This window comes from Pseudomonas sp. Sample_11, assembly GCF_004307505.1.
Taxonomy (GTDB): Bacteria; Pseudomonadota; Gammaproteobacteria; order Pseudomonadales; family Pseudomonadaceae; genus Aquipseudomonas; species Aquipseudomonas atacamensis.
The window spans coordinates 1-56,709 of the sequence record NZ_RCOD01000004.1 but is presented as its reverse complement, the minus strand read 5'-3'; the positions used below and the strand labels follow the sequence as shown (position 1 = coordinate 56,709).

The following is a 56,709-nucleotide window of genomic DNA, read 5'->3' as shown; positions in this document are numbered from 1 at the left end:
CAGCGAGCATTTCATCGGGCGAATGGGCCAGCATCGCTGGTTGATCGCCACACCGCGTGACGGCGTTTATTACGACGGTGAGCAATTGATTCACGAGCGGCAGTGCCCGATTGAGTGGCAGCAACTGGCGCAGAACGTCGACGATCCCCACGGCGATTTGTGGTTAACCTACTACAGCCACATCTTCAACCCGGCGCGGTTGAACCCGAAGGTCATGCAAGGGCATCTGCCGGTGCGGTTCTGGAAGAATCTGCCGGAGGGGGAGTTGATACCGGGATTGATCACCCAGGCGCGGATGGGCAAGCAGCAGAATGGGCAGGCGAGTGGGATTGCTGATCGACTTGGTAAACGGATTGCCTTGAAGAGCGAAAAGCCTACCTCACCCCAGCCCTCTCCCGGAGGGAGAGGGAGCCGACCGAGGTGTTCTTGCGAACTCCATCGACCTGAATGGCCGAGGTGAGCGCGATTTTTGAAAAGCGCACAAGTCGGCTCCCTTTCCCCCTCGCCCCCTTGGGGGAGAGGGCTGGGGTGAGGGGGAAAAGATCTCCAGCCTTACACAAAAAAAACCAACAACCACAATCAAAAAAGCCCCCCACCAATCACTCGGTGGAGGGCTTTTGAGCATCAGCAGTCGTCAGATCAAACCTTGACGATCCAGCCCGCTGGCGCTTCGATGTCGCCGGTCTGCACGCCAGTCAGCTCTTTGTAGAGCTGCTGGGTTACCGGGCCTACCTCGGTTTCGCTGTGGAACACATGCAGGTGATCGTTGTAGCTGATGCCACCAATCGGCGTGATCACCGCAGCGGTACCGCAGGCACCGGCTTCCTTGAAGTCCGACAGCTTGTCGATCAGCACGTCGCCTTCGACCACTTCCAGGCCCAGACGCGATTTGGCCAGTTCGATCAGCGACAGGCGGGTGATGCCTGGCAGGACCGATGGCGAGTTCGGGGTGACGAACTTGTTGTCGTGGGTGATCCCGAAGAAGTTGGCCGAACCGACTTCCTCGATCTTGGTGTGGGTCATCGGATCGAGGTAGATCGCGTCGGCGAAGTTGGCTTTCTTGGCTTTCGAGCCCGGCATCAGGCTGGCGGCGTAGTTGCCACCGACCTTGGCCGCACCGGTGCCTTGCGGGGCCGCGCGGTCGTAGCTGGAGATCTGGAAGTTGTGCGGGGTCAGGCCGCCCTTGAAGTAGGCGCCGACCGGGATGCAGAAGATCGAAAAGATGAACTCGGGCGCGGTGCGCACGCCGATGTTGTCACCGACGCCGATCACGAACGGGCGCAGGTACAGCGCGCCGCCGGTGCCGTACGGCGGGATGAAACGCTCGTTGGCGCGAACCACGGCTTTGCAGGCTTCGATGAACTGCTCGGTGTCGACCGTCGGCATCAGCAGACGCGCGCAGCTGCGTTGCATGCGCAGGGCGTTCTGGTCCGGGCGGAACAGGTTGATCGAGCCGTCCTTGCAGCGATAGGCCTTCATGCCTTCGAAGCACTGCTGACCATAGTGAAGGGCGGTGGAGCCTTCGCTGATGTGCAGGACGTTATCTTCGGTCAGGGTGCCTTTGTCCCACTCGCCATCGCGAAAGTACGACAGATAGCGCTTGTCGGTCTTGATGTAGTCAAAACCCAGCTTGTCCCAATTGATGCTTTCGTTACCCATGACACCCTCTATCACTGAACAACCGCCGAAACGGTTCAAGGCTTCTGACGTTTTTTTGGATGGGCACAACAATACTTCATTCTTGAGCGGTTTCGCAGCCGGAATTCGCTCCGCTGATCGTTCCCTCGACTGATCGTTCCCACGCTCTGCGTGGGAATGCCTCATCGGACGCTCCGCGTTCGGCTGTTGGGACGCAGAGCGTCCCGGGCTGCATTCCCACTCGGAGCGTGGGAACGATCAATTTGACGGATTTACAGATGCAGCGCATGCCCCAGCGCCCGCAACGCCGCTTCCTGCACCGCTTCGCCCAAGGTGGGGTGGGCATGAATGGTGCCGCCGATGTCTTCCAGTCTCGCGCCCATTTCCAGGCTCTGCGCGAATGCCGTCGACAATTCGGAAACGCCGACTCCCACCGCTTGCCAGCCGACAATCAGATGATTGTCGCGACGTGCGACCACGCGGACGAAGCCGCTTTTCGATTCCAAGGTCATTGCGCGGCCGTTGGCGGCGAACGGGAAGCTTGCAACGATGCAGTCCAGCCCCGCAGCCTTGGCCTCGTCCGGAGTTTTGCCGACCACCACCAGTTCCGGGTCGGTAAAGCACACGGCGGCGATGGCGGTCGGGTTGAATTCGCGGCGCTTGCCGCTGATCAGCTCGGCAACCATTTCGCCCTGAGCCATGGCGCGGTGGGCCAGCATCGGTTCGCCGCTCACGTCGCCAATGGCGTAGACGTTGCGCATGCTGGTCTGGCAACCGCTGTCGATCCTGATCGCCGAACCGTTCATGTCCAGATTCAGTGCTTCGAGATTGAAGCCTTGAGTATTGGGTTTGCGACCGACGGCAACCAGTACTTGGTCGGTTTCCAGATTGAGGGTTTCGCCTTCGGGATCGCGCACCTGCAATGTGCCGTCGAAACCGAGCACGCTGTGCTCGAGGTACAGCTTCACACCCAGTTGCTTGAGCGCCTCATGCACCGGTTGCGTCAGTTCTGCGTCGTAAGCCGGCAGGATGCGGTCCTGCGCCTCGACCACGCTGACTTCGGCGCCGAGCTTGCGATAGGCGATGCCCAGCTCCAGGCCGATGTAACCACCGCCGACCACGACCAGGCGTTTCGGCACAGACGTCGGCGCCAGCGCTTCGGTGGAGGAGATGATTGGCCCGCCAATCGGCAGGATCGGCAGGTTGACGCTGGTCGAGCCGGTGGCCAGCACCAGATGCTCGCACTGGATTCGGGTATCGCCGACTTCCACGGTTTTGCCGTCGATGATTTTCGCCCAGCCGTTGATGACCTGAACCTTGTTCTTCTTCAACAGCGCGGCGACGCCAGTGGTCAGGCGATCAACGATGCCGTCCTTCCACTCGACGCTTTTGCTGATATCCAGGGTCGGCGCGGCAACGCTGATGCCCAACGCCGAATGCTGGCTGTGATGCTGCGTCTGATGAAACTGCTCAGCCACATGAATCAGCGCTTTCGACGGAATGCAGCCGATATTCAGGCAGGTGCCGCCCAACGATTGGCCTTCGACCAGGATGGTCGGGATGCCCAATTGCCCGGCGCGGATTGCCGTGACGTAACCGCCGGGGCCGCCGCCGATGATCAGCAGCGTAGTGTTCAGAGATTGCATTCGGGCTTACTCCACAAACAAGGTGGCGGGTTGTTCGAGCAAGCCACGGATGGCCTGAATGAAGAGCGCCGCGTCCATGCCGTCGACCACGCGGTGATCGAAGGAGCTGGAGAGGTTCATCATTTTGCGGATCACCACTTGGCCTTTGACCACCATTGGCCGTTCGACGATTTTGTTCACGCCGACAATGGCCACTTCCGGCAGGTTCAGCACCGGCGTGCTGACAATGCCGCCCAGCGCACCGAGGCTGGTCAGAGTAATGGTCGAACCGGACAGCTCATCGCGGCTGGCCTTGCCATTGCGCGCGGCGTTGGCCAAACGCGAAATTTCCGCGGCGCTGTCCCACAGGCTGCGCGCTTCGGCGTGACGCACCACCGGCACCATCAGGCCGACATCGCTTTGCGTGGCAACACCGACATGCACCGCGCCGAGGCGGGTGATGACTTGCGCTTCGTCGTCGTAACGGGCGTTCATTTGCGGGAAGTCGCGCAGGGCCACCACCAGCGCGCGAACGAGGAACGGCAACAAGGTCAACTTGCCACGGCTGGCGCCATGTTTTTCATTCAGGTGCGCACGCAGTTCTTCGATCGCGGTGACGTCGATTTCCTCGACATAACTGAAGTGCGCGGCACGCTGAGTGGCGTCCTGCATGCGCTGGGCGATCTTGCGGCGCATGCCGATCACTTGAATCTGTTCTTCGTCGTTGCGTTGAGCGTAAGCGGCAGCGGCCGGCGCCGAAGCATTCGACTGACCTTGCGCCAGATAGGCCTCAAGATCCTCATGCAACACGCGACCGGCCGGGCCGCTGCCGCGCACCAGACGCAATTGAATGCCCAGATCCAGCGCATGTTTGCGCACGGCCGGCGATGCGAGCGGGCGTTCATTCGCTTCGCGAGCAACCATCGGGCCTTGGCAAACGGCAGCCGGACGTGGTGCGGTGACTGCGGCGGGTTTGCTTTCGACAGCGGCTTCAACTTTCGGCGCAACCGGTGCTTCTTTGACCGGCGCGGGCGCGGCGGACTCCTTAAGGTTGCCAGCCCCTTCGACTTCAATGCTGATCAGCACACTGCCGACCGCCATCACTTCACCCGGCTGACCACCAAGGGCAATCACCTTGCCATGCACTGGCGACGGAATATCGACCATCGCCTTGTCGGTCATCACATCCGCCAGCACCTGGTCTTCAACCACCAGATCGCCAACCTTGACGTGCCACTGCGACAGTTCTACTTCTGCGATGCCTTCGCCAATGTCCGGCATCTTGATAACGTGCGTGCCCATTCAGACCTCCATGACCCGTTTCAACGCCGCGCCCACGCGGGACGGCCCTGGGAAATACGCCCACTCCTGCGCGTGCGGGTAGGGGGTGTCCCAACCGGTGACGCGCTCGATCGGCGCTTCCAGGTGATGGAAGCAATGCTCTTGCACCAGCGATACCAGCTCGGCGCCGAAACCGCAGGTGCGGGTGGCTTCGTGAACCACCACGCAGCGGCCGGTTTTCTTCACCGACTTGACGATGGTTTCCAGGTCCAGCGGCCACAGGCTGCGCAGGTCGATGACTTCGGCATCGACGCCGGATTCTTCGGCAGCGACTTGCGAGACGTATACGGTGGTGCCGTAGGTCAGCACGGTCACGTCCTTGCCCGGGCGAGTGATCGCAGCGACGTCCAGCGGCACGGTGTAGTAACCGTCCGGCACCTGGGCTTGCGGGTGTTTCGACCACGGGGTTACCGGGCGGTCGTGATGGCCATCGAACGGGCCGTTGTACAGGCGTTTCGGCTCAAGAAAGATCACCGGGTCATCGTTTTCGATGGAGGCGATCAGCAAGCCTTTGGCGTCGTAGGGGTTGGACGGCATCACCGTGCGCAGACCGCAGACCTGAGTGAACATCGCCTCGATGCTCTGGCTGTGGGTCTGGCCGCCGTAGATGCCACCGCCGCAAGGCATGCGCAGGGTCATCGGTGCGGTGAATTCACCGGCCGAGCGATAACGCAGACGCGCTGCTTCGGAGATGATCTGGTCGGAGGCGGGGTAGACGTAGTCGGCGAACTGGATTTCGGCGACCGGGCGCAGTCCGTAAGCACCCATGCCCACGGCGACGCCGACGATGCCGCTTTCCGAGATCGGTGCGTCGAACACCCGCGAGGTGCCGTACTTGGTCTGCAGGCCTTCGGTGCAGCGGAACACGCCGCCGAAGTAGCCGACGTCCTGACCGAACACGACGACGTTGTCATCACGCTCAAGCATCACATCCATGGCCGAGCGCAGGGCCTGGATCATGGTCATGGTGGTCGTGGTCATGGCGGTTTCCAACTGAATATTGTTGTTGTGATCGTTCATGTCAGATCCCCAACTGCTGACGCTGGCGCTTCAAGTGCTCCGGCATCTCTTTGTAGACGTCTTCGAACATGGTCGCGGCGCTTGGAATCTGCCCGCCGGCGAGGGTGCCGTACTGTTCGGCCTGTTTCTGCGCGGCAATCACTTCGGCTTCAAGTTCAGCGCTGACGGCGCTGTGCTCTTCCTCCGACCAGTGGCCGACCTTGATCAGGTGCTGTTTCAGACGCGCGATCGGGTCGCCGAGCGGGAAGTGGCTCCAGTCATCGGCAGGGCGGTATTTCGATGGGTCGTCGGAGGTCGAGTGCGGGCCGGCGCGGTAGGTGACCCATTCGATCATGGTCGGGCCGAGGTTGCGCCGGGCGCGTTCGGCAGCCCAGGCGGAAGCAGCGTATACCGCGTAGAAATCGTTGCCATCGACACGCAGCGAGGCGATCCCGCAACCGACGCCGCGTCCGGCGAAAGTCGTGGCTTCACCGCCGGCGATGGCCTGGAAGGTGGAAATCGCCCACTGGTTATTCACGACATTGAGGATCACCGGCGCGCGATAAACGTGAGCGAAGGTGAGGGCGGTGTGGAAGTCCGATTCGGCGGTGGCGCCATCGCCGATCCATGCCGAGGCGATTTTCGTATCGCCCTTGATCGCCGAGGCCATGCCCCAGCCAACGCCCTGAATGAACTGGGTGGCGAGGTTGCCGGAGATCGTGAAGAAGCCGGCGTCCTTGACCGAATACATGATCGGCAACTGGCGGCCCTTGAGCGGATCGCGCTCGTTGGACAGCAGTTGGCAGATCAGGTCGACCAGCGGCACATCGCGGGCCATGAGGATGCTTTGCTGGCGGTAGGTCGGGAAGCACATGTCATCGATGTTCAGCGCCAGAGCCTGGGCGCTGCCGATGGCTTCTTCGCCGAGGCTCTGCATGTAGAACGACATCTTTTTCTGCCGCTGGGCAACCACCATGCGGTTGTCGTAGATGCGCGTCTTGAGCATCGCGCGCATGCCTTTGCGCAGGATCTCGACCGGCACGTTTTCGGCCCACGGGCCGAGGGCGTTGCCCTGATCGTCGAGCACGCGGATAAGGCCACGGGCGAGGTCGGCGGTATCGGCAGGTTCTACATCGACAGGAGGTTTGCGCACCGTACCGGCATCGGTCAGATGCAGGTAGGAAAAGTCGGTTTTGCAGCCGGGACGGCCCGAGGGTTCAGGGACGTGCAGGCGCAGCGGTTCATACGCTTGGGTCATGGCTTCTACGCTCGATCTTGTGAATTTCTTGTAGTGAGCTGGCAGTCATTCCGGGATGAGGAAATCTTGTCCTACAACAATCATAGGCGTGGCCAAGAAGAATATTTCTCTGTGTTTCGTTGCGCTGGGGACCATTTGCAGATAGAAATTCTGCATAAACATAAAAAACAGGTGGTTTTGTCTCATGCGCAAACTGGACCGTACCGACATCGGCATTCTCAACAGCCTTCAGGAGAACGCGCGCATCACCAACGCCGACCTCGCTCGCTCGGTGAACCTGTCGCCGACGCCGTGCTTCAATCGGGTCAAGGCCATGGAAGAATTGGGCTTGATTCGCGAGCAGGTCACGCTGCTGGATGCCGATCTGCTGGGGCTGCACGTGAACGTGTTCATTCACGTCAGCCTGGAAAAACAGGTAGAGGAGGCGTTGCAGCATTTCGAGGAAGCGATTTCTGATCGGCCTGAGGTGATGGAGTGCTATCTGATGGCGGGTGATCCGGATTATCTGATTCGCGTGCTGGTGCCGAGCATTCAGTCGCTGGAACGCTTCATGATGGATTTTCTGACCAAGGTGCCGGGGGTGGCGAACATCCGCTCCAGCTTTGCGCTGAAGCAGGTGCGTTATAAGACCGCGTTGCCGTTGCCTGCGAACGGTTTGACGTTGGGGACGTGAAGATCAAAACATCGCAGCCACGGCAGCTCCATTCGCCGATCGTTCCCACGCTCCGCGTGGGAATGCATCCCGTGACGCTCTGCGTCACTTCTTGAGGCGGAACGCGGAGCGTCCCTGGCGGCATTCCCACGCAGAGCGTGGGAACGATCAGTTGGCTCCGCGCGTGAATCAGCGCGGTCAGAGTTTGTTAAGCGGAATCTTCAGGTAAACCACGCCATTCCCCTCAGGCGCCGGCAGATTCCCCGCCCGCACGTTCACCTGAATCGCCGGCAGCAGCAACGTCGGCATGCCTAACCCAGCGTCACGTGTCGTGCGCATCTCGACGAACGCCGCTTCATCGATCCCGTCATGCACATGAATATTGCTTTTGCGCTGTTCGCCGACAGTGGTCTGACACTGTGAGGCGCGGCCTTCGGGCGGGTAATCGTGGCAGACGTAAAGCTTCACGCTGGCGGGAAACGCCAGCAGCTTCTGGATCGACTTGAACAATTGCTGCGCATTGCCGCCAGGGAAATCACAGCGCGCGGTGCCGACATCGGGCATGAACAGCGTGTCACCCACCAGGATCTGCTCGCCGTCGATCAGGTACGCCATGTCCGCTGGCGTATGGCCGGGGACGTGCAGCGCGGTAGCCTTGAGGTCGCCGATCATGAACGACTCGTTCGGCGCGAACAGATGATCGAACTGCGAGCCATCGACGCAAAATTCCGGCTCCAGATTGAACAGCGCCTTGAACACATTCTGCACTTTGCTGATCGATTCACCGATGGCGATCTTACCGCCCAGTTCCCGACGCAGGTACGGCGCGGCGGAGAGGTGATCGGCGTGGGCGTGGGTTTCCAGCAGCCATTGCACTTGCAGCCGGTGCGCACGCACGAAAGCGATGATCTTGTCCGCCTGCGCCGTGCCGGTGCGCCCGGCAGCGCCATCGTAGTCAAGCACCGGGTCGACGATCGCGCACTGGCCGCCGTCGGCTTCATAGACCACGTAGCTGTAGGTCGAGGAGGCGGGGTCGAGGAACGCTTCAATCTGGGCGGACATGGCAGAAACCTGTGCTGAGGAATTTCGAGTTGCAACAGTTTATGTAAAAACATAATGTTCGCAGCTTAAGTGACCTTCAAGGCCTCGTGCAAATGCAATCCAGTCTGACCGAATGTGAAGTCGCCCAACTGCGCGCCTCGGCGTCCAAAGCCTGCGCCTTGCTCAAAGCCCTGGCCAATGAGGATCGTCTGTTGATCCTCTGTCAACTGACCCAGGGCGAACGCAACGTCGGCGAGCTGGAAAAAGTGACCGGCGTACGCCAGCCGACGCTGTCCCAGCAACTGGGCATCTTGCGCGATGAAGGCCTGGTCGCGACCCGCCGCGAAGGCAAATACATTTTCTACGGCCTGGCCAGTCACGAAGTGATTCAGGTGATGAAAACTCTGTCGGGGCTGTATTGCGGAGCGGTACTCAAGAGCTGGGAACAGCCATAAATGCCAGCCCTCACACTTACTTACCCTGTGGGAGCTGGCTTGCCAGCGATGAGGACTTATCAGCCAATATTTATGTGACTGACACACCGCTTTCGCTGGCAAGCCAGCTCCCACAGGTTCTTTGGTTTGACCCGAACAAATCCTTGCGTGCAGCAAAAGGAACAAGCAATGAACGATCAACACTGGGGCCCATCCATCAGTGCGGACATCGTGGTCATCGGCGGTGGCACGGCCGGCATCGGTTTTGTCGCCAGCCTGCTCAAGCGTGACCCGCAGCTCAAAGTCACCGTGATCGAACCGAGTTCACAGCACTACTATCAACCGGCGTGGACGCTGGTCGGCGGTGGTGCGTTTGATGTGAAAGACACCGTCAGGCCGATGAGCAAAGTCATGCCGCGTCAGGCGACGTGGATTCAGGCCAGTGTCAGCGCCATCGACCCGCAAAGCCGCCAACTCACCCTCGACGACCAGCGCACCGTCAGCTATCAGAACCTGATCGTCTGCCCCGGCCTGCGCCTGGCCTGGGAGAAAATCGAAGGCTTGCAGGAAAGCCTCGGCCAGCACGGCGTCACCTCCAACTACAGCTATCAACACGCCCAGTACACCTGGGATCAAGTGCAGAAACTGCGCGACGGCCGGGCGCTGTTCACCCAACCAGCGATGCCGATCAAATGTGCCGGCGCGCCGCAGAAGGCCCTGTATCTGTCTTGCGATTACTGGCGCAAATCCGCCGTGCTGAAAGACATCAATGTCGAATTCAACCTCGCTGGCGCTGCGCTGTTTGGCGTGCCGACCTTTGTGCCGCCGTTGATGAAGTACATCGAACAGTACGACGCGCAACTGGCGTTCAACTCGAATCTGGTCAAGGTCGACGGCCCGGCAAAAACCGCGTGGTTTGACGTCAAGGACGCCGACGGCAATGTCAGCCGGGTCGCGAAAACCTTCGATCTGCTGCACGTCGTGCCGCCACAAGTCGCGCCGGATTTCATCGCACAGAGTCCGCTGGCCGATGCCGGCGGTTGGTGCGAGGTCGATCCGCACAGCCTGCAGCATCTGCGCTATCCCGAGGTGTTCGCACTGGGCGATATCTGCGGCACCAGCAACGCGAAAACCGCCGCAGCGGTGCGCAAGCAGGTTGTCGTCGTTGCGCAGAACCTGCTGGCCGCGCGCAAACAACAGCCGCTGCCGCTCAAGTACGACGGCTACGGCTCGTGCCCGCTGACGGTGGAGAAGGGCAAGGTGATCCTCGCCGAGTTCGGCTATGGCGGCAAACTGCTGCCGACTTTCCCGCTGGACCCGACCGTGGCCCGCCGTTCGGCGTGGTGGCTGAAGGCGACGCTGCTGCCGTGGTTCTACTGGCACGGCATGCTCAAGGGGCGCGAGTGGCTGACGCGTCTGTCCAGGGTCGACTGAGAAAACCCCCTATGTTGCTGGCAAGTCTGTTTGGCGTGGTGATGGGGTTGGTCCTCGGCCTGACCGGCGCAGGCGGCGGGATTCTCGCGGTGCCGGCGCTGGTGCTCGGGCTCGGCTGGACGATGACGCAAGCGGCGCCGGTGGCCTTGTTTGCGGTCGGCAGCGCGGCGGCGGTCGGGGCGATCGATGGTTTGCGCCATGGCCTGGTGCGTTACCGCGCGGCGCTGTTGATCGCGGCACTGGGCGCGGTGTTTTCGCCGCTGGGGATCTACTTCGCACATCAGTTGCCGGAAAAGATTCTGATGATGCTGTTTAGCCTGCTGATGGTCTTGGTCGCTTGGCGAATGTTCAGAAAGGAGCGTCAGCAAGCCGGGCCGAGCGATCACGGCCATGCCAGTTGGGGGCAGAAAAACTGCATGCTCAACGAGCAGACCGGGCGCTTCGACTGGACCGCCAAATGCACCGCCACCCTGGCTGCACTGGGAGCGGTTACTGGCGTGGTTTCGGGTTTACTGGGCGTCGGCGGCGGCTTTCTGATCGTGCCGGCGTTCAAGCAACTGACCGATGTGCAGATGCGCGGCATCGTTGCGACGTCGTTGATGGTGATCAGTCTGATTTCCGCGATCGGGGTGATCGGCGCGTTTCATGCGGGGGTGCGTATCGACAGCCAGGGTGGGGCGTTCATTGTCGCCAGCATCGTTGGCATGCTCATCGGTCGCAGGCTGTGCGCGCAGGTGCCGGCGCGGGCGTTGCAGGTGGGGTTTGCCAGTGTCTGTCTGGTGGTCGCGGGGTACATGTTGTTGCGGGCGTGAAGAGCAAAAGATCGCAGCCTCCTTGCACGAGGCTGCGATCTTCTCAGCGGGTCACAACACCAGGTGCGGCAGCCACAGCGAAATCGCCGGAACGTAGGTCACCAGCAGCAGTACCAGGAACAGCACGCCATAGAACGGCAGCAGCGCTTTCACCGTGCTTTCGATACTGACCTTGCCCACCGCCGAGCCGACGAAGAGCACGGCCCCCACCGGCGGTGTTATCAGTCCGATTCCCAGGTTGACCAGCATGATCATGCCGAACTGCACCGGATCGACACCGATGCCCATGATCACTGGCATCAGGATCGGCGTGAGGATCAGGATCAGCGGCGCCATGTCCATCACCGTGCCAAGCAACAGCAACATCACGTTGATGCACATCAGGATCACGTAGCGGTTGTCCGACAGGGTCAGGAACAGCGTGGTGATCTTCGCCGGGATCTGCATCAGGGTCATGATGTAGCCGAAGCTGGCGGCGAAACCGATCAGGATCATCACGATGGAGATGGTGCGCACCGTGCGGTGCATCAGCTTGGGCAGCTCGCGCCATTTGTAATCGCGATAAATGAACATGGTCACGAAGAATGACCACAGCACCGCGATGGCCGCCGATTCAGTGGCGGTGAAAATACCCGAGAGAATGCCGCCGAGGATGATCACCATCGCCATCATGCCCCACAGGGCTTCGCCGACAATCTTCAGCGCCTGGCGCATCGGAATCACTTCGCCCTTGGGGTAGTTGCGCTTTTTCGCGAAGATCAGGCACAGGACCATCAGGCAGGCGCTCATCAGCAGGCCCGGGACGATGCCGGCCATGAACAGCGAAGCGATCGAAACGGTACCGCCAGCGGCCAGCGAGTAGAGCACCGAGTTGTGGCTTGGCGGAGTCAGCAGGGCTTGCACCGAACCGCTGACGGTCACGGCGGTGGAGAAGTCCCGTGGATAACCCTTGCGCTCCATCTCCGGAATCAGCACCGAACCCACCGACGCGGTGTCGGCCACTGACGAACCGGAGATCGCACCGAAGAAGGTCGAGGCAACAATGTTGACCAGCGACAGACCACCACGGACGAAACCTACCAGCACCCCGGCACACGCCACCAACCGCCGGGACATGCCGCCCTCGGCCATGATCGCGCCGGCGAGGACGAAGAACGGAATGGCCAGCAGCGAGAATTTGTTCACCCCCGAGGCGACCTGGATCATCACCGCCTGGAAGGGAATGTCGATCCACCAAGCGCCGATCAGCGCAGCGGCGCCCAACGCGTAGGCGACCGGCATGCCGATCAGGATCAATACGATAAAACTGCCCAGCAGGATCAGAGCGTCCATTAAACGGCACCTTCACTTTCTTCAACCAGGTCGAACTGCACGACCCGACGTTTGCTCTGGTCACCGAGCAAGAGTTTTTCCACGACAAAAATCAGCGTCAGCAGGCCGCCCAGGGGGATCGGCAAATAGGTCACGCCAACCCGCAGATCGGGCAGGGCGGCCATGAACTGGTTCCAGGTGGACATGCACAGCTTGGTGCCCCAGATGGTCATGAAGATGCAGATGGCCGCCATCAGCAGTTGCGAAAAAATCGCCGCTGCGGCTTTCATTTGCGCCGGCATGCGGTCGGTGAGCATGGCCACGGCCATGTGCGCACCGGCGCGGTAACTGGCGGCGGCGCCGATGAAGGTGAACACCATCATCAGCAGGATCGCCGTCGGCTCTGGCCAGCTGGAGCCGGTGCCGAGCACGTAGCGGGCGAAGACGCCCCAGGGAATCATCAGGGAAATCGCCAGGACGGAAAGGCCGGCGACCCAGATGCACGTCATGTAGATCTTGTCGTTGATACGCAGCAGCAGATTCTTCATCGGGTTCCACCGTAACCGGGCGCGCCTGAACCGCTGGCGCGCCGGGCCTTTTTCATGAGTACGGAGCGGGAGGCGTTACTGAACGGCTTCGATCTTTTTGATCAGATCGGCATAAGGCGCGCCGTATTTTTCGCGAACCGAGGCCGTAGCGTCGTAGAAAGGTTTCTTGTCAACGGTGATGAACTCGACACCGGCAGCCTTGAGTTTTTCCTCGCTGGCAGCGGACTTCTTGTCCCACAGCACGCGCTCTTCAGCCTGGGCAGCCTTGGCGGCTTTCTTGACCATTTCCTGCTGATCCGGGGTGAGTTTTTCCCAGGTGATTTTCGACATCACGATTGGCTCTGGCAGGATCAGGTGACCGGTCAGGCTGTAGAACTTGGCGTTCTGGAAGTGGTTGTGTTCGAGCAGGGTCGGCGGGTTGTTCTCCGCACCGTCGATCACGCCGGTCTGCAGGGCACTGAAGATTTCGCCGGTATCCATGGCGATGCCGTTACCGCCCATGGCGTTCATCATGTCGATGAACATCGGGTTGCCTTGTACGCGGATCTTCATGCCCTTGAGGTCTTCGAGCTTGCGCACCGGTTTCTTGGTGTAGATGTTGCGCGTGCCGCCGTCCATCCAGGCCAGGGCCACCAGGCCGAATTCAGAGTTGGTGATTTTGCCGAGGATCTCGTCGCCCACCGGTCCGTCGATGACGTTACGCATGTGTTGCTGATCGCGGAAGATGAACGGCATGTTGAACACGTTCACATCCGGCACCACGGGGCCGACGATCCCCAGGCTGACGCGGGACAACTGCACTGCGCCGACCTGCATCTGCTCGATGACTTCCTTTTCCGATCCCAGCACACCGCCCGGGAAATACTGGAAAGTCAGTTCGCCGTTGGTTTCCTTGGTCAGGGCCTTGCCCATGTTTTCTTCAGCCACCACGGTTGGATAACCGGCGGGGTGAATGTCGGCAAATTTGAGTTTCATTTCCGCCTGAGCGGCACCGGCAAAGGTGAACATCAGCGGGAGTGCAGCGGCGAGCAAGGTGCGTTTGAAGTTCATGGGGGGTGAGTCTCCAGTCTTGTTATTTTTGTGTTCAAGGCGCAGCGGTGCAGCAGAGGGTCTAAAGCAAATCGTTGAATTGCGGTTCGGCGAGGCCTTTGACGCCTGGCTTCAGGGCGAACACGCCGCCGGCCAGGGATTGCGGGTCGTGGTCATCGCCGGGGCGAATCGAGGCGACAAACAAGGTGTCCAGGTTGCTGCCGCCGAAAGCGCACATGGTCGGTTTCTTCACCGGTACTTCCAGCGAGAAATCCAGTCGGCCATCCGGGGCAAAGCGGTGGATCAGGCCGGCGTCGTTGGCGCAGATCCAGTAGCAGCCTTCGGCATCCACGGCAGCGCCATCGGGGCGGCCGGGGAAATGATTCATGTCGACGAAGATTCGGCGATTCGATGGCGTGCCGGTCTCGGTGTCGTAATCGAAGGCCCAGATCAGTTGCACATTGGGGTGCGAATCCGACAGGTACATGGTTTTGCCGTCAGGGCTGAAAGCGAGGCCGTTGGGCACGATGAAGCCATCCAGTTGCGCTTCGATCACGCCAGTCTGCCCGGCGCCGTAGCGATAGAGCCGGCCTTCAGGCGCGTTCAGGCCCATGTTCAGCACCATGCTGCCCGCCCAGAAACGCCCTTGGCGATCACAGCGACCGTCGTTGAGGCGCATGTCGGCGCGGCTGTGCTCGACGGTGGCGAGCAACTCACTGTCGAGGCTGCCGTCGCTGTGCGGGTGCAGGCGAAAGAAGCCGCTTTCCATGCCGGCGACCCAGCCACCACTGCGGTGGCGGGTGATGCAGGCGAGCATTTCCGGGGCCTTCCACGAGGCAACATGGCCAGTGTCAGCGCTCCAGCGTTGCAGTCCGCCGTTGGGGATGTCGACCCAGTACAGGGCGTTTTCCTGCGGCACCCAGACCGGGCTTTCACCGACCGCGTTGCGGGCGTCGACGATCAATTCGGCTTGCATACTCATTCCCATGGTTTTTATTAAAGGGGATCAAGTCGAACGGTCAGTCGCCGAACGGGCCTGCTGCGACGAAAGCGCCGCCTTGGTAGATCCGCGCCGGATCATCGTCGGCCGGCATCGGCTGCGCTTCGACCTTGTCGCGGAACACTTCCGAGGTGTCCTTGGCTTCGAAACCGAGGTGGCTGGCGTAGCGGTTGTCCCACCAGACGTCTTTGTTGGCGGACATGCCGTAGACCACGGTGTGGCCGACGTTCGGTGTGTACAGCGAGCGTTCGAGCAGTTGCGTGAGATCGTCGAAGCTCAGCCAGGTGTGCATCATCCGGCGGTTCTGCGGTTCGGGGAACGAGGAGCCGATGCGGATGCTGACGGTTTCGATGCCGTAGCGATCGAAGTAGAAACTGGCCATGTCTTCGCCGTAGGACTTGGACAAGCCGTAGTAACCATCGGGACGACGCGCTGAAGTGGCGTCGAGCTTTTGGTCCTGTTTGTAGAAACCGATGACGTGGTTGGAACTGGCGAAGATCACCCGCTTCACACCGTGCTTGCGCGCCGCTTCGTAAATGTGGAACACGCCGCAGATGTTGGCACCGAGGATTTCTTCGAACGGGCGCTCGACCGAGACGCCGCCGAAATGCAGGATCGCATCGACGCCTTCGACCAGTTGATGCACGGCTTGCTTGTCGGCGAGGTCGCAGAGCACGACTTCTTCGTGTTCGTCGACGGCCGGGGCGAGGGCGGCGATGTCGGACAGGCGCAGCACATTGGCGTAAGGGCGCAGGCGTTCGCGCAACACTTTGCCCAGGCCGCCTGCGGCACCGGTCAGCAGCAGGCGGTTGAAAGGAGCGCGGGGGGTAGAGGTAGACGTCATGGCAATCCCTGAACACATTGTTATTAGGTTTGTTGTAGGTTGTCGTATGACTGCGCTGAAGTATCGGTAGGGTTTCCGGATCTTGTCAACGCGACTTTTGGTGTAGATGACGGAAGGGGCGATTCATTTTTTCAGCACCCGATACCTGCCTGGCAATGCAATCCCCTTGTGGGAGCGAGCCTGCTCGCGAATGCGCTGTGCCAGTCAGCACAAGTCGACTGGTCCGGCGCTTTCGCGAGCAGGCTCGCTCCCACAGGGCAAACCGCCAACCGTTACAACAACGAAATCGGATAGCTGATAAAGATCCGGTTCTCGTCAAATTCGTTGGTGCTGAAGTCCCGGCGAATGGTCGCGTTGCGCCATTTCACGTTGAGGTTCTTCAGCGGGCCGCTCTGCACGGTGTAGGCCAGTTCCGATTCGCGGCCCCATTCCTTGCCGTCATTGGTGGTGGCGGTGTGTACGTTATCGCCGCTGATGTAGCGGTTCATCAGGGTCAGACCAGGCACGCCCAGGGCAACGAAGTTGTAGTCGTGACGCACCTGCCAGGAGCGCTCTTTGGCGTTGTCATAACTGGCGTTGTAACTGTCGTTGGCGAGGGTGCCGCCGCTGGTGCCGTTGACGCGCATCCACGCATCGTCGCCGGTGAGTTTCTGCAGGCCGACGTAGAAGGTGTTGCCGCCATACTTGGCCGAGAGCAGGGCGAACGCGGTCTTGTTGTCGAGATCGCCGGCCTGAGCGCTGCCGTCTTCCTTGCCGGTGAAGAAACCGAGGTTGGCGCCCAGCGTCCAGTCGCCCATCGGCTGGCTGTGGCTGAGGTTGAAATACTGCTGCTGGTAGATGTCGGTGAGCTCGGCGTACCACACGCCGACCATGGTGCGCTTTTCGTTGAAGGTGTATTCGCCGCCGCCGAAGTTGAAGCGATCGGAGGTGAACGCACCGCGGCCGTTCATCGACATGTCTTCCATGCTCGCGTCGTTGCGCGGGCTGTTGCCACGGAACTGCCCGCCGTAGACGGTCAGGCCGTTGATCTCGGTGGACGTGATCTGGCCACCGCGAAAGGTCTGCGGCAGGGAGCGGCCATCGTCAGAGCGCAGGATCGGCAGCACGGGCATCCATTCACCGACTTTCAATTCGGTCTTCGAGACTTTGGCTTTCAGCGCCACGCCGAGGCGGCCGAAGTTGTCGGCCGGGCGCCCGTCATCATGAATCGGCAACAACTGCGTACCGCCGGTGCCTTTGCCGCCATCGAGCTTTTGCGAATACAGCCCGAGCACATCGAGGCCGAAGCCGACGGTGCCTTGGGTGAAGCCGGATTTGGCGTCGAGAATGAAGCTCTGCGTCCACTCTTCAGCCTTGCCCTGCGGATAGGCCGGGTTGACGAAGTTGCGGTTGAAGTAGGCGTTGCGCAGGTTCAGCGTGGCTTTGCTGTCGTCGAGGAAGCCTTCGGCATCGGCGCTCATCGGCAGGGCCAGAGCGAGGCTGCTGCAACCGATCAGGCTGAGGGTCGAACGCGGCTTGAAATGGGCAAAACGTGAAGGGCGGACGGAATTGCGGGCGAGTGGGCTCACTGTGACGCTCCCTGGATCGTTTGTTGTTTTTATTATTTGTCATACGTCGTCGTACAACATCGATGCGGATATTTCCCAGATTTACTGGGATTGTCAACTGGAAGTTATGCGATGACCGTCTATGCGACGCCGCACGCCTTGTAGGAGCTGCGGCACGCTGCGATCTTTTGACCTTGCTTTTGAAAAATCAAAAGATCGCAGCCTCGTTTCACTCGACAGCTCCTACAGGGTTTTTTGTTGTCCATGGGGTAGGAGCTGCGGCACGCTGCGATCTTTTGATCTTGCTTTTGAAAAATCAAGAGATCGCAGCCTCGTTTCACTCGACAGCTCCTACAGGGACTTGTGTTGTCCATGGAGTGTGTGCTGCAAAGAAATATGCGGCAAACTTCCTCCACCCCCAGCACCAGGCCGATCCATGGATAAATACGCCCCGCGCAACTGGCAACCCCACGAAAAGCCCAGCCTGCCCGGTTCTCCGTCGACGCCGCTGCATTCCACGCCTAAGCGCCTGGCGTATGCGGCGGTCGGTGTGCTGGTGGCGGTGACCGGTGGGTTGGGCAACTCGCTGGTGGTTGCCAACCTGCCTTACCTGCAAGGCTCGCTCGGCGCGACCACGGCGGAGATGGCCTGGCTGCCGGCGGCCTATGTGATGACCAACGTGTCGATGAACCTGCTGTTGGTGAAGTTTCGCCAGCAGTTCGGATTGCGCGCGTTCACCGAAGTGTTCCTTGTGTTGTACGCGCTGGTGACCTTCGGCCATTTGTTCGTCAACGATCTCAACTCGGCAGTGGCGGTGCGGGCTGCCCACGGCATGGTCGGTGCGGCGCTGAGCTCGCTGGGTCTGTATTACATGGTGCAGGCGTTCCCGGCGAAATGGCGGCTCAAAGCGTTGGTGCTCGGCCTCGGCACGTCGCAACTGGCGTTACCGCTGGCGCGGCTGTTTTCCGAAGACCTGTTGCAGATCGCCGAATGGCGCGGTTTGTACTTGTTCGAATTGGGCATGGCCCTGCTGTCACTCGGCTGTGTGTTGCTGCTGAAGCTGCCGCCCGGTGACCGCTTCAAAACCTTTGAAAAACTCGATTTCCTCACCTTCGCCATCCTCGCCACGGGTGTGGCGTTGTTGTGCGCGGTGCTGTCGCTGGGGCGGATCGACTGGTGGCTGGAGGCAGACTGGATCGGCGTGGCGCTGGCCTGTTCGATCGCGCTGATCATCATGGGCCTGGCTATTGAGCACAACCGCAGCAACCCGATGTTGATGACCCGCTGGCTGGGCAGCGGAACGATGATCCGCCTGGCGCTGGCGGTGACCCTGATTCGCATGGTCACCTCGGAGCAATCCACCGGCGCCGTGGGGTTCATGCAGAACCTCAACATGGGCTATGAGCAGTTGCACAGTCTGTACGTAGTGATGCTGATCGGCAGCATCGCCGGGCTTGCCACCAGCGCGTTGACCATCGATCCCAAACACCTGCTGATGCCGTTGATCATTTCCTTGGCACTGATGGCCACCGGTTCGGTGATGGACAGCTTCTCGAACAACCTGACCCGTCCCGCCAACATGTATTTCAGCCAGTTCCTGCTGGCGTTCGGCAGTACGTTTTTTCTCGGCCCGACCATGGTCTTCGGCACGCGCAACGTGCTGACCAATCCGCGCAACCTGGTGAGCTTTTCCGTGCTGTTCGGGATCTGCAATAACCTCGGCGGACTGCTCGGCGCGGCGTTGCTTGGCACTTTTCAGATCGTGCGGGAGAAGTACCATTCCAGCCACATCGTCGATCATCTGGTGATGTCCGATCCGTTGGTGGCGGCGCGAGTGCAGAGCGGCGGCTCGGCGTTCGGCGGTTTGCTCGCCGACCCGAGCCTGCGCAATCTGGCCGGCATGCGCAGCCTCGCCAATGCGGCGACACGCGAAGCGAACGTGCTGGCCTATAACGATGTCTTCATGCTGATCGCGGTCATTGCGGTACTGACCATGATCTGGCTTTCGATTCGCGCGTTGTGGCTGATGAGCACCACCAAAGCCATTGAGCCGACACCTTCCGTACCACCCAGCGGTGCCACTTCTTCATGACCGAACCGACCACCACAACCACCAACGCCATCGCCGCCACACCTGAAGGGGAGGCGCCGCCGTCATCACCCAACACTGCGCCGCGTTCGCTGCGGGTGCGGATCATTTCTTCACTGGGCTTTGCCGCAATCGCCATCGTCGGCGTGCTGATCGTGTTGTATGCCTGGCAACTGCCGCCATTCAGCAGTGCGGTCGAAACCACCGAAAACGCCTTGATTCGCGGGCAGGTGACGATCATCGGCCCGCAGCTAAGCGGCTATGTGTTCGAAGTGCCGGTGCAGGACTTCCAATACGTCAAGGCCGGGGACCTGCTGGTGCGTCTGGACGACCGCATTTATCAGCAGCGCCTCGACCAGTCCCTGGCACAACTGGCAGTGCAGAAGGCCGGACTGGCCAACGTCGTGCAGCAGCGCAACAGCGCCGAAGCAACGATCAAATTGCGTCAGGCGGTGCTTGCCGACAGCCAGGCGCAGTTGCGCAAGAGCGAGGCGGATCTGCGGCGTAATCAGGAACTGGTGCGCGACGGCTCGGTGTCCAAGCGCGAATTCGACGTGACTCTCGCTGCCAACGCGCAAAGCACCGCTTCTGTGGCGCAGGCCAAGGCCAATCTGGAAATCGCCCGGCAGGATCTGCAAACGGTGATCGTCAATCGCGGCTCGCTGGAGGCCGCCGTGGCCAGTGCTGAAGCGGCGGTGCAACTGGCGCGGATCGATCTGTCGAACACACGGATTGTCGCCCCGCGCGACGGCCAGCTCGGGCAGATCGGCGTGCGCTTGGGGGCTTACGTCAACTCCGGCGCGCAGCTGATGGCGTTGGTCCCGGACCAGAAGTGGGTGATCGCCAACATGAAGGAAACCCAGATGGCCAACGTGCGGGTCGGGCAACCGGTACGCTTCACCGTCGACGCCTTGAACCACCGCAGATTCACCGGCCACGTGCAGCATATTTCGCCGGGCACCGGTTCGGAATTTGCCTTGCTTCAGGCCGACAACGCCACCGGTAACTTCGTCAAGATCGCCCAGCGCGTGCCGGTGCGCATCACCATCGATCCCGATCAGCAGGAAGAAGAACGCTTGCGGCCGGGGATGTCAGTGGTTGTCAGCATCGACACCGCCGCCGGCGACACCCAACCCCACTGATCAATGCATGACCCTGTGGGAGCGAGCTTGCTCGCGAAAGCGTCGTATCAGTAACATTTCTTTATCTGACACACCGCTTTCGCGAGCAGGCTCGCTCCCACAGGGTAGTGCTCACGGGGCTCTATTCATTCGGGCGAGGGGGTGACCCGGCAACTTTTGCGGTTGCGGATTTGCTCGTCGCTGGGTCTCTCGCGAACGAATTCGAAGCGCGGTTCGCCTTCGCTGTAATGCACCAGCCAGCCCCATTCCAGTTCGCTTTCGTCCTGTCCGGGATGCGGTGGCCGGGCCCACCAGGGTTCTTTGCTGAGGATCTCGCGCATGGCAGCCTCCGGTTGATGGCAATCCTTGAACTATAGCTTCCTGTCGCGAGTCGTCAGAACAGGCTGTGTAGAATCGGCGCGATCATGACGATATGGGGGGCAGGGCGATGATGGATGAAGTGCGCAGGGATGAACCGTCGAAACGGCTGTTTTTCGCTTTGGACTGCCCACCGGCGCAGCGCAAGGCGATCGCCCAGTGGCGCGCGGAGCTGGGTCTGCGCAGCGGCAAACCGGTGCCGGCGGATAACTTTCATCTGACTCTGCTGTTCCTCGGTGCGGTGCCGCTGGCGCAGATTCATGGCGTCTGCGAAGCCGCCGGCAGCGTACGTATTCTGGGCGAAACGTTGCGCATTGCGCTGGATCGTTTGCAGGTCTGGCATCGCCCCGGTGTGCTATCGCTGGCACCAGAACAGGCGCCGCCAGCGTTGTTGCGCCTGGTCTACGCGCTGGAACAGGCGATGCTGCCGTTCGGTTTTGACGAGCCCACCCACGAGTTCCGTCCGCACCTGACACTGGCGCGGGAGTACCGCGCGCCGGAGCCGGAATCGCGCACGCCGCCGGAGTTCTTTCTGCGTGCTGAACGCTTCGCTCTGTTCGAATCGCACAAGGGTCGGTATCGGGTTGTGCAGGACTGGCCGCTGATCTGAACGAATAAAAAAAGGCGCCCGAAGGCGCCTGCAAATTCACCCGAGCCGAGGGAGCCGGGTGAGGCCGTTCAGAGCAGGGTGCAGCGGTGGTAAGGCGCTGCGTGAACGGAAAATTTTCAGCACTGCATTGATCGTTCCCACGCTCCGCGTGGGAATGCAGCCCGGGACGCTCCGCGTCCCAAAGCGGACGCAGAGCGTCCATTGAGGCATTCCTACGCGGAGCGTGGGAACGATCAGTCAATCAGCGTTGCCCGACGGGCTTATTTACCGAGCTTCACCCGCGTCCAGCCGCGCGTCATGATCCGCTGCGTGGCAATCGGCTGATCCGGCACTGCATACAAGGTCGCCATCACCGCTTGCGACGGATACGAGCCCGGTTCGTTGCGGATCGCTTCGTCCACCAGTGGCGTGGCCGCTGCGTTGGCGTTGCTGTAGCCGATGCTGTTGGTGACTTCGGCAATGATGTCCGGGCGCATCAGGAAGTCCATGAACAGGTAGGCGTTGTCGACGTTCGCCGCATCACGGGGGATGGCGACCATGTCGTAGAAACTGCCGGCGCCTTCCTTGGGAATGCTGTAGTCGATCACCACGTTGTTGCCCGATTCCACCGCGCGGGCCTTGGCCTGCAGGACGTCGCCGGAGTAACCGACCGCCACGCAGATGTTGCCGTTAGCCAGATCGGAGATGTACTTCGAGGAATGGAAATACGCCACGTAAGGGCGGATTTTCATGAACAGCGCTTCGGCTTCGGCGATGTGCGCCTTGTCCTTGTCGTTCACCGGATAGCCCAGATAGTGCAGGGCGGCCGGGAGCATTTCGGTCGGCGAATCGAGAAAACTGATGCCGCAGGCTTTGAGCTTTTCCGCGTTCTCCGGTTTGAACAGCAAGTCCCAGGAGTTGGTCGGGGCGTTGGCGCCGAGCACTTCCTTGACCTTCGCCGGGTTGAAACCGATGCCGATCGAGCCCCACATGTACGGGAACGCATGCGCGTTGTCCGGATCACTGGCGGCGGCGTTTTTCAGCAGCACCGGGTTGAGATTCTTCCAGTTCGGCAGCTTCGATTTGTCCAGCGGCTGGTAGACGCCGGCCTTGATCTGCTTGGCGAGAAAACTGTTCGACGGCACGACGATGTCGTAGCCGGATTTGCCCGCGAGCAGGCGCGCTTCCAGGGTTTCGTTGCTGTCGAAGACGTCGTAGGTCACGCGAATGCCGGTCTCGTCTTCGAATTTCTTCACGGTGTCCGGCGCGATGTAATCGGACCAGTTGTAAACACGCAGCACCTTGTCGTTGGCCTGGGCGCCCATGACCATCGCGCCCATTAAGGACAGTGTCAGCAGAGTCCTGCCAAACATTTTCATCGGTACAACTCCCTTCTTCTTATTCAACAAAACAAACGCTCGGTGCACTTGAACCTTGTGGCGAGGGGATTTATCCCCGCTCAGCTGCGAAGCAGTCGCAAAACCTGAATACGGAGTCTTCAGGTAGAACTGCAGGGGCCGCTTCGCAGCCCAACGGGGATAAATCCCCTCGCCACAGTTGTTCATCGGTGTTGCTCAGGCAGTCGCCGCTGCCGGCTGTTGCCACGACTCATTCGCGGTCTGATCCATCGCTTCCTGAATCGCTTTTTTGCGGTTGGCCTCTGCCTTGCGGCCGAAGTACCAGACGAGGAAAGTCACCAGCGACACTGCCAGCAGAATCAGGCTGGCCACGGCGTTTATCTCAGGCTTCACGCCCAGGCGCACCGCCGAGAACACCTCCATCGGCAGCGTCGTCGAGCCCGGCCCGGAAACGAAACTCGCCAGCACCAGATCATCCAGCGACAAGGCGAACGACATCATTCCGCCGGCGGCCAGCGACGGCGCGATCATTGGAATCGTGATCAGGAAAAACACTTTGAATGGCTTGGCGCCGAGGTCCATCGCCGCTTCTTCGATCGACAGATCCAGCTCCCGCAGGCGCGCGGAGACTACCACCGCGACATAGGCTGCACAAAAGGTGGTGTGGGCGATCCAGATGGTGACGATGCCGCGCTCCTGCGGCCAGCCGATCATCTGCGCCATGGCCACGAACAGCAGCAACAGCGACAGACCGGTGATCACTTCCGGCATCACCAGTGGTGCAGTCACCAGGCCGCCGAACAGCGTGCGGCCCTTGAAGTGGGTGATGCGCGTCAGCACGAACGCGGCCAGGGTACCCAATGCCACCGCAGCAACCGCGGTGTAGCAGGCGATTTCCAGCGAGCGCAGCACCGAGCCCATCAGTTGCGAGTTGTCGAGCAGGCCGACGTACCACTTGATCGACCAGCCACCCCACACCGTCACCAGTTTCGAGGCGTTGAACGAGTAGATCACCAGAATCAGCATCGGCAGATAAATGAACATCAAGCCGAAGATCAGCATGAACTTGGAAAAGTTGAAGCGTTTCATCCCCGTGCCTCCATCTCTTTGGCCTGGCTGCGGTTGAACAGCAGAATCGGCACAATCAGGATCAACAGCATCACCACCGCCAGCGCAGAAGCCACCGGCCAGTCGCGGTTATTGAAGAACTCCTGCCACAGCACGCGACCGATCATCAGCGTCTCCGGGCCACCCAGCAGTTCCGGGATCACGAACTCGCCGACTACCGGAATGAACACCAGCATGCAACCGGCGATGATGCCGTTCTTGGCCAGCGGCACGGTGATCTTCCAGAAGTTGTTGAAGTTGCTCGAACCCAGATCCTGCGCGGCTTCCAGCAGGCTGTTGTCGTGCTTGACCAGGTTGGCGTAGAGCGGCAGCACCATGAACGGCAGATACGCGTAGACCACGCCGATGTACACCGCAGTGTTGGTGTTGAGGATCTCGATCGGGTGATCGGTGAGCCCGGTCCACATCAGGAACCCGTTGAGCAGACCGTTGTTGCTGAGGATGCCCATCCACGCATACACGCGGATCAGGATCGCCGTCCAGGTCGGCATCATGATCAACAGCAGCAGGACATTTTGCGTTTCCTTGCCGGTCTTGGTGATCGCGTACGCCATCGGGAAACCGATCACCAGGCACATCAGCGTGCTCAATGCCGCGACTTTCAGCGAGCCGAGGTACGCCGACAGGTACAGCTCGTCTTCGCCGAGCAGGGTGTAGTTGCCGATGTTCAGCAGCAGCTGGAATTTCTGTTCGGCGAAGGTGTAGATCTCCGAGTACGGCGGGATCGACAGCGCGGCTTCCGAGAAGCTGATCTTCATCACCAGAAAGAACGGCAGCATGAAGAACAGGAACAGCCAGATGAACGGAATGCCGATCACCAGTTTTCGTCCGCTGGGCACCAGGCGCAAGAATTGCTGATTGAAAGTTCTCATGAGCGCAGCACCACGCCGCTGTCGTCTTCCCACCAGACGTAGACCTTGTCGTCCCAGGTCGGCCGCGCGCCACGGCGTTCGGCGTTGGCCATGAACGACTGGACGATCTTGCCGCCGGTCAGCTCGACGTAGAACACAGAGTGGCCGCCGAGGTAAGCGATGTCGTGGACCTTGCCTTCGGACCAGTTGTAGCGGAACTCCGGTTGGGTGGTGCTGACGAGCATTTTTTCCGGGCGGATGGCGTAGGTAATCGACTTGTCCTGCACCGAGGTGCTGACGCCGTGACCGACATAGATCTTCTGCTGCAAGTCGGGGCTGTGAATGATCGCGTGGCCTTCCAGATCTTCCACCACAGTGCCGTCGAAAGCGTTCACGTTACCGATGAATTCGCAGACCATGCGGCTGACCGGCGCTTCATAAATGTCCACCGGGCTGCCGATCTGCGCGATCCAGCCCAGGTGCATGATCGCGATGCGCTGGGCCATGGTCATGGCTTCTTCCTGGTCGTGGGTGACCATCACGCAGGTCACGCCGACGCGCTCGATGATTTCCACCAGCTCAAGCTGCATCTGCGAACGCAGCTTTTTGTCCAGCGCACCCATTGGCTCGTCGAGCAGCAACAGTTTCGGCCGTTTGGCCAGCGAGCGGGCGAGGGCCACGCGCTGACGCTGGCCGCCGGACAACTGGTGCGGGCGGCGCTTGGCGTATTGGGTCATGTGCACCAGACGCAGCATTTCTTCGACGCGGGCATCGATTTCGCTGGCCGGCAAACGGTCCTGTTTGAGGCCGAAGGCGATGTTCTGTGCCACGGTCATGTGCGGGAACAGCGCGTAGGACTGGAACATCATGTTGATCGGCCGCTCGTACGGCGGCATGTCGGTGATGTCCACGCCATCGAGCAGAATCCGCCCCTCGGTCGGCCGCTCGAAACCGGCGAGCATGCGCAGCAGAGTCGATTTGCCCGAACCGGAACCGCCCAGCAGGGCGAAGATTTCGCCCTGCTGGATCTCCAGGGACACATCGTCCACGGCCACGGTTTCGTCGAACTTCTTGGTGACACGATCGACTTTCACCAGCACCTTTTTCGGTTGCTGATGACCTTCGAGTGCCTTGCGGTAAGTGCTGGAGGCGTTTGCCATGTGAAACTCCCAACAGGTGTCGTGTGCCTGGCCAATGTGGCCGGGCTTAAGTGGATTGCAAGCCTGTAAGCGCTGCCCCGGTCGAATCGCCGCAACACCCTGTGGGAGCTGGCTTGCCAGCGATGGCGGTGGGTCAGTCACCTTTAAGGTTGAAGGTGACGCCCTCATCGCTGGCAAGCCAGCTCCCACAGGGTTTTGCATTGTTCTGACAGGTATTGCACTTACCGATCCGGCTTGTTCGGCGCCGCCGTCCTGGCTGCCTGGGTCGTACTTGTTGTTATTACGGGTGTCGCTGTTCACGAATGACGGATGTGCGCAGACACACCCGACATCCGTGGGGGCAGTAAATCGTTATGGATTCTTGGGTTGAGTCAGCGTTGGTTGCGCTTCGCCGCCCGCTGCCGACAAGCCTCGCCGAACGCCTGGAAAATCCTCAGGTAGTTCGGGTTGTCCAGCACTTGCCATTCCGGGTGCCATTGCACGCCGAGGGCGAAGGTCGGGCTGTGCTCGACCGAGATCGCTTCGATCAAACCGTCCGGTGCCACGGCTTCAGCACGCAGGCCGGGGGCGAGGCGGTCGATGCCCTGACTGTGAATCGAATTGACCTGAAATTCGTCGGGCAACTCCAGCGCTTCGAACACGCCGCCAGCGACCACGCTGACCGCATGGGCCGGCGCGTATTGCACGGCCACATCCGGGCTGTCGGCTTCACGGTGGTCGAGCATGCCGGGCAGCTCGTGCACCTTTTGATGCAGGCTGCCGCCGAAGGCCACGTTCATTTCCTGGAAGCCACGGCAGATGCCGAGCACCGGAACGCCCGCCGCGATGGCTGCACGCAATAAAGGAAGGGTGGTGGCGTCGCGGGCCGGATCATGATCCGTGCCGGGGGCGCTGGCCGGGCCTTGATAGTGGAAGGGCTCCACGTTCGAGGGGGAGCCAGTGAGCAACAGACCGTCGAGCTGACCGAGCAGGTCATCGATTTCAGTCAGGTTGCCGAGGGAAGGAATGACCACTGGCAACCCTTGAGCGCCAACGCTGACAGCACGTACGTACTTGTCGCCGCTGATGTGATAGGGGTGCAGGCCAATCTGTTTGACGCACGCAGTAACGCCGATCAATGGCTTGAATGCCATTTTTATTCACCTCGAAGTCTGTCACTTGAACGAGCTTTTCCGGAGCTTAGCCTCGTTGATTTTAATTAACAACTGTCATGTAAAAAATTCTAAACGCCGTTCATCAAATCGCTTAGGTTTACCGGGGTTTGCCGGTGGATATGGCTCGAGAGTGTTAAGAAAAGCCCAAAAAATAAAGGCTTCAGGGCAGGGTGTTCGCTATTGACTTCACTTTGCCTTTCGGATTGACTGGCTGCGCAACACGGTGGTGAACATAATAATTAACAGCTAAATAGGTGCATCATGTCGGTCCCTCTGCGTACCGTTCAACTCAACGAAGCCAACGCATTCCTTAAGAAATATCCTGAGGTTTTGTACGTCGACCTTCTGATTGCGGATATGAACGGTGTGGTGCGCGGCAAGCGCATCGAACGCACCAGTCTTCATAAGGTGTACGAAAAAGGCATCAACCTGCCGGCGTCGCTGTTCGCGCTGGACATCAACGGCTCGACGGTGGAAAGCACCGGCCTGGGCCTGGATATTGGCGATGCCGATCGCATCTGCTACCCGATCCCTGGCACCCTGAGCATCGAGCCGTGGCAAAAACGCCCGACCGCTCAACTGCTGATGACCATGCACGAGATCGAAGGCCAGCCGTTCTTCGCCGACCCGCGTGAAGTGCTGGCCAACGTCGTGCGCAAATTCGATGACCTCGGCCTGACCATCTGCGCGGCGTTCGAACTCGAGTTCTACCTGATCGACCAGGACAACGTGAATGGCCGTCCGCAATCGCCACGTTCACCGGTATCCGGCAAGCGTCCGGTGTCGACTCAGGTCTACCTGATCGACGACCTCGACGAATACGTTGACTGCCTGCAAGACATCCTCGAAGGCGCGAAGGAGCAGGGCATTCCCGCTGACGCCATCGTCAAGGAAAGCGCCCCGGCGCAGTTCGAAGTCAACCTGCATCACGTCTCCGACCCGATCAAGGCCTGCGATTACGCGGTCCTGCTCAAGCGTCTGGTGAAGAACATCGCCTACGACCACGAGATGGACACGACTTTCATGGCCAAGCCGTATCCGGGCCAGGCCGGCAACGGTCTGCACGTGCACATTTCGATTCTGGACAAAGAAGGCAACAACATCTTCGCCAGCGAGGATCCCGAGCAGAACGCCGCACTGCGTCACGCGATCGGCGGTGTGCTCGAGACCCTGCCGGCGCAAATGGCGTTTCTCTGCCCGAACGTCAACTCGTACCGCCGCTTCGGCGCGCAATTCTATGTGCCGAACTCGCCGAGCTGGGGCATCGACAACCGCACCGTGGCCGTGCGCGTGCCGACCGGTTCAGCGGATGCCGTGCGCATCGAACACCGCGTCGCCGGTGCCGATGCCAACCCGTACCTGCTGATGGCGTCGGTGCTGGCCGGCATTCACCACGGCCTGACCAACCAGATCGAGCCCGGCGCCCCGGTCGAAGGCAACAGCTACGAGCAGAACGAGCAGAGCCTGCCGAACAACCTGCGCGACGCCTTGCGCGAGCTCGACGACAGCGAAGTCATGGCGCGCTACATCGACCCGATGTACATCGACGTGTTCGTCGCGTGCAAGGAAAGCGAGCTGGCCGAGTTCGAGAACTCGATTTCTGACCTTGAGTACAACTGGTATCTGCATACGGTCTGAAGATCAAAAGCCCCTCACCCTAACCCTCTCCCGGAGGGAGAGGGGACTGACCGCGTCGTCTGGAGATATCCGGCGACCTGAACGATCCAGTCGATGATGGATTCGGCAAAGATTTTTCAGGTCGGCGCAGTTACCAGGCATCCCCCGATCGGTCCCCTCTCCCTCTGGGAGAGGGCTAGGGTGAGGGCAGCGATTCCCGGCCAGACAAAGCAACCAGACCAACCCCCGAATTCCCCCTTGTCGAGCTCAAAACAATGACCACAACCCGCAACGACTGGGAACAACGCTTCCAGTCTCTGTCCATCGAATCCCGCGCTTTCATCAACGGTGAATATCGCCCGGCGATCAGCGGCGACACGTTCGAATGCCTGAGCCCGGTCGATGGCCGCTTTCTTGCCGCCGTCGCCAGCACCGATGAAGCCGACGCCAACCTGGCCGTTGAAGCCGCGCGCCAGTCCTTCAACTCCGGCATCTGGGCGAAAAAAGCCCCGGCCGAGCGCAAGCGCGTGCTGATCCGCTTCGCCGATCTGATCCTGCAACATCAGGAAGAACTGGCGCTGCTGGAAACCCTCGACATGGGCAAGCCGATCAGCGATTCGATGAGCATCGACATCCCGGCGACCGCCAACGCGATCCGCTGGAGCGCCGAGGCCATCGACAAGATCTACGACGAAGTCGCCGCCACCCCGCACGACCAACTCGGCCTCGTCACCCGTGAGCCCTCGGGTGTGGTCGCAGCGATCGTGCCGTGGAATTTTCCGCTGATCATGGCCAGCTGGAAATTCGCCCCGGCGCTGGCGGCGGGTAACTCGTTCATCCTCAAGCCTTCGGAAAAATCACCGCTGACCGCTATCCGCATCGCGCAACTGGCGCTGGAGGCGGGTATTCCGAAGGGCGTGTTCAACGTGCTGCCGGGCTACGGCCACACCGTCGGCAAGGCGCTGGCGTTGCACATGGACGTCGACGTGCTGGCCTTCACCGGTTCCACGGCGATCGCCAAGCAACTGATGATCTATGCCGGGCAGAGCAACATGAAACGCGTCTGGCTCGAGGCCGGCGGCAAGAGCCCGAACGTGGTGTTCGCCGACGCCCCGGATCTGCGCGCGGCAGCCCAGGCAGCAGCCAGTGCCATCGCCTTCAACCAGGGCGAAGTCTGCACTGCCGGCTCGCGTCTGCTGGTCGAGCGCTCGATTCGCGAGCAGTTCATCCCGCTGCTGGTGGAAGCGCTGCAAGCGTGGAAACCGGGGCATGCACTGGATCCGGCGACCACCGTCGGCGCCGTGGTCGACCAACGTCAGCTGGACAACGTGCTGCGCTACATCAGCATCGGCCGCGAGCAGGGCGCCGAGTTGATTGCCGGCGGCCAACGCACCCTCGAAGAAACCGGCGGACTCTACGTGCAGCCAGCGATTTTCGACGGCGTGACCAACGCGATGACCATCGCTCAGGAAGAAATCTTCGGCCCGGTGCTGTCGCTGATCACCTTCGACACTGCCGAAGAAGCCCTGCAAATCGCCAACGACAGCATCTTCGGCCTCGCCGCCGGGGTGTGGACCAGCAACCTGAGCAAGGCGCACACCTTCGCCCGCGGCCTGCGCGCGGGCAGCGTCTGGGTCAACCAGTACGACGGCGGCGACATGACTGCGCCGTTCGGTGGCTTCAAACAGTCGGGCAACGGCCGCGACAAATCGCTGCACGCGTTCGACAAGTACACCGAACTGAAAGCGACCTGGATCAAGCTCTGATTCTTTTACAGCGGCGGTCGCCCCTGATTGGCGGCCCTCGGAGAAACCTATGAAACAGCAACACGTAAACAGCTACTACGCCGCCACCCGCAACGAAGTCATCGACTTCCCGATTCTCGAAGAAGCGCTGGACTGCGACGTCTGCATCATCGGCGCCGGCTACACGGGCCTGTCCTCGGCACTGTTCCTCAGCGAAGCCGGCTACAAAGTCACCGTGCTGGAAGCGGCGAAAGTCGGCTACGGCGCCAGCGGTCGCAATGGCGGTCAACTGGTCAATTCCTATAGCCGCGACGTCGACGTCATCGAAGAGCGCTACGGTGACAAGACTGCAGAAATCCTCGGCAGCATGATCTTCGAAGGCGCCGATATCATTCGTTCGCGCATCAAGGATTACGACATCAAGTGCGACTACCGCCCGGGCGGTATTTTCGCGGCGATGAACAAGAAACAGCTCAACGGCCTGGCCGAGCAGAAGCGCAACTGGGAACGCTACGGCAACCGCAATCTGAAGATGCTCGATGCAGCGGATATTCGTCGCGAAGTCGGCTCCGACGCCTACGTTGGCGGCTTGCTGGACATGCAGGGCGGCCACGTTCATCCGCTGAATCTGGCGCTAGGGGAGGCCGCTGCCATCGTGCGTTTGGGCGGCAAGATCTACGAGCAATCGGCGGCGGTGGAAATCACCTACGGCGAGCCGATCACCGTTCGCACCGCCAAAGGCCTGGTCCGCGCCAAATACCTGTTGATCGCCGGCAATGCTTATCTGCCGCAAGGCCTCGACAACCGCGTCACCGCGAAAAGCATGCCGTGTGGTTCGCAGATCGTCGTCACCGAACCGCTGACCGAGCAGCAGGCACGCAGTCTGATCACCAACAACTATTGCGTCGAAGACTGCAACTACCTGCTGGATTACTACCGCCTCACCGCTGACAACCGCCTGCTTTACGGTGGTGGAGTGGTCTACGGTGCGCGGGAACCGGACGATATCGAACAATTGATCCGGCCGAAGATCGTCAAGACCTTTCCGCAGCTCAAGGACGTGAAGATCGACTACCGCTGGACCGGCAACTTCCTGCTGACCATGTCGCGCATGCCGCAATTCGGCCGTATCGAAAAGAACGCCTACTACATGCAGGGCTACAGCGGCCACGGCGTCACCTGCTCGCACCTGGCCGGCAAACTGATCTCGGAAATGATCCGCGGCGACGCCGAACGCTTCAACGCCTTCGCCTCACTGCCGCACATGCCAATGCTCGGCGGCCGCACCTTCTCCGCACCGCTCACCGCTCTGGGTGCCGTCTACTACTCCCTGCGCGACCGTTTCGGCGTCTGATTGACCTTGCCGGCGGCGGTCCGAAAGACCTCGCCGGTTTTTCCCTAAACAGCACACAAAACCTGTGGGAGCTGGCTTGCCAGCGATTGCGGTCTTTCAGCAAAAGGGATGTTGAATGTGCCATCCAATCGCTGGCAAGCCAGCTCCCACAAGTTTTTTATTTGTCCGCAATAATCGCCAGCCAGCTCATTTCGATCACCATCCATCGAACCTGCTGAGCAACACCCGCAAACGTGATTTAATAGCCGCCTTTCACGGTTCCGGGACACGGGAGCAACGTGATCCGCGCGACCTGCGCGTCACCCGCCACCCACCCCCATCGCCCTTAAGTCGCTCTTACATAAGGCTGTCATGGATACGGGTTCTCGACTCAAACTAGTACGCGAAAGCTACAAACTCTCCCAGCGCGAGCTCGCCCGGCGTAGCGGCGTGACCAACGCGACCATCTCGCTGATCGAACAGAACCGCGTCAGCCCCTCCGTCAGCTCGCTGAAAAAGCTGCTCGAAGGCATACCGATGTCCCTGGCCGACTTCTTCACCTTCGACCAGCCCCCGCGCGAACACCAATACGTATTCCGCGCCAACGAACAACCCGACCTCGGCCGCGACGGCCTGCGCCTGCTGCTCATCGGCGCCTCCGTCCCCAGCCGCCAGATGCGCCTGCTCCGCGAACAATACGCCCCCGGCGCCAGCTCCGGCGAAGAGCCGATCGTGCATGCCGAAGGCGAAGAGTGCGGGCTGGTCACGCGCGGCACGGTGGAATTGACCGTGGACGGGCAGGTGAGTGTGTTGAGTGCGGGGGATGGTTATTACTTTCCGACGACGTTGCCGCATAAGTTTCGCAATATCGGCGCGGATGAGGCAGAGATAATCAGCGCGAATACGCCGGCGAATTTCTGATCGGATAACGCATTATTTTTTTGTTGACCCGATATCTTTTGAGGTGTCGGGTTGTTTGTTCCTGCCATTCGTCAGCCCTCCCGCATTTTCCCCGCGCACGCGCTTCCAATGCATAACTCACCCCCGCAAAGGAACCGCCCACATGCGCAAATCCAACCTCGCAGCACTGACCCTGGCCACGCTATTATCCGCCACTTCGCTCTACGCGACAGCCGCCAGCGACACCCCGGCACCCACCGCTAACGACGGCAATAGCCAAACCAATCCGAGTGCGCCGGAAGACATTCATTCCAACGGTGCCACCGTGCCGAAAGGTACACAAGGCAACACCACCAACAACGACGGCTCGACCCCTGCGGGTTCCAAGCCCAGTGGTTCGAAGCAATCGAACGACAGCGGCACGAGCAGCGGTGCTGGTGAGGGTTGAAGCTGTTTGCAGATGCAGCAAGCCCGGCATCAAGCCGGGCTCTCTATCAGGCAATCCTCGATGACCGAGGTTACTTAGCCTTCCAGTTCCCGCCGCTGTTCTCACAATCAATCTTTGCCTGCGCCAGGTGCTCGCCGTCGTAGTAATACGTGGTGACTTTGGCGTTGTCGGGCATGTTCATCGGTTTGGCGCTTTTGTCTTTGCTGGTCGAGTGCGGGTTGGCCAGGGATTCCTGGGTGAGGCGGGCGGTGCAGGTGGCCTGGTAGTGGTCGTCGCAGCGATCGACTTTTTTCTTGGTGGCGTTGAGGGTGTCCTTGCTTTCGTTGCTGCAGGACCAGTTGATGGAGTCCACGGGCATGCCTTCGTATTCGTAGCAGCTGTGGGTTTCCACCGCTGGCACCGAGGCGCTGGAGGAGCGGGTCTGCACGTCGCAGCCTTCAGCCATGACGCAGGTGGGGATGATGGCGAACGTGGCGATCAGGAGCAGCAGTCGGGTTTTCATCGGCAATTCCTCTCCAATGGCGCCGCGTCTGATCGGTGATTTGGCGCTTGTCTGGTTTCGAGGCGGCGAGGGCGGGCAAGGTTCAATCGGTTTGCGCTGAGCGATCTTCGCGTACACTGCGCAACAATCAGAAACATTCAGCGCAGGATTCGATTCCCATGGCCCAAACCCTCGAACGCGCTATCGCCATTGCCGCCACGGCCCACACCGGGCAGGTGGACAAGGGCGGGGCGCCGTACATTCTTCATCCGCTGAAAGTCATGTTGCGTATGAATACGCTGGAAGAGCGCATCGTCGCTGTGCTGCACGATGTGGTCGAGGATTGCGGGGTGAGTCTGGGTGATTTGCGCGGGGAAGGTTTCAGCGAAGAGGTGCTGGCGGCGATTGCAGCGGTGACCAAAGTGCCGGGCGAGTCCTACGAGAATTTTGTCGACCGCGCCGCGCAAAACCCGATCGGCCGGGTGGTGAAGCTGGCGGATCTGGAAGAGAACAGCGATATCTCGCGGATTGCCTCGCCGAGTTGGGAGGATCTGGAGCGGATCGAGAAATATCGGCGGGCGATTGCGCGCCTTCGCGCATAGGAATGCCAATCCCCCTGTAGGAGCTGCCGAAGGCTGCGATCTATTGGGACGCAGAGCGTCCCCGGCTGCATTCCCACGCAGAGCGTGGGAACGATCAGATCGCAGCCTTCGGCAGCTCCTACCAGGGAATGGTGGTGTCTCACAAAATAGCCAGGAAGGCGAACTATGAAATCCATTGTGTGCTTGTTGATTGCGGCCGGTTTCGGCGCGTTATTGCAGTTTGAAGGCGTACCCCACGGCTTGCTGCTGGGTTTGATTGTCGTTACCGCATTGTTTGCCAGCAAAACCGGCATCGCCCCGGCAACTCCTTATGGACTGGGCTACATCCAGGTCACGCTGGGCATCGCCACCGGGCTGATGTTCGAAGCATGGGACAGCGAAACGGCGACGACGATGCTGCCCAGCCTTGGCGTGTTGCTGATCTGCTTGACCGTACAAATTGCACTCGCCGGATGGTGGCTGACACGCGGTGCCGGCTGGAACCGCACCGATGCACTGCTGGCGGTGTATCCCGGCGCGTTGGCCGCAGTGTTCGATTTGCTTGAGTCGGAAAAGGCTTCGAGCAAAGTCATCATCGTGCATCTGATGCGGCTGCTGTTGATCACCGTGCTGGTGAGTTTGCTCATTCCCGGGCAAGCAGCGGTGGCTGAAGTCGTCAGCGATCCGTTGACCACAGGCATGGCGCTGAGCGCGTTCTCTGTCATCGCGCTGAGCGTATTGCTCGGCCGCCTGTTGTTGCTGGTCGGCGTCCCGGCGCCATTCATGCTTACCGCAATTCTCATAACCGCTGTATTTGTGAAGTCGGGATGGCTGCACGGCTTTCACATGCCGGAGTGGAGTTTGAACCTGGCCGCACTGATTCTTGGCGTGCGCATCGGCTCACGGTTTCAGGGGCTGGGCATCGCAGAACTGGCGCGACATGGGCGCACCGCTCTGGTTTCGGTCGGCTTGATGATCGTCGTTGCAGCGGCGTTTGCCGAGGTGGCTGCGCGCTGGCTGGGCAGTGATCCGCTGTCGCTGTGGCTGGCGTACATGCCGGGCGCGATCGAGACGATTGCGATTGTCGCTTTTGGCGGCGGGCTGAATGTGGTGTTTATCCTGACGCATCACTTGAGCCGGATGGTGTTGCTGCATTTTGCCCCGGCGTTGTTGGTGCAGGTCAGGCGTGGCCCAAGGCAATCGCGAACGACACGACAATCATGCAGGCGAAGGCGAAGTTGAGATTCATGGGCTGTTCATCCTGAGCTTTTGAGAGTGGGGCCATTGTGAACAGGCGCAGCGCAAAGAAAAAATTCGCCGTGTTGATTCCAATGATCGAAAGCATTGATAGCCGCTGCGTTTGTATTTGCCTGAGACTTTCGCTAGTGTCGCTGAAACCTGCAACTACAAGCACAAACAGGCATATCCATGCACGACCACTCCATCGCCGAATTGCCGTCCCTGCGTCGGCAGAAAATCCTTTTGCTTCTCGAACGTGACGGCAAGGTCATGGCCTCCGAGCTTAGCCAGCATTTCGCAGTCTCCGAAGACACCATTCGCCGTGACCTCGCCGAACTGGACAGCGCCGGGCTGGTGCAGCGCGTGCATGGCGGGGCGCTGCCGCGACCGAAGGATTCAGGCAAGGATTACTTCACCCGTCTGGATGAGACCGACGAGGTCAAGGTGCGCCTGGCGCAACTGGCGGCGCAGCACATCGAGGACGGGCAGATTGTGCTGTTCGATTCCGGCTCGACCACCTTGCAGGTGGCGCGCGCATTACCTGCCGACATCCGCATCACCGCGGTGACCGCGTCACCGCTGACGGCGATTGCCTTGTCCGAATACAAGGGCGTGAAAGTGATTCTGGCGGGCGGTGAATTGAATCCGCATTCGATGTCGGCCAGTGGTCAGGAAGCGCTGCGACTGCTGGCGGGGATCAAGGCGGATCTGGCGATTACCGGGGTGTGTGCGATTCATCCCGAGGTCGGGATCACCTCGCTGCATTTCGATGAAGTGCCGATCAAACAGGCGATGCTCGACAGTGCAACGCGGGTGATTGCGGTGACCACGTCAGACAAGCTGGGCGCGGTGGAGCCGTTTTTGGTGGCGCCGTGTACGCGCCTGCATATGTTGATTACCGAGCGGCATCCCGGGTCGGGGAATGTCGAGGATTATCGGCGGTTGGGGATTGTCGTGGAGCAGTTGCCGGATTGAGTTTGTATGGGGTTTGAGGGCCTCTTCGCGAGCAGGCTCGCTCCCACAGGGGATCTGCGGTGAATAAATGACTTTGTAGGAGCTGCCGAAGGCTGCGATCTTTTGATTTTGACTTTTAAAAGCAGGATCAAAAGATCGCAGCCTTCGGCAGCTCCTACAGGTAATGGATCAGCGCAACCGCTCGAGCATCTGGTAATACCACATCCCCGCCGCCAGCAACGGATTGCCCAGCAGGTCGCCCATTGGCACGCGAATGTGCTGGCACGCGGCGAAAGTGTCGAATTGCTCCATTTGCCCGGTGATCGCGCGGCTCATGATCTCGCCCATGATGTGCGTGGTGGCAATGCCGTGACCCGAGTAGCCCTGGCAATACCAGACGTTGTCCGAGAGCTTGCCCAGTTGCGGGATGCGGTTGATGACGATGCCCATCGCGCAGCTCCACTGGTAATCGATCGCCACGCCTTTTAGCGCCGGGAACGTGCGTTCGATACACGGGCGCAGTTCCGCAGCGATGTCGCGCGAATCCTTGCCGCTGTAGTTGGCACCGCCGCCGAACAGCAAACGGCCGTCGGCGGTGAGCCGGTAGTAATCGAGGACGAAGCGGCAGTCGTACACGGCGAGGTCTTCGGGGTTGATCTGTTGCGCCAGATGACCCAGCGGCGCGGTGGTGACGATGCCGCCCATGGCCGGGAAAATCTTGCCCTTGAGCTGACCCGGTTCGAGCTTGTGATAGACATCGCCGGCGAGCATCACTTGATTGGCGTCGATCTGACCGTGAGCGGTGCGCACGCCAGGTGTGTCGCCGTGAATGATCTCCAGCACTTCACTGTTTTCGAAGATCAGCGCGCCCAGGCTTTCGGCTGCGCGTGCTTCGCCAATGCACAGGTTGAGCGGGTGCAGATGCATGTTGCGGGTGTTCTTGATTGCGCCGTGGTAGAGCTCGCTTTGCAGCAGGTCGCGAACCTGGCTGCGGTCGAGCAGGCTCACTTCATCGCTCAATCCGCGACGCACGGCTTCGTCGTAGTCCTTGCGCAGATCGACCATGTGGCTCGGCTTGTACGCCGCGTGCAAATGGCCGTGTTTGAGGTCGCACTGGATCGCATATTTCTCGACGCGCTGGCGGATGATTTCATGCCCTCGCCAGCGCAGATGCCAGATGAAATCGTCCACGTCATCGCCCAGTTTCGCGCGCATCTGCTTGCGCATCGCGCCGTCGCCGGACAGGCTGCCGGTGACTTGCCCGCCATTGCGCCCGGTGGCGCCCCAGCCGATTTTGTGGCTTTCAACGATGGCGACTTTCAGGCCTTTTTCCGCCAGTTCGACGGCAGTGGCGACGCCAGTGAAACCGCCGCCGATGATCACCACATCGACCTTGTGCCGGCCTTGCAGGGTCGGATAGTCGGTGTCGTGGTTGAGGGTGGCGGTGTAGTAGGAATTGCAGCGAATGGTCATGTCGGGGTCCACACAAATTTTGAAATCGAAGTGCAATTCCTGTGGGAGCTGGCTTGCCAGCGATAGCGAACTGTCAGTCACCGCCGATGGTGAATGTGCCGGCCTCATCGCTGGCAAGCCAGCTCCCACAGGTTCGGTGTCGGATCGTTAAGCTTCGGTCAGGTACCACCGCCAATCCTGCTCACCCACTTCAGCCATGAACTGCCGATACTCGGCACGCTTCACCGCCAGATACACCCCAAGGAATGCCTGCCCCAACGCCTCCCGTGCCCACGCGGAATTTTCCAGCGCCTGCAACGACGTCAGCCAATCGGTCGGCAGCAGTTCTTTCGCCTGGGCATAACCATTGCCCTCGACCGGCGCCCCCGGATCCAGCTCTTCACGGATGCCGCGATGAATGCCGGCGAGGATCGCTGCCGCTGCCAGATACGGGTTGGCGTCGGCGCCGCAGATGCGGTGTTCGATGTGTCGCGTAGGGGCCGGGCCGCCGGGTACGCGCAGGCTGACCGTGCGGTTATCGACACCCCAGGTCGGCGCCAGTGGCGCGTAGCTGTTGGCCTGGAAACGCCGGTAAGAGTTGGCGTTGGGGCAGAACAGCAGCAGCGAATCGAGCAGGGAGGCGAGCATGCCGCCGATCGCCGTGCGCAACAGCGGTGTGCCGGCCGGTTCTTCAGAGGCGAACAGATTACGCCCCTCGGCATCGGCGAGGCTGACGTGCATGTGCATGCCGGTGCCGGCCAGATCATCGAACGGCTTGGCCATGAACGTCGCCTGCATGCCGTGCTTGTGCGCCACGCCTTTGACCAGACGCTTGTAGCGCACCGCCTGATCCATCGCTTCCAGCGCATCGCCGTGTTCCAGGGTGATTTCCACTTGCCCCGGGGCGTATTCGGAGATCGCCGTGCGCGCCGGAATGCCGTGCAGTTTGCAGGCGCTGTAGAGGTCGGCGAGGAACGGCTCGATCTGCTCCAGCTCGCGCAAACCGTAGACTTGCGTGTGTCGCGGTCGTCCGCCGTCAGCGTCCAGCGCCGGTTGCGGGCGGCCGTTGTGGTCGCGTTTGGCGTCGAGCAGATAGAACTCCAGCTCGCAGGCCATGATCGGGTGATAGCCCTCGGCCTTGAGCCCGTCGATCACCTTGATCAGCAGGTGCCGAGGGTCAGCGATGCTCGCCGGCATGCCCTCGCTCGGGTGCATGCTGACCTGCACGGCGGCGGTCGGAATCTGCCGCCACGGCAGGCGCACCAGACTGCCTTGCAGCGGATAGGCGCGGCAGTCGATGTCGCCCACATCCCAGACCAGTCCGGAGTTCTCGACGTCCTCGCCTTGTACGGTCAGGCCGAGGATGGTGCTCGGCAGCGGTCGGCCGCTTTCGTACACGGCGAGCAGTTCTTCACGGTGCAACAGCTTGCCGCGCGGCACGCCGTTGGCGTCGAGAATGAACAGTTCGATCATGCCGATATCGGGGTTCTGTTCGAGGAACAGGCGTGCGTCTTCAATGGCTGCGAATTTCATGGCAAATCACTCACGATGGCGCCGCACAGGCGCGCAGATTCGGCCGGACACGACGCGACAAAAAGGCGTAAGTGTCCCGGCAGGGATATCAGGAAAATCGGGAAATTGACTGTCGCGGTTACAGCTCACGCGATCAGGCAGGAATGGCGATATCCGGCGGGCGTGCGGAGTGACGCAGCTTGGAACGGCGCAGGGCCATGGGCAGATTGACGATGCGGTTCATACGCGGCCCCTGTTGCAGTGGGCGCGTACAGCAGAGACGTGCAACCTTTGCGGTTGTTGTGGTGACGTACTCATAACGCGTGTTTCCGTTGGCGGAAAGCGTCGGCGGCAGGGCAGGCCCGGCGACCGGTGTGCCCGGATAGTAAGGGGGAATTTGCGCGCGTGTAAATGGAAGATTCGTCGGTGGCGCTTTACGGCGTCATCAGCGCAGCACGTAATCGTCCGGCTCTGGCGCGGGCGGCAATGGCGAGACGCCCAGTTCGTACAGCACATCGCGCTCCAGGGTGCGCACCAGTGCATCGGTCGGCAGATCGTTTTCATCGCGGCCGAACGGGTCTTCGAGTTCATCGGCAATCGCGTCGAAGCCGAAAAAGGTGTAGCTGACAATTGCCGTGAACAGCGGCGTCAACCAACCCAGCGATTGCGCCATGGCGAACGGCAGCAGCAGGCAGAACAGGTAGATGGTGCGGTGCAGCAGCAGGGTGTAAGGGAAGGGCAGTGGCGTGTTCTTGATGCGGTCGCACACGGCCTGGGCTTGGCTCAGGCAGGTCAGGTGATTGGCCAGCAATTGATAACGCCATGGCGACAGCACACCGGCCGTTTCCAGCTCGGAACACTGGCGCCCGACCTGATGAATGATCTGGCCGCAGTGATCCGGCGCCGACCCATCGATCGGCGGGCTGACCCAGTCGGCACTGGCCTGCTCCTCGCTGTCGCCACGCAGTCTTGCATTCAACGCATGGGCGAAACCGCACAGGTTGCGCAACAGTTGTCCACGCAGGCGCGAGTCATCGATGCCTTGAGTTTCGCGCATCACCGAGCGCACCCGCAGCAGCACCTCGCCCCAGGCCTTGCGGCCCTCGTACCAACGGTCGTAACAGGCGTTGTTGCGAAAGCTCAGGAAGATCGACAGCGACAGACCGAGCAGGGTGAACGGTGTCGAATTGATCTGGGCGAAGTAGCTCGGCACCAGAAGTTCGATCAGCACAATCGCCGCCGCCAGCAGTGTCAGCATCAAGGTGCGCACGGCGATGCGTTTGGCGATCGAGCCTTTGAGGGTGAACAGCACGGCGAACTGATTGGGTCTCGGTCTGACGATCATCTCGCGGTCCCGGTTGCGCGGCGAATCAGCCGCCGGTCATGTTCATGAAACGCACCACTTGCACGTCGTCGTTGACTTCGAAGTTGTGTCGATACGGTTTGAGTTTCATGGCCTCGATGATCGCGTTTTCCAGACGTTCCGGGTGGCCCGGATGGGCGCGCAACACCGCTTTGAGGTCCATCGAATGCTCGTTGCCCAGGCACAGCAGCAAGCGACCTTCGACGGTCAGGCGCACGCGGTTGCAGGTACCGCAGAAGTTGTGGCTGTGCGGTGAAATGAAGCCCAGGCGAATGTTCGGCGCTTCGGCCACGCGCCAGTAGCGCGACGGCCCTTGCGTCGATTCGGTCGAGTCGATCAGGGTAAAGCGTTCGGCGATGCGTTCGCGTACTTGCGCGCTGGAGTAGAAGGATTCGGCGCGGCTGTGTTCGGCGATCGCGCCCAGCGGCATCTCTTCGATGAAGGAAATATCCAGATCACGCTCGATGGCGAAACTGACCAGATCGTTGATCTCGTGATCGTTGCGGCCCTGCATCACCACGCAGTTGAGCTTGGTGCGGGTGAACCCGGCGGCACGCGCGGCATCGATGCCGTCGATGACCTGCGCCAGATCGCCGGTACGGGTCAGCTCTTTGAAGCGCTGCGGATCGAGACTGTCGAGGCTGATGTTCAGGCGCTTGACCCCGGCGTCGAACAGCGGCTGGGCCAGGCGGCCCAATTGCGAGCCGTTGGTGGTCAGGCACAGTTCGCGCAGGCCGGGCAGGGCGGCGATCTGTTCGCAAAGTTGCACGACGCCGGGGCGGATCAGCGGCTCGCCACCCGTGAGGCGGATCTTGCGCGTGCCGAGGGCGACGAAGCTTTGCGCCACCTGGAACAGCTCTTCGAGGGTGAGGATCTGCTGGCGCGGCAGGAACTGCATGTCCTCGGCCATGCAATAGACGCAGCGAAAATCGCAGCGGTCGGTGACCGACAGGCGCAGATAATCCACGCGGCGGTTGTGACCATCGATCAATTCACGCTGTGTCATGGGCTCGCCTCGTGGATGTGGAGCGCCGTCAGCGGGCGCAGATCGCGCAGGGTAGGCTGCGTTCGCCATGCCGTCCAATCACTCTGGCTGACCGAGTGATTGACGGCGTCGATGATGCCTTACGGTGCGCCAAACATTGCCGTCCAGTAAATGCCGGCGTTGCTTTTCGGGTCGGTCGCGTAGGCGGCGCCCAGTTCCTGATATTGCGGATTCATCAGATTGGCGCAATGCCCGGGGCTGGCGAGCCAGCCGTCGACGACCTTGCCGACGGTGTCTTGCCCGGCGGCGATGTTCTCGCCGACCAGTTGCCCACTGTAACCGGACAGCTCGGCGCGGTCGCCTGGCGTGCGGCCGTCGCGGTCCTTGTGGTCGAGGTAATTGTTGTTGGCCATGTCGCGGCTGTGATCCTGAGCGACCGTGCCCAGCGTGGCGTTCCAGGCCAGCGGTGCTGCCGCCGCGAAGGACTGCCCGCCGCACTGGCGCGCCTGGCCGCGCGCGGTATTGAGTTGCGCCAGCAGCTTTTGCCCTTCGCTTTGTGCATCGCCGAGTTTCGCCGTCAGCAACGGCCGCGCGAGGACGATGCGCCAGTCGCGGTCGACACGGTTGACGCCGATATCGACGAACTGCGGATCGAGCACCACCTTACAGAAGCTTTCCTTGATCGCCTGCATCGCCGCCGCTGCATCGCGCGGGCCGTTGAGGGTGATCGCCTGCACGTTGACCATCGGGTACTGGGCGCTGGTCATGGCCTGCTGCAGATCGACCGCGCCGCTGGCCGGCAGGCGCAGCCGTGGATCGGCCGACAGCGGTGGCAACTCGTTCGATGCCTGCGTGCCGCAACGCTGCGGCTGGCTGCGATAGCTGTTGATCGACTCGATCAATTGCAGTTCATCGGCAGCCAGCGCCGAGGTGGCGAACACCACGCCCAGCGACAGTGCGGCACAACGCAAAACGGACGGCATGAAGCGCATGGAAATCTCCCTTGAGCTGAATGCGCCCATGATGCGCGAAAGGCCCCCGGTGAGTGAATGTGTTTTTCTTTGCGGCGGATTTTTTTCTGCGCTGGTGTGCCCGCGCATTTGCTCGCTACACTCTGCGAAGACCCCGCAAACCGGGCGTCTCACCGACGTAACATCTTGCCCCGGGCGGGCGCTGACGGAAGAACCGACATGGGATCGAAAGGCTTGGCGGGCGGTTTGTTGTGGATCTTTTTGACCGGCGCGGCATGGGCCGGGGCGCAGGCGCCGATCGAGGCCAAGGCCGAACAGAAAGCCGAGGTGCTCGAAGAGAAAGCGGCGGATAAAGTCAGCGCCGCGCCGGCGCCGAAATCCGAGGCCATCACCCCCACCGAAGCGCAGGCGGTAGACCCGGCCGGCGCCGCGCCGCTGGACGATCCGCTGACCTGTCTGGCGCGCAGTATCTATTGGGAAGCCAAGGGCAAGGACACCCCGGAAATGGAGGCCGTCGCCAGCGTGGTGATGAATCGCCTCGGCCACGACGGCTTTCCCGACACGGTGTGCGCGGTCGTCAAGCAGGGGTCGGAAAGCGGCAATTGCCAGTTTTCCTGGTGGTGCGATGGCAAGCCCGATCAGGTCAAGGAAGACGCCGAATACGCGCTGGCCAAGGAAATCGCCGGCAAGGCGTTGAACCGTCAGCTCAAGGACCGCACGCGCGGCGCCCTGTATTTTCACGATCGTGGCGTGCACCCGAGTTGGGCCAAGGCCTATCGCAACACGGCGCAGACCGGCAGGTTCCTGTTCTACAAACCCGCCGGCGGCGATGCGCGTTAACTGGCGTGGGTGTTGAGAATGCTCGCCACCTGCTGCGGCTGGCAGTTCAGATACGGTGACTTTTGCAGCCAGCGCTGATCCGGATACCAGGAAAACATGAACTGGCCGTTCTTCAGGCGATCGATCACCTGTTTGGCGATCTGCGGCCGCACGGCGGGGCAACCCTGACTGCGACCGATACGCCCCTGACGCTTGCTCCACAGCGGGTTCACGTAACTGGCGGCATGAATCACGATCGCGCGATCACGGGCCAGATCATTGAAGCCGGGCTCCAGACCGTCCATGCGCAGCGAGTAGCCGTGAGTACCTTCGTAGCTTTCCTGAGTGCGGAACAGACCGAGGCTGGACTGATAACTGCCTTCGCGATTGGAAAACTGCGTGGCGAAGTTTTCCCCGGAGTTCGAACCGTGGGCAACCAGATCACGCAGCACCAGTTTCTTTTTGCTCAGATCGAAGATCCACAGGCGGCGTTCGGTGGACGGTTGCGAGTAATCGATGATCGCCAGATGCCGCGAGGGTTTCGCGCCGTTGTTGACCGCGCATTGCATGGCGTTCAATGCACCTTTGAGCGCCTGGGGATTGAGTTCCGGCGCGGCGTGGGCGAGGCTGTTGTAGAGAACCGGCGATGGCTTGCCGGCGGCAAATACTGGGCTGGTCACGGCGACAAGGGTCGCGGTGCTCAACAGAAGTCGGCGCAAAAACGTCAACATTTTATAAAGTGTCCTCAACTTGCTACATAAACGGCACTTTGGCTCCTGACTCCCAGTCAATACCCGCAGGCTCGCGGTTCGAGCCTGACTGTTCAGCGCACCTGATGTAAGGTTGACCGTCATCTGGACGGCCATGGATTGGAGTAAAGCAGTTGTTCAAAAAGTACGCATGCTACTTGAGCATTTGTTTGCTCGCTGCGCCGTTTGTCGCTTGCGCCGATGAGCCGCTGCCCCCGCTCGAAACCCTGCCGACGCCGGAAACGCAATTGCCGGTCGAGCCGCGCAGCCCGTTGCAGGCGGTTTTGATCAGCCTGGCGCAGTCGTGCCCGACCATCGCTCCGCGTCTCAATGGCCCGGCGTTGAGCCAATTGCAGGCGTTTTATGAACAGCAGGACTGGATGCCGGTGTGGGCGAGTGAGTCGGCACGCTTGCCGGCATTGCGCGCGCAATTGCAGCTGCTTGCCGATGATGGGTTGAATCCGAATCGCTATGCGGTCGCGACGACACCGCCGCAGGATGGCGAGCTGTGCGCCGACATCGACATCAGCCGCAACTACCTGCAGGCCTTGCAGGATCTGCATTACGGCCGTCTGTTGCAATCGCATTTCGAACCGCTGTGGCGTGTCGACGGCCCGCCGACCGACCGTCAGGCGCAACTGCTCAGCATTGCCGTGCCGGGCATGAACGATATTGCTGCGGCGTTCGACCTGGCGCGTCCGCATCTGCCGCAATATCAAAGCCTGCGTCAGCTGTACGCCGCGCAACGCTTGCAAGCCCTGCCGCAATGGCAGCCGGTGGGCAACGGCCCGCTGCTGCGTCCGGCGATGGAAGACCCGCGCGTGCCGGAACTGGCCCGACGCTTGTACAGCGAAGGTTATCTGGCAAACGCACTGGTGACACCGGACAACGCCTACGATGACGTGCTGGTGGAAGCGGTGAAGCACTTTCAGGCCAGTCATTCGTTGCAGGCTGACGGCGTGGTCGGGCCGGGCACCATTGCCGAGCTGAACATCAGCCCGCTGACCCGCCGCGATCAGTTGCGCGTCAATCTCGAACGTTTCCGCTGGATTGCCCAGGACATGGAACCCAGCGGTCTGGTGGTGAATGTAGCGGCCGCTGAGCTGACGCTGTATCAGGGCGGTCAACCGGTGTGGCAGACCCGCACCCAGGTCGGCCGCGCCGAACGCCAGACGCCGCTGCTCAAATCCCGCGTCACCCGCCTGACGCTGAATCCGACCTGGACCGTACCGCCGACCATCTGGAAAGAAGACAAGCTGCCGGAAATCCGCAAGGACCAGACCTTCCTCAGCCGCCAGAACCTGCAAGTGCTCGACGCCAACGGCCAGCCTCTGGCGGCGGCGGACATCGACTGGGACAACCCCGGCAACATCCTCCTGCGTCAGGACGCCGGCCCGCGCAATCCGCTGGGGCAAATGGTCATCCGTTTCCCCAACCCGTTCTCGGTCTACCTGCACGACACGCCGAGCAAGGCGCTGTTTGACAAAGGCCCACGGGCGTTCAGTTCCGGTTGTGTGCGCGTCGAGCACCCGCTGCAACTGCGCGATCTGCTGCTGTCCCCGGCAGAAAAAGCTCGCACCGAGACTTTGCTGGCAACCGGCACCACCCATGAATTTCGCCTGTCGGCGCCGGTGCCGATCCTGATGACCTACTGGACGGCGCAAGTCGACAGCAGCGGCCATGTGCGTTATGCGCCGGACATCTACAGCCACGACAGCGCATTGCTGGCGGGGCTGGATCGGGCGCACTAAGCCAGAACACCTCGGTCAGTCCCCTCTCCCTCGGGAGAGGGCCAGGGTGAGGGGCAAATCTCAAGTCGAGCGCAATACTCGAAAACTCACCGCCCCAGCTCCTCCACCAACCACGGCAAAAGCTGCTCACACGAGCCTTCAATCTTCAAATCGAGCAGATCATCCGCCCGGGTCTTGCCCAGATTGATCGCCATCAACGGCTTGCCACGCTCGGCAATCACCCGACACAAGCGAAACGCCGAATACGCCATCAACGACGATCCCACCACCAGCAACCCCGCCGCATTCTCGGCGGCGGCCAAGGCCCGTGCGGCTGTCGGTTGCGCCACGTTCTCGCCGAAGAACACCACATCCGGTTTCATCCGCTCACCCGCGCAATGCGGGCACTGCGGTACCTGAAAGCGCGCTTCAAATGCCGGGTCGAGCAAGGTATCGCCATCCGGCGCCTGCACCGCATCAACACCACTCAGGTAGGGATTGTGTGCCTCCATCTGGCGCTGGATCGCGTCGCGCTCGCTGCGCTGCCCGCAATCCAGGCACAGCACTCGATGCAGGCTGCCGTGCAGTTCGATCAAATCGTGGCTGCCGGCCTGATCGTGCAAGGTATCGACGTTCTGCGTGATCAAAGCGCTGATCCGGCCACGCTGCTGTAACGTCGCCAGCGCCTCATGCGCGGCATTCGGTCGGGCCTTTCGCACGCGCGGCCAGCCGAGCATGGCCCGCGCCCAGTAGCGCCGGCGTGATTCCGGGGCGGCGAGAAACTCCTGATACATCATCGGCTGCCGCCCGCGACGCACGCCGTCACTGTCGCGATAGTCCGGAATGCCCGATGGCGTGCTGATGCCGGCGCCGGTCAATATCAGGAATTTATCGTCGGCCATGGCCTGCAACAGCGTATCGAGATGTTCGCGGATCGGGCTATCGAGCATGCTCAGCACTCCAGAATGGGCAGTGCCCCGCAGGTTAGCACGCGATCCGCACGGGTTACTTGCGCGCCTCCAGAATCAGGTTGAACGGTGTCTGCGTGGCGCGGCGGAACTGCTTGAATCCGGCCTCGACAAAGACTTTGCGCAGGCGCAATTCACCGGCCTGCGCACCGAGCCCGAGGCCGACTTCCTGGGACAGCGAATTGGGCGTGCAGATAAACGTCGAGGCGGCGTAGAACAGGCGCCCGACCGCGTTGAGATTGTCGTCCAGTTTGTCGTTGGCGAACGGTTCCACCAGCAACACCGTGCCATCGTCCTTCAGCGACTCATAAGCGTGGCGAGCGGCGCCGACCGGGTCGCCCATGTCGTGCAGGCAGTCGAAAAAGCAGATCAGGTCGTAGTCGCCGCCGGGATAGTTTTTCGCCGTGCCCTCGAAGAATCTGGCGCGGTTGCCCACGCCGCCTTCTTCGGCCCGTTGCGTGGCGACGGTGACTGACGGCTCGTGGAAGTCGAAGCCGACAAACTGCGATTTGGGAAACGCCTGGGCCATGATCACCGTCGAGGCGCCGTGGCCGCAGCCGATGTCGGCAACCTTGGCCCCGCGTTCCAGCTTCGCCACCACGCCGTCGAGCGCCGGCAGCCATTCGGCAATCAGGTGACCTTTGTAACCGGGGCGGAAGAAACGTTCGGTGCCGCTGAACATGCACGGATGGTGATCGCCCCACGACAAGGCGCCATTGCCGCGCATGGCCTTGACCAGTTTGTCCTTGTCATGGAAAAACGACGCCACCACGCCGAGACCGCCAGCGACATACACCGGCGAATCCTCCACGGCCAGCGCCAGTGCCTGTTCTTCCGGCAAGCGAAACTGACCGTCAACGTGTTCCATATACCCTGATGCGGCATGGGCGCTGAGCCATTCGCGCACCAGGCGCGGATTGCAGGTGGTTTTCGCCGCAAGGGCTTCGGGGCTGATCGGTTGGCTGTCGGCCATTGCCCGGTACAGACCGAGTTCTTCGCCGACAATGACATTGGCCAGCATCGCCGCACCACCCATGTCGTTGACCAGTTTGCCCATGAATTCGTTGAGCTTCGCCTCATTCATCACGTGTGCTCCTGAAACAGGATCACCGTCCGGCGGCGTTGAATGTCGAGGCAGGCGCCACCGGGCGGTGGTCACGGATTGGGGCAGGGCACAGCAGACGTCCTGCGGCCCCCTCGACTGGGTAATGAATGAGTCTAGTCCTCTTTTACTCGATCAGTGCCCAGCCATCGGGGCGGGAACGGATGCAGGCGATAGAAACTGCGCAGCTGTGTCAGGTCGTGCTCATACCAGCCGCGCAGCCATCGCTGATACTGCGCCTGCGCGGCAGTTCGCAGTAATGGTCGGGACAGGCTGTCATGGATAGCTTGGGCGGCCTGCATGCCGCTCATCAACGCCTTGAGCACACCGTGCGACGACGCCGGATCGAGTCGGCATGCAGCATCACCTACGAGAAGGTAGCCGTCACCGGCAACGGTCGCGCTGATGCGCCAGCTTACGTCGGCTCCGCGTATCGTTCCCGATTGCGGTAATGCCTGGAGGTCTTCGGGCAGCATTTGTCTGGACTGCCTGACGGTCCGTAGTGCGTCGGTTTCAAACGCAAGGTGTGTCCAATGGGTCAACTGCGGGCCAATCCGCGCGATCCATGTCCAGCCATCCGTCGTGGCCAGCAGGCGCGGATTGCTCGCGTAGCGGGCTGGCTGACCGTGCAAATATCCAAAGCGGGCCACTAATGCAGCAGAATCGACGCGCGCCTTCAGGTGCAATTGGCGTCCAAGCCAGCCGGCTGCACCACTGGCATCGATTACGTACGAGGCGTAAAGGCAACCGGCGTCGGCTTCTACGCCGATCACCTGTTGCTCGAACGTGAGAGCGCTGTGCGCCCGACACGGCTGGTATATCTCTACACCCGCTGAAGCGGCTTGTTGTAATAACGCGGCGTCCAGTAACGCGCGGCTGATCTGGAAGCCGCGCCACGGGCCAGTTATGTCCGCGCCGAAAGCGTTGAAACGAGCCGTGCCGTTCCAGTGCACCCATTGGCCTTCAAAGCGCAGAGTCGACGAGGCACGCAGCAGGTCGGCGACGCCGAGTTGGCGCAATAACGGTTCGATACCCGGGTGCAGACTTTCGCCAGGGCGGAATCGGGGGAACGCTTGCCTTTCGATCAAAGCCACGCGCAGTCCCCGGCGAGCACAGCTGATGGCGCTGGCGCAGCCCGCAGGTCCTGCGCCAATCACCACCACATCAAAGTGTTTCAAACGCGACCTGCCAAGGGCCTGCATCCAGTTTAAGCAGGCTGACATCAGCACTGACAAACAGCAGGACCTGTCGCTTGATCTCGACATGACGTAATTTGAAATCATCATCGGCAGTGCTGACAGCCCCGCGCTCGTACATCGAAAAAAACTGCACCCATCCCTCCAGGACAACGCCGGCTTCCTGCTGTGCCTTTTCGAGTTCATCGTCCGGATGCTGCACCTCGAGAAACGACAGCAGCGGCCAGGCATTGCGCTGGGCATTGTCGTCGTCAGCACCAAGCACCCGATAAACCCGATGCATCGAAGCGACGCGCCGCTCATACGCGGCTTGTGACGTTTGGCCGGTCAGGCTCAGGGAAAAATGCCCGTCCAGGGCGACCTGTGTGTAATCGGCGTGGGCGTAGGCGTGGTACTGGGCGAACAGGCGGTTGTCTTGAACGATGAGTTGCGGACCCGGCTGACCGTCCCAGGCAATGACACCGTCCTGGCCAATTTCCTGATCGGTCAACGGGATGATGGTGTGCAGACTTGAACGCGGCTCGAACACCCGCGCCGAATCCGGTGCCACCCCCGGCCAGAAGGAGCCCAGAGCTGCGCAGATTTTGGCGTCTTCGGGAAACGGGCTTGCCATCTGATAGCCGGCCAGTACGTTGATCCATTCGGCGTCGGAGGTGTTCTGCCGGACCCAGCCTACTTCCCAGCCCGGACCGAAAACCCCGGCAGCGCCGTCGGGCAGCGAGGAGGGCCGTGAACTTTGGGCGAGCGGCATTGGCGACAGCACGCTCGCGCGCGGTTCAGCGCAGGCGACAATCGCCGTCACCCCTAGATCCTTGTCGGAAAACAACTGATCCTTGAGGTTCAGGTTGGCGCAATACCGCACGTTGGAAAGTGCTTCGAGGCGGGCGTGCCAGATGTCGGGACTGGTGAAAAGCGGCTCTTCGCTGACCCAGCGCAGCAGTTTGCGCTGACTGCACAGTGGGTAGAAATCCGGAGGACCAATAATAGAATAGGCAGCCACCGTCGGCAGCAGGTCGCTCAGTGCGGGGCAGTGTGGCCGGACCCATCCGTCAGCTGTCGCGTCTTGATAGTGCAGGGTCTGATAGCCACCTTCACGGACCAGGGCTTCGACATCGGCACGGTTGTTCAGATCCTCGATGCTGCCTTGCGCGTCAACCTTGTGTCGACCATGCACCATCCCGCCGGTGTTGGCGGGCATCTGAAACGATAGCAGTCGGCCCTCGAATCTGGCAGCTTCGACCAGCCGTGCTTTTGGCTCTGGCAACAGCAAGCCGGCGCCGAACGCTTCCTCAGTTGCCCAGTCGGCCAAGTCATCGATCACGACGAAGGGCGGCTGACTGATCTGCGGCTCCCCCCAGCCGGTGCCACTGTGACGTAAATGGATGTGCCGCAACTTCTCGTTGATCTGATGATTCTTTAGCGTCACCGCCAGTTGCATGCCTGCCAGGCATCGTGCGCCATCGAACAGCTTGTGCAGCGGTACCCAGAAATCCAGCCCCGGATCGACTTCAGACTGAAAGTCCATCGGCCCGAAGCGCTGCGCATCACCGCGCAGTTGCATGGCAATGTAAGCGCTGTAGCGCACCGGCATGACCCGGATGCCATGTACGTCGCCGTCGACAAAGGGCAGGAAGCATCGTTGTCTGGCGTTATATCGGGCAGGCGCGGTGCCGACCCGAGCAATGCCGGTGCGCGAAAAGCACAGGTCGGCGTGTCGGCCGTGCACGGTGTCGGCTGCGCAGCGGTATTCACTGGCAAAAGCCACCACCGCCAGGGGCGCGCCAGCGGCAGTCAGGCGCAGTTGATCGAGGGTGGGCGGTGCGATGCTGTAAACATAATTCAGAACGCTTTCGATTTCGCCCGCAGTCGGAAACAGCCGCAGATCCGTTCCGGTTTCATCGACGGTCACTTGCGGTGATGCCAGCGCGTGATAGAGCAAACTGCGGGAGGGCGCCGCCGCTTCGATTGCGCAGGTTCCATCAGGATCGAAATCCGCGAATCCGCTCAGGCAGCGATCAATCGTCAGTGGCCGTTGCAGCTCGGCGGCCAGGGGCTCTGCCAACAGATCAAGCCCATGGGCCAACATCAGCGAATGCCAGCCGCCTGGCGCCAGCCGATGACATACCTGTGTGACGGATTCAAGCAGAGTCATGGCTGATCCTCGTTACGGTTCGCGAGCTGTCATCAGACAGCACAAGGCTTATGCCCCGCTACTGTCAGGTCTGACAGTGGCGGGGCGCCTGGACATGCATAACCGTAGAGGCTTTGGCCCAGGCGCAACAGTCGGGCGATTCCGAAGAGGGCGTAGGCAGATGCCTGCTGTTCAACCGAAAACAGCAGAGGTCAGGAGGGAAAATCAAACAGAAACTGTCAGCCGTGCAGCGGTAATTTAAGCTCAGCGCACAACCCGCCACCTTTACGATTGCTCAACATAAGCGAGCCACCGAGCGCCAACGCCAATTGCTGGGCGATCGCCAATCCGAGACCGGTGCCGCCGGTGTCGCGGTTGCGCGAATTTTCTACGCGGTAGAACGGTTCCAGCACCTGCGCCAGTTCGGCCTCGGCGATGCCCGGGCCGCGATCGAGGACTTTCACCGACAGGCTGTTGCCCTGCGCTTCGACCTGCAATTGCGCGGCGCCGGCGAATTTCAGGGCGTTGTCGGTCAGGTTCACCAGCACCCGGCGCAGGGCCTGCGGGCGGGTTTCGATTACCGCTTTGCTTTTGCCGCCGAGCTGCACGTCCTTGCCCATGTCCTGATAGTCGAAGACCAGGCTGTCGAGGAACGAGTCGAGATCAGTACGCCGGCTTTCTTCGGTGGCGCCGTGAACGCTGCGAGCGTAAGCCACGCCTTCGCGCACCAGATGCTCGATTTCGCCCAGGTCGCTGCTCAGTTTGTCTTTCTCGACCGAGTCGTCCATGAATTCTGCGCGCAGTTTCATCCGGGTGATCGGCGTTTGCAGGTCGTGGGAAATCGCCGCGAGCAGTTGCATGCGTTCTTTCAGGTAGGCGGCGATGCGCGTCTGCATGGCGTTGAACGCCCGTGCCGCGTGGACGACTTCGGTCGGCCCTTGCTCGTCGAGTTTGATCGGGTGCGCGTTGGGGTCGAGGGTTTCCACCGCGTTGGCCAGGCGGGTGAGGGGACGGATGGCAATGCGCACGGCGAGCCAGGTGCAGAGGATCAGCAACGCCAGTTGGCCCAACAGCACCACCGGCAACCACGGTGACAACGGCACCATCGCCGGGCGGATATCGATGGTCACCGGGCTGCCGTCGCTCAGGCGCAAGTGGCCCTGGAAATGTTGTCTCGGACCGCCGGGAACTTCGGTAAACACGATTGGATAAGTGTCGCCGATGGCCGCCGTAATTGAGGCAATCGCGACGGACTTTTCAGCCGAGGTCACCGGCATGCCCGGTTCGCCCTCATTGAGCAGGTAGCCGTAATTGCGCCGGGCCAGTCGCGGCAGCCAGGCCTCGCGCTCGGCGGCGGGCAGGCGATCGAGGATCGCCATCGAGGTCGAGACGTCGGTTTCGAGGTTGCCGAGCATGGTGTTTTTCGCGCTCTGGTAACGCTCGTAATACTGCGCGCCGAACGACAGGCCCTGCGCCAGAATCAGTCCGATCAGGAAAATCATCGAGAGGCGCGAGGCGAGGGTGCGCGGCCATTGCAGCTTGAGTTTCATGCCGAAGCCCCGAGCAGTTCGACCGGCAGCGAAAACACATAACCTTCACTGCGCACGGTCTTGATATAGGCCGGCTCGCGAGCATCGTCCAGCAGGCGTTGACGCAGGCGACTGACCAGCAGATCAATGGAACGGTCGAACAGATCGGCCTCACGGCCCTGGGTTAGGTTGAGCAGTTGATCGCGGCTGAGCACCCGTTGCGGGTGGTCGAGGAACACCCGCAGCAAGCGGTATTCGGCACCGCTGAGGGCAACCATGGTGCCGTCGCTGTCGAGCAGGTGTCGGGCCGAGGTGTCCAGCTGCCAACGACCGAAGGCCAGCAGGCGTCCGGCTTCGGTGACCACCAGATTCGGCGGCAACATGCGGGTACGGCGCAACACGGCGTTGATCCGCGCCAGCAGTTCGCGGGCGGCGAAAGGTTTGGTCAGGTAATCGTCGGCGCCCATTTCCAGACCGATGATGCGGTCGGTCTCATCGTTGCGCGCGGTGAGCATCAGCACCGGCGTGGCCTTGTGTTTGCCTACACGCAATTCGCGGCACAACTGCAGGCCATCGTCGCCGGGCATCATGATGTCGAGCACGATCAGGTCGACAGTGTTGGCATCAAGGAAGCTGCGCATCTGCCGGCCATCAGCGACCACTGTCGTGCGCAGGCCGTTCTTCTTCAGGTAGTTGCCTACCAGTTCACGGATCTCGCGGTCATCGTCGACGATGAGAATGTGATCGACATGTTCCATCGGTTCAAGCCTCTGTCAAAGGGGGAATGCCGTGCAGTCTATAGCGCCGTAGACCGCACGCCTGCCTGCCTTTGTATTGCAGTGTATCTGCCGCAGCGGCGGATACACACCGACGCAAAATCACGATTTTTTCGGGGTTTTGTATCGCTCTGTATCTACACACTGCATGGATACACAACGAGTGATTCTCGTCCTTTCCTGACACAGACGCGATACCTCGAAGGCCTCAAATAGGCTCCATCGAGGCACACACAGACCGCCTCGGCTCAAACTCACTGAAGCCTTGAGGACTACACCATGAACAACAAATCCGTATTCGCCGCCTGCCTGTTCGCCGCTCTGAACATCTGCACCCTGTCGGCCCACGCCGAAGCTGACGTCAGCCGGCAAACCTACACCTACGGCACCCATCTGGATATCCAGAAAGTGCTGTCGATGACCGAAGACACCTCGGTGACCTGCGGCATCACCGAGGCGCGCATGACCTACCTCGATTCCGCCGGCAAAACCCGCGAGCTGGATTACAGCAAATTCGCTGACGGCTGCAACAACCAGAACTGAGTCATCCCTACTTTTTCTGCAAGGAGTTTTGCCATGAACAACGTCTCGCGCTTTCTGACCGCAGCAGCCTTCGCCTTCACCGGTGCCGCCGCCCACGCCAACAGTGCTGTGGAGCAGAGCAGTTGCGCCAGCAGCACCTGCTTCCAGCTGACCACGGTCGCGAAGGAGGGCAGCGATGCACTGATCGCCGCTGACGGCTCCAGCCGCACGCCGCAGGGGCAGATGGTCGCCGCTGACGGGTCGAGCCGCACGCCGCAGGGCCAGATGGTTGCCGCTGACGGATCGAGCCGCACGCCGCAGGGCCAAATGGTCGCGGAAAACGGTGCCAGTCGTACGCCTCAAGGGCAGTTGCTCGACGGCCAGACTGCATGAGCCACGGCGTAAATAAAGCAGGCTAGCGAGGGGGCGTTTCCCTCGCTGGCCGGTTGCGTGCCCAGCCCCCATTCCAAGGTGACCCCTTATGTACCTCATTGCATTTCTCGGCGGTCTGCTGACCGTTCTCAGTCCGTGCATCCTGCCGGTGGTGCCGTTTCTGTTCGCTGGCGCCAACCGTACCCGCTCCTCGATCCTCCTGACTCTCGCCGGCATGGCGCTGACCTTTGCGCTGATCTCCAGCCTCGCGGTGGTCAGCAGCGAGTGGGTGATTCAGGCGAGCAACACCGGCCGCCACGTTGCCTTGCTGGTCATGGCGCTGTTCGCCTTGTCGCTGATCTCGGCCCGCGTTGGTGACTGGCTGACCAGGCCGTTTGTCGCGCTCGGCAATCGTCTCGATCAGGACACGCGTAAACGTGCCGGACCGATGGGCTCGATCATGCTCGGTGTCGCCACCGGCCTGTTGTGGGCGCCGTGTGCCGGGCCGATCCTTGGGGTGATTCTGACCGGCGCAATGTTGCAAGGCGCCAATGCGCAGACCAGCCTGTTGCTGCTGGCTTACGGCGTCGGCAGTGCCTTGTCGCTGGGCACGTTGATCTTCGCCGGGCGCGGTCTGGTCAATCGGCTGAAACCGTCGATCCCGTTCAGCGGCTGGTTGCGTCGCGGTGCCGGGGTTGCGGTACTTGCTACGGTCGCGGTGATCTCGACGGGCGCCGACAAAACCCTGCTCGCCAATACCTCTTCCGAGGGCGTGGCCAGCGTCGAGAAAAACGTCCTGGAAAACGTGCCGAAAGTGGTCGACTACTTCGTCAGCAAGGTCCGCGCCGATTCGATGATGGACCAGGCCCGGGGCGCGATGCCGTCGCTGTCGGGGGCTGTGCAGTGGCTCAATTCACCAGAGCTCAGTGCCGAATCCCTGCGCGGCAAAGTGGTGCTGGTGGACTTCTGGACCTACGACTGCATCAACTGCCAGCACACCTTGCCGTACGTCAAAGACTGGGCGAAGAAATACGAGAAGGACGGCCTGGTGGTGATCGGCGTGCACACACCCGAGTATGGCTACGAGCGCATCATCAACAACGTCAAGGATCAGGTGAAAAAACTCGGCATCACCTACCCGGTCGCCATCGACAACGACTATGCGATCTGGCGCAACTTCGACAATCAGTACTGGCCGGCGCATTACCTGATCGACGCCAAGGGCCAGATGCGTTACAGCCACTTCGGCGAAGGTCGCTATGCCGAGCAGGAGCAGATGATCAAGCAGTTGCTGGAGGAGGCCAAGGCACCGGCCGCCTGAGTGTTTCATGCGCTTGACAGATCTTCACCACTCATCGGCAAAGTGCCCGGTTTACGGGGTTGCCGGACGATTGACAGGGACGCCGGGCAGCCTCGGCGCGATAGTGAGCAAGCACGGTCCGCGTCGCAGCCTGTGCATTCTCTCTGCCACGGAGCTCGCTGTCATGAGTACCCCGATTGATCTCACTGCCCTGAAGGAACGTCAGAAAGTCGCTTGGGCCAGTGGCGACTACGCCGTGATCGGCACGACTTTGCAGATCGTCGGTGAAAGCCTCGCCGAGGCTTGCGATCTGCGCTGTGATGAACAGGTGCTGGATGTCGCCGCCGGTAACGGCAACGCAACCCTGGCAGCGGCGCGGCGCGGTTGTGTGGTGACCTCGACCGATTACGTCGCGGCACTGCTGGAGCGTGGTCAGGATCGCGCCCGGGCCGAACATCTGGAGGTGATTTTTCAGGTGGCCGATGCCGAGGCTTTGCCTTTTCCTGATGAAAGCTACGACGCCGTGTTGTCGACGTTCGGCGTGATGTTCGCGCCTGACCAGGTCACCGCCGCTAATGAGCTGGGGCGGGTCT

General features: G+C 61.1%; 52 protein-coding genes and 1 pseudogene (1 of these 53 only partly in view). 22 read left to right on the top strand and 31 right to left on the bottom strand.

The genetic code is table 11. The annotated features are described in order from the left end of the window. Positions 1–364: pseudogene (locus D8U60_RS00655) on the top strand (TIGR03915 family putative DNA repair protein) (its annotated part extends 455 nt beyond the left edge of the window); the annotation flags it as partial. 275 nt (positions 365–639) lie between these two features. Here D8U60_RS00655 and D8U60_RS00650 read toward each other — a convergent pair. From D8U60_RS00650 to D8U60_RS00630, 5 genes are all read right to left on the bottom strand, one after another. Next, the gene (locus D8U60_RS00650; protein ID WP_016775201.1) at positions 640–1,659 is read right to left on the bottom strand and encodes a branched-chain amino acid aminotransferase; all 1,020 of its coding nucleotides are present in this window, start codon (positions 1,657–1,659) and stop codon (positions 640–642) included. Positions 1,660–1,910: 251 nt separating this feature from the next. Further along, positions 1,911–3,284 (bottom strand): dihydrolipoyl dehydrogenase, encoded by a 1,374-nt coding sequence (gene lpdA, locus D8U60_RS00645; protein ID WP_122751069.1) that lies wholly within the window; start codon positions 3,282–3,284, stop codon positions 1,911–1,913. 6 nt (positions 3,285–3,290) lie between these two features. Further along, positions 3,291–4,565 (bottom strand): dihydrolipoamide acetyltransferase family protein, encoded by a 1,275-nt coding sequence (locus tag D8U60_RS00640; RefSeq protein WP_130899234.1) that lies wholly within the window; start codon positions 4,563–4,565, stop codon positions 3,291–3,293. Further along, positions 4,566–5,624: an alpha-ketoacid dehydrogenase subunit beta gene (locus D8U60_RS00635; RefSeq protein WP_003224000.1), complete on the bottom strand. Its 1,059-nt coding sequence runs from the start codon at positions 5,622–5,624 to the stop codon at positions 4,566–4,568. A 1-nt stretch (position 5,625) separates the two neighbouring features. After that, positions 5,626–6,861, bottom strand: a complete 1,236-nt coding sequence (locus D8U60_RS00630; protein ID WP_024013347.1) for a 3-methyl-2-oxobutanoate dehydrogenase (2-methylpropanoyl-transferring) subunit alpha — start codon at positions 6,859–6,861, stop codon at positions 5,626–5,628. Between the two features lie 184 nt (positions 6,862–7,045). Between D8U60_RS00630 and bkdR the strand changes: the two genes are divergently transcribed. Next, entirely contained in the window at positions 7,046–7,534 is a 489-nt protein-coding gene (gene bkdR / locus D8U60_RS00625) for a Bkd operon transcriptional regulator BkdR (protein WP_039762201.1), read from the top strand. A gap of 177 nt (positions 7,535–7,711) precedes the next feature. On the opposite strand, the gene D8U60_RS00620 is transcribed toward bkdR, so the two are convergent. Further along, positions 7,712–8,575 (bottom strand): MBL fold metallo-hydrolase, encoded by an 864-nt coding sequence (locus D8U60_RS00620; RefSeq protein WP_130899233.1) that lies wholly within the window; start codon positions 8,573–8,575, stop codon positions 7,712–7,714. A gap of 92 nt (positions 8,576–8,667) precedes the next feature. Here D8U60_RS00620 and D8U60_RS00615 point away from each other — a divergent pair, with 92 nt between their 5' ends. The 3 genes from D8U60_RS00615 to D8U60_RS00600 all read left to right on the top strand — a co-directional run bounded on the left by D8U60_RS00615 (position 8,668) and on the right by D8U60_RS00600 (position 11,234). Further along, the gene (locus D8U60_RS00615) at positions 8,668–9,009 is read left to right on the top strand and encodes a metalloregulator ArsR/SmtB family transcription factor (RefSeq protein WP_122612189.1); all 342 of its coding nucleotides are present in this window, start codon (positions 8,668–8,670) and stop codon (positions 9,007–9,009) included. 168 nt (positions 9,010–9,177) lie between these two features. After that, complete coding sequence (locus D8U60_RS00605) at positions 9,178–10,422, top strand: FAD/NAD(P)-binding oxidoreductase (protein WP_130899232.1); 1,245 nt, start codon at positions 9,178–9,180, stop codon at positions 10,420–10,422. Positions 10,423–10,433: 11 nt separating this feature from the next. Further along, entirely contained in the window at positions 10,434–11,234 is an 801-nt protein-coding gene (locus tag D8U60_RS00600; protein ID WP_016775192.1) for a sulfite exporter TauE/SafE family protein, read from the top strand. A 51-nt stretch (positions 11,235–11,285) separates the two neighbouring features. Here D8U60_RS00600 and D8U60_RS00595 read toward each other — a convergent pair whose 3' ends face one another. The 6 genes from D8U60_RS00595 to D8U60_RS00570 all read right to left on the bottom strand — a co-directional run bounded on the left by D8U60_RS00595 (position 11,286) and on the right by D8U60_RS00570 (position 17,534). Next, entirely contained in the window at positions 11,286–12,566 is a 1,281-nt protein-coding gene (locus tag D8U60_RS00595; RefSeq protein WP_130888722.1) for a TRAP transporter large permease, read from the bottom strand. Continuing rightward, positions 12,566–13,093, bottom strand: a complete 528-nt coding sequence (locus D8U60_RS00590) for a TRAP transporter small permease (RefSeq protein WP_110645548.1) — start codon at positions 13,091–13,093, stop codon at positions 12,566–12,568. The genes D8U60_RS00595 and D8U60_RS00590 overlap by 1 nt, the downstream gene beginning before the upstream one ends. A 75-nt stretch (positions 13,094–13,168) precedes the next feature. Next, complete coding sequence (locus tag D8U60_RS00585; RefSeq protein WP_016775188.1) at positions 13,169–14,143, bottom strand: TRAP transporter substrate-binding protein; 975 nt, start codon at positions 14,141–14,143, stop codon at positions 13,169–13,171. A gap of 61 nt (positions 14,144–14,204) precedes the next feature. Then, positions 14,205–15,098, bottom strand: a complete 894-nt coding sequence (locus D8U60_RS00580) for an SMP-30/gluconolactonase/LRE family protein (RefSeq protein WP_130899231.1) — start codon at positions 15,096–15,098, stop codon at positions 14,205–14,207. 43 nt (positions 15,099–15,141) lie between these two features. Then, positions 15,142–15,966 carry an NAD(P)-dependent oxidoreductase gene (locus tag D8U60_RS00575; RefSeq protein ID WP_130899230.1) on the bottom strand — a complete coding sequence of 275 codons (825 nt, stop codon included), beginning with the start codon at positions 15,964–15,966 and terminating at the stop codon, positions 15,142–15,144. A gap of 272 nt (positions 15,967–16,238) precedes the next feature. Beyond that, positions 16,239–17,534, bottom strand: coding sequence for an OprD family porin (locus D8U60_RS00570; protein ID WP_130899229.1), 1,296 nt, complete (start codon positions 17,532–17,534; stop codon positions 16,239–16,241). Between the two features lie 415 nt (positions 17,535–17,949). Here D8U60_RS00570 and D8U60_RS00565 point away from each other — a divergent pair, with 415 nt between their 5' ends. Beyond that, complete coding sequence (locus tag D8U60_RS00565) at positions 17,950–19,605, top strand: MFS transporter (RefSeq protein WP_016775184.1); 1,656 nt, start codon at positions 17,950–17,952, stop codon at positions 19,603–19,605. Further along, a complete protein-coding gene (locus tag D8U60_RS00560; RefSeq protein WP_110600944.1) occupies positions 19,602–20,744 on the top strand; it encodes an HlyD family secretion protein in 1,143 nt (380 codons plus the stop codon). Before D8U60_RS00565 ends, D8U60_RS00560 begins: the two co-directional genes overlap by 4 nt. A gap of 125 nt (positions 20,745–20,869) precedes the next feature. On the opposite strand, the gene D8U60_RS00555 is transcribed toward D8U60_RS00560, so the two are convergent. Continuing rightward, positions 20,870–21,064 carry a hypothetical protein gene (locus D8U60_RS00555; protein ID WP_024013337.1) on the bottom strand — a complete coding sequence of 65 codons (195 nt, stop codon included), beginning with the start codon at positions 21,062–21,064 and terminating at the stop codon, positions 20,870–20,872. A 107-nt stretch (positions 21,065–21,171) separates the two neighbouring features. Here D8U60_RS00555 and thpR point away from each other — a divergent pair, with 107 nt between their 5' ends. Next, positions 21,172–21,711: an RNA 2',3'-cyclic phosphodiesterase gene (gene thpR / locus D8U60_RS00550; protein ID WP_130899228.1), complete on the top strand. Its 540-nt coding sequence runs from the start codon at positions 21,172–21,174 to the stop codon at positions 21,709–21,711. 260 nt (positions 21,712–21,971) lie between these two features. Here thpR and D8U60_RS00545 read toward each other — a convergent pair whose 3' ends face one another. From D8U60_RS00545 to D8U60_RS00525, 5 genes are all read right to left on the bottom strand, one after another. Next, on the bottom strand, positions 21,972–23,069 hold the full coding sequence (locus D8U60_RS00545) for a polyamine ABC transporter substrate-binding protein (RefSeq protein WP_095182000.1): 1,098 nt from the start codon (positions 23,067–23,069) through the stop codon (positions 21,972–21,974). A gap of 195 nt (positions 23,070–23,264) precedes the next feature. Further along, a complete protein-coding gene (locus tag D8U60_RS00540) occupies positions 23,265–24,137 on the bottom strand; it encodes an ABC transporter permease subunit (protein ID WP_130899227.1) in 873 nt (290 codons plus the stop codon). Continuing rightward, entirely contained in the window at positions 24,134–25,048 is a 915-nt protein-coding gene (locus D8U60_RS00535) for an ABC transporter permease subunit (protein ID WP_024013334.1), read from the bottom strand. The genes D8U60_RS00540 and D8U60_RS00535 overlap by 4 nt, the downstream gene beginning before the upstream one ends. Next, positions 25,045–26,187 (bottom strand): polyamine ABC transporter ATP-binding protein, encoded by a 1,143-nt coding sequence (gene potA / locus D8U60_RS00530; RefSeq protein WP_130899226.1) that lies wholly within the window; start codon positions 26,185–26,187, stop codon positions 25,045–25,047. Before potA ends, D8U60_RS00535 begins: the two co-directional genes overlap by 4 nt. A 371-nt stretch (positions 26,188–26,558) precedes the next feature. Then, positions 26,559–27,320 (bottom strand): gamma-glutamyl-gamma-aminobutyrate hydrolase family protein, encoded by a 762-nt coding sequence (locus D8U60_RS00525; protein ID WP_130899225.1) that lies wholly within the window; start codon positions 27,318–27,320, stop codon positions 26,559–26,561. A 282-nt stretch (positions 27,321–27,602) separates the two neighbouring features. On the opposite strand from D8U60_RS00525, the gene D8U60_RS00520 reads away from it, so the two are divergent. The 5 genes from D8U60_RS00520 to D8U60_RS00500 all read left to right on the top strand — a co-directional run bounded on the left by D8U60_RS00520 (position 27,603) and on the right by D8U60_RS00500 (position 33,384). After that, positions 27,603–28,979 (top strand): glutamine synthetase family protein, encoded by a 1,377-nt coding sequence (locus D8U60_RS00520; protein ID WP_007918694.1) that lies wholly within the window; start codon positions 27,603–27,605, stop codon positions 28,977–28,979. Between the two features lie 254 nt (positions 28,980–29,233). Continuing rightward, on the top strand, positions 29,234–30,724 hold the full coding sequence (locus D8U60_RS00515; protein ID WP_041480929.1) for an aldehyde dehydrogenase: 1,491 nt from the start codon (positions 29,234–29,236) through the stop codon (positions 30,722–30,724). A gap of 49 nt (positions 30,725–30,773) precedes the next feature. Then, entirely contained in the window at positions 30,774–32,057 is a 1,284-nt protein-coding gene (locus tag D8U60_RS00510; RefSeq protein WP_130899224.1) for an FAD-binding oxidoreductase, read from the top strand. Between the two features lie 351 nt (positions 32,058–32,408). Beyond that, positions 32,409–32,957: a cupin domain-containing protein gene (locus D8U60_RS00505; protein ID WP_130888728.1), complete on the top strand. Its 549-nt coding sequence runs from the start codon at positions 32,409–32,411 to the stop codon at positions 32,955–32,957. A 142-nt stretch (positions 32,958–33,099) separates the two neighbouring features. Then, positions 33,100–33,384, top strand: coding sequence for a hypothetical protein (locus tag D8U60_RS00500; protein WP_073471230.1), 285 nt, complete (start codon positions 33,100–33,102; stop codon positions 33,382–33,384). A gap of 70 nt (positions 33,385–33,454) precedes the next feature. Here the strand turns inward: D8U60_RS00500 and D8U60_RS00495 are convergent, their stop codons facing one another. After that, on the bottom strand, positions 33,455–33,886 hold the full coding sequence (locus D8U60_RS00495) for a hypothetical protein (RefSeq protein WP_122700622.1): 432 nt from the start codon (positions 33,884–33,886) through the stop codon (positions 33,455–33,457). Between the two features lie 158 nt (positions 33,887–34,044). Between D8U60_RS00495 and D8U60_RS00490 the strand changes: the two genes are divergently transcribed. The 3 genes from D8U60_RS00490 to D8U60_RS00480 all read left to right on the top strand — a co-directional run bounded on the left by D8U60_RS00490 (position 34,045) and on the right by D8U60_RS00480 (position 36,660). Beyond that, positions 34,045–34,467, top strand: coding sequence for an HD domain-containing protein (locus D8U60_RS00490; protein WP_130899223.1), 423 nt, complete (start codon positions 34,045–34,047; stop codon positions 34,465–34,467). Between the two features lie 165 nt (positions 34,468–34,632). Next, positions 34,633–35,688, top strand: a complete 1,056-nt coding sequence (locus D8U60_RS00485) for an AbrB family transcriptional regulator (RefSeq protein WP_130899222.1) — start codon at positions 34,633–34,635, stop codon at positions 35,686–35,688. Between the two features lie 186 nt (positions 35,689–35,874). Then, the gene (locus tag D8U60_RS00480) at positions 35,875–36,660 is read left to right on the top strand and encodes a DeoR/GlpR family DNA-binding transcription regulator (protein WP_130899221.1); all 786 of its coding nucleotides are present in this window, start codon (positions 35,875–35,877) and stop codon (positions 36,658–36,660) included. A 168-nt stretch (positions 36,661–36,828) separates the two neighbouring features. Here the strand turns inward: D8U60_RS00480 and D8U60_RS00475 are convergent, their stop codons facing one another. The 5 genes from D8U60_RS00475 to D8U60_RS00455 form a co-directional block, all read right to left on the bottom strand. Next, positions 36,829–38,112, bottom strand: coding sequence for an FAD-binding oxidoreductase (locus D8U60_RS00475; protein WP_130899220.1), 1,284 nt, complete (start codon positions 38,110–38,112; stop codon positions 36,829–36,831). A 147-nt stretch (positions 38,113–38,259) separates the two neighbouring features. Continuing rightward, entirely contained in the window at positions 38,260–39,624 is a 1,365-nt protein-coding gene (locus D8U60_RS00470; protein WP_130899219.1) for a glutamine synthetase family protein, read from the bottom strand. 424 nt (positions 39,625–40,048) lie between these two features. After that, the gene (locus D8U60_RS00465; protein WP_122612208.1) at positions 40,049–40,948 is read right to left on the bottom strand and encodes a bestrophin family protein; all 900 of its coding nucleotides are present in this window, start codon (positions 40,946–40,948) and stop codon (positions 40,049–40,051) included. Between the two features lie 25 nt (positions 40,949–40,973). Further along, positions 40,974–41,972: a GTP 3',8-cyclase MoaA gene (moaA, locus tag D8U60_RS00460; RefSeq protein ID WP_016775169.1), complete on the bottom strand. Its 999-nt coding sequence runs from the start codon at positions 41,970–41,972 to the stop codon at positions 40,974–40,976. Between the two features lie 119 nt (positions 41,973–42,091). After that, positions 42,092–42,943, bottom strand: a complete 852-nt coding sequence (locus D8U60_RS00455) for a CAP domain-containing protein (RefSeq protein WP_122700629.1) — start codon at positions 42,941–42,943, stop codon at positions 42,092–42,094. A 198-nt stretch (positions 42,944–43,141) separates the two neighbouring features. Between D8U60_RS00455 and D8U60_RS00450 the strand changes: the two genes are divergently transcribed. Further along, positions 43,142–43,762, top strand: a complete 621-nt coding sequence (locus D8U60_RS00450; RefSeq protein ID WP_016775167.1) for a cell wall hydrolase — start codon at positions 43,142–43,144, stop codon at positions 43,760–43,762. Here the strand turns inward: D8U60_RS00450 and D8U60_RS00445 are convergent. Next, the gene (locus tag D8U60_RS00445) at positions 43,759–44,472 is read right to left on the bottom strand and encodes a murein L,D-transpeptidase catalytic domain family protein (protein ID WP_016775166.1); all 714 of its coding nucleotides are present in this window, start codon (positions 44,470–44,472) and stop codon (positions 43,759–43,761) included. The two genes, D8U60_RS00450 and D8U60_RS00445, sit on opposite strands and share 4 nt — an antisense overlap. Positions 44,473–44,624: 152 nt before the next feature. Here D8U60_RS00445 and D8U60_RS00440 point away from each other — a divergent pair, with 152 nt between their 5' ends. After that, positions 44,625–46,241: a L,D-transpeptidase family protein gene (locus D8U60_RS00440; protein ID WP_130899218.1), complete on the top strand. Its 1,617-nt coding sequence runs from the start codon at positions 44,625–44,627 to the stop codon at positions 46,239–46,241. An 86-nt stretch (positions 46,242–46,327) separates the two neighbouring features. On the opposite strand, the gene D8U60_RS00435 is transcribed toward D8U60_RS00440, so the two are convergent. The 6 genes from D8U60_RS00435 to D8U60_RS00410 form a co-directional block, all read right to left on the bottom strand. Beyond that, positions 46,328–47,170: an NAD-dependent protein deacetylase gene (locus tag D8U60_RS00435; RefSeq protein ID WP_130899217.1), complete on the bottom strand. Its 843-nt coding sequence runs from the start codon at positions 47,168–47,170 to the stop codon at positions 46,328–46,330. Positions 47,171–47,225: 55 nt separating this feature from the next. Then, the gene (locus tag D8U60_RS00430) at positions 47,226–48,272 is read right to left on the bottom strand and encodes a class I SAM-dependent methyltransferase (protein WP_130899216.1); all 1,047 of its coding nucleotides are present in this window, start codon (positions 48,270–48,272) and stop codon (positions 47,226–47,228) included. Positions 48,273–48,406: 134 nt separating this feature from the next. Further along, on the bottom strand, positions 48,407–49,492 hold the full coding sequence (locus tag D8U60_RS00425) for an NAD(P)/FAD-dependent oxidoreductase (protein WP_241663506.1): 1,086 nt from the start codon (positions 49,490–49,492) through the stop codon (positions 48,407–48,409). Further along, positions 49,455–51,638 carry a hypothetical protein gene (locus tag D8U60_RS00420; RefSeq protein WP_130899214.1) on the bottom strand — a complete coding sequence of 728 codons (2,184 nt, stop codon included), beginning with the start codon at positions 51,636–51,638 and terminating at the stop codon, positions 49,455–49,457. The genes D8U60_RS00425 and D8U60_RS00420 overlap by 38 nt, the downstream gene beginning before the upstream one ends. 218 nt (positions 51,639–51,856) lie before the next feature. Next, the gene (locus D8U60_RS00415) at positions 51,857–53,167 is read right to left on the bottom strand and encodes a HAMP domain-containing sensor histidine kinase (RefSeq protein ID WP_130899213.1); all 1,311 of its coding nucleotides are present in this window, start codon (positions 53,165–53,167) and stop codon (positions 51,857–51,859) included. After that, complete coding sequence (locus D8U60_RS00410) at positions 53,164–53,904, bottom strand: response regulator (RefSeq protein WP_039762337.1); 741 nt, start codon at positions 53,902–53,904, stop codon at positions 53,164–53,166. Before D8U60_RS00410 ends, D8U60_RS00415 begins: the two co-directional genes overlap by 4 nt. A gap of 297 nt (positions 53,905–54,201) precedes the next feature. On the opposite strand from D8U60_RS00410, the gene D8U60_RS00405 reads away from it, so the two are divergent. From D8U60_RS00405 to D8U60_RS00390, 4 genes are all read left to right on the top strand, one after another. Further along, the gene (locus tag D8U60_RS00405; RefSeq protein WP_016775158.1) at positions 54,202–54,465 is read left to right on the top strand and encodes a DUF2790 domain-containing protein; all 264 of its coding nucleotides are present in this window, start codon (positions 54,202–54,204) and stop codon (positions 54,463–54,465) included. A 33-nt stretch (positions 54,466–54,498) separates the two neighbouring features. Continuing rightward, positions 54,499–54,837, top strand: coding sequence for a hypothetical protein (locus D8U60_RS00400; RefSeq protein WP_130899212.1), 339 nt, complete (start codon positions 54,499–54,501; stop codon positions 54,835–54,837). Between the two features lie 88 nt (positions 54,838–54,925). After that, positions 54,926–56,137, top strand: a complete 1,212-nt coding sequence (locus tag D8U60_RS00395; RefSeq protein WP_130899211.1) for a cytochrome c biogenesis protein DipZ — start codon at positions 54,926–54,928, stop codon at positions 56,135–56,137. A gap of 163 nt (positions 56,138–56,300) precedes the next feature. Then, a partial coding sequence (locus tag D8U60_RS00390) for a class I SAM-dependent methyltransferase (protein ID WP_130899210.1) occupies positions 56,301–56,709 on the top strand: 409 nt, incomplete at its 3' end.

Coding starts and splice junctions, on each gene's coding strand:
- D8U60_RS00420 (WP_130899214.1), bottom strand. CDS start 51,638: ATGACTCTGCTTGAATCCGTCACACAGGTATGTCATCGGCTGGCGCCA.
- D8U60_RS00525 (WP_130899225.1), bottom strand. CDS start 27,320: ATGGCATTCAAGCCATTGATCGGCGTTACTGCGTGCGTCAAACAGATT.
- D8U60_RS00410 (WP_039762337.1), bottom strand. CDS start 53,904: ATGGAACATGTCGATCACATTCTCATCGTCGACGATGACCGCGAGATC.
- D8U60_RS00540 (WP_130899227.1), bottom strand. CDS start 24,137: ATGAAACGCTTCAACTTTTCCAAGTTCATGCTGATCTTCGGCTTGATG.
- D8U60_RS00490 (WP_130899223.1), top strand. CDS start 34,045: ATGGCCCAAACCCTCGAACGCGCTATCGCCATTGCCGCCACGGCCCAC.
- thpR (WP_130899228.1), top strand. CDS start 21,172: ATGATGGATGAAGTGCGCAGGGATGAACCGTCGAAACGGCTGTTTTTC.
- D8U60_RS00520 (WP_007918694.1), top strand. CDS start 27,603: ATGTCGGTCCCTCTGCGTACCGTTCAACTCAACGAAGCCAACGCATTC.
- D8U60_RS00555 (WP_024013337.1), bottom strand. CDS start 21,064: ATGCGCGAGATCCTCAGCAAAGAACCCTGGTGGGCCCGGCCACCGCAT.
- moaA (WP_016775169.1), bottom strand. CDS start 41,972: ATGACACAGCGTGAATTGATCGATGGTCACAACCGCCGCGTGGATTAT.
- D8U60_RS00510 (WP_130899224.1), top strand. CDS start 30,774: ATGAAACAGCAACACGTAAACAGCTACTACGCCGCCACCCGCAACGAA.
- D8U60_RS00480 (WP_130899221.1), top strand. CDS start 35,875: ATGCACGACCACTCCATCGCCGAATTGCCGTCCCTGCGTCGGCAGAAA.
- D8U60_RS00415 (WP_130899213.1), bottom strand. CDS start 53,167: ATGAAACTCAAGCTGCAATGGCCGCGCACCCTCGCCTCGCGCCTCTCG.
- D8U60_RS00650 (WP_016775201.1), bottom strand. CDS start 1,659: ATGGGTAACGAAAGCATCAATTGGGACAAGCTGGGTTTTGACTACATC.
- D8U60_RS00470 (WP_130899219.1), bottom strand. CDS start 39,624: ATGAAATTCGCAGCCATTGAAGACGCACGCCTGTTCCTCGAACAGAAC.
- D8U60_RS00515 (WP_041480929.1), top strand. CDS start 29,234: ATGACCACAACCCGCAACGACTGGGAACAACGCTTCCAGTCTCTGTCC.
- D8U60_RS00475 (WP_130899220.1), bottom strand. CDS start 38,112: ATGACCATTCGCTGCAATTCCTACTACACCGCCACCCTCAACCACGAC.
- D8U60_RS00620 (WP_130899233.1), bottom strand. CDS start 8,575: ATGTCCGCCCAGATTGAAGCGTTCCTCGACCCCGCCTCCTCGACCTAC.
- D8U60_RS00535 (WP_024013334.1), bottom strand. CDS start 25,048: ATGAGAACTTTCAATCAGCAATTCTTGCGCCTGGTGCCCAGCGGACGA.
- D8U60_RS00580 (WP_130899231.1), bottom strand. CDS start 15,098: ATGCAAGCCGAATTGATCGTCGACGCCCGCAACGCGGTCGGTGAAAGC.
- D8U60_RS00640 (WP_130899234.1), bottom strand. CDS start 4,565: ATGGGCACGCACGTTATCAAGATGCCGGACATTGGCGAAGGCATCGCA.
- D8U60_RS00485 (WP_130899222.1), top strand. CDS start 34,633: ATGAAATCCATTGTGTGCTTGTTGATTGCGGCCGGTTTCGGCGCGTTA.
- D8U60_RS00505 (WP_130888728.1), top strand. CDS start 32,409: ATGGATACGGGTTCTCGACTCAAACTAGTACGCGAAAGCTACAAACTC.
- D8U60_RS00575 (WP_130899230.1), bottom strand. CDS start 15,966: ATGACGTCTACCTCTACCCCCCGCGCTCCTTTCAACCGCCTGCTGCTG.
- lpdA (WP_122751069.1), bottom strand. CDS start 3,284: ATGCAATCTCTGAACACTACGCTGCTGATCATCGGCGGCGGCCCCGGC.
- D8U60_RS00465 (WP_122612208.1), bottom strand. CDS start 40,948: ATGATCGTCAGACCGAGACCCAATCAGTTCGCCGTGCTGTTCACCCTC.
- D8U60_RS00630 (WP_024013347.1), bottom strand. CDS start 6,861: ATGACCCAAGCGTATGAACCGCTGCGCCTGCACGTCCCTGAACCCTCG.
- D8U60_RS00430 (WP_130899216.1), bottom strand. CDS start 48,272: ATGAATGAGGCGAAGCTCAACGAATTCATGGGCAAACTGGTCAACGAC.
- D8U60_RS00615 (WP_122612189.1), top strand. CDS start 8,668: ATGCAATCCAGTCTGACCGAATGTGAAGTCGCCCAACTGCGCGCCTCG.
- D8U60_RS00435 (WP_130899217.1), bottom strand. CDS start 47,170: ATGCTCGATAGCCCGATCCGCGAACATCTCGATACGCTGTTGCAGGCC.
- D8U60_RS00395 (WP_130899211.1), top strand. CDS start 54,926: ATGTACCTCATTGCATTTCTCGGCGGTCTGCTGACCGTTCTCAGTCCG.
- D8U60_RS00560 (WP_110600944.1), top strand. CDS start 19,602: ATGACCGAACCGACCACCACAACCACCAACGCCATCGCCGCCACACCT.
- D8U60_RS00590 (WP_110645548.1), bottom strand. CDS start 13,093: ATGAAGAATCTGCTGCTGCGTATCAACGACAAGATCTACATGACGTGC.
- bkdR (WP_039762201.1), top strand. CDS start 7,046: ATGCGCAAACTGGACCGTACCGACATCGGCATTCTCAACAGCCTTCAG.
- D8U60_RS00500 (WP_073471230.1), top strand. CDS start 33,100: ATGCGCAAATCCAACCTCGCAGCACTGACCCTGGCCACGCTATTATCC.
- D8U60_RS00425 (WP_241663506.1), bottom strand. CDS start 49,492: ATGCAGGCCCTTGGCAGGTCGCGTTTGAAACACTTTGATGTGGTGGTG.
- D8U60_RS00585 (WP_016775188.1), bottom strand. CDS start 14,143: ATGAACTTCAAACGCACCTTGCTCGCCGCTGCACTCCCGCTGATGTTC.
- D8U60_RS00600 (WP_016775192.1), top strand. CDS start 10,434: ATGTTGCTGGCAAGTCTGTTTGGCGTGGTGATGGGGTTGGTCCTCGGC.
- D8U60_RS00450 (WP_016775167.1), top strand. CDS start 43,142: ATGGGATCGAAAGGCTTGGCGGGCGGTTTGTTGTGGATCTTTTTGACC.
- D8U60_RS00565 (WP_016775184.1), top strand. CDS start 17,950: ATGGATAAATACGCCCCGCGCAACTGGCAACCCCACGAAAAGCCCAGC.
- D8U60_RS00595 (WP_130888722.1), bottom strand. CDS start 12,566: ATGGACGCTCTGATCCTGCTGGGCAGTTTTATCGTATTGATCCTGATC.
- D8U60_RS00455 (WP_122700629.1), bottom strand. CDS start 42,943: ATGCGCTTCATGCCGTCCGTTTTGCGTTGTGCCGCACTGTCGCTGGGC.
- potA (WP_130899226.1), bottom strand. CDS start 26,187: ATGGCAAACGCCTCCAGCACTTACCGCAAGGCACTCGAAGGTCATCAG.
- D8U60_RS00545 (WP_095182000.1), bottom strand. CDS start 23,069: ATGAAAATGTTTGGCAGGACTCTGCTGACACTGTCCTTAATGGGCGCG.
- D8U60_RS00635 (WP_003224000.1), bottom strand. CDS start 5,624: ATGAACGATCACAACAACAATATTCAGTTGGAAACCGCCATGACCACG.
- D8U60_RS00405 (WP_016775158.1), top strand. CDS start 54,202: ATGAACAACAAATCCGTATTCGCCGCCTGCCTGTTCGCCGCTCTGAAC.
- D8U60_RS00445 (WP_016775166.1), bottom strand. CDS start 44,472: ATGTTGACGTTTTTGCGCCGACTTCTGTTGAGCACCGCGACCCTTGTC.
- D8U60_RS00495 (WP_122700622.1), bottom strand. CDS start 33,886: ATGAAAACCCGACTGCTGCTCCTGATCGCCACGTTCGCCATCATCCCC.
- D8U60_RS00400 (WP_130899212.1), top strand. CDS start 54,499: ATGAACAACGTCTCGCGCTTTCTGACCGCAGCAGCCTTCGCCTTCACC.
- D8U60_RS00605 (WP_130899232.1), top strand. CDS start 9,178: ATGAACGATCAACACTGGGGCCCATCCATCAGTGCGGACATCGTGGTC.